General features: G+C 72.7%; 49 protein-coding genes and 2 pseudogenes (2 of these 51 cut by a window edge). 26 read left to right on the top strand and 25 right to left on the bottom strand.

All coding sequences use genetic code 11. The features are described from left to right. Positions 1-443 carry the 5' portion of a flavin reductase family protein gene (locus ADL22_RS23880; protein ID WP_066983376.1) on the bottom strand. It extends 175 nt beyond the left edge of the window, so the window shows 443 of its 618 coding nt (coding positions 1-443); its start codon is at positions 441-443; the stop codon falls past the left edge of the window. 215 nt (positions 444-658) lie between these two features. Here ADL22_RS23880 and ADL22_RS23875 point away from each other — a divergent pair, with 215 nt between their 5' ends. Continuing rightward, the gene (locus ADL22_RS23875) at positions 659-1,450 is read left to right on the top strand and encodes a ribonuclease BN (RefSeq protein WP_234430833.1); all 792 of its coding nucleotides are present in this window, start codon (positions 659-661) and stop codon (positions 1,448-1,450) included. 177 nt (positions 1,451-1,627) lie between these two features. Beyond that, positions 1,628-2,341 (top strand): DUF4232 domain-containing protein, encoded by a 714-nt coding sequence (locus ADL22_RS23870; RefSeq protein ID WP_234430832.1) that lies wholly within the window; start codon positions 1,628-1,630, stop codon positions 2,339-2,341. A gap of 40 nt (positions 2,342-2,381) precedes the next feature. Here ADL22_RS23870 and ADL22_RS23865 read toward each other — a convergent pair whose 3' ends face one another. Next, on the bottom strand, positions 2,382-3,131 hold the full coding sequence (locus ADL22_RS23865; RefSeq protein WP_234430831.1) for a hypothetical protein: 750 nt from the start codon (positions 3,129-3,131) through the stop codon (positions 2,382-2,384). Positions 3,132-3,194: 63 nt separating this feature from the next. Beyond that, on the bottom strand, positions 3,195-9,005 hold the full coding sequence (locus tag ADL22_RS23860; RefSeq protein WP_066983371.1) for a TIR domain-containing protein: 5,811 nt from the start codon (positions 9,003-9,005) through the stop codon (positions 3,195-3,197). 124 nt (positions 9,006-9,129) lie between these two features. On the opposite strand from ADL22_RS23860, the gene ADL22_RS23855 reads away from it, so the two are divergent. Further along, positions 9,130-10,317: an SLC13 family permease gene (locus tag ADL22_RS23855; RefSeq protein WP_234430830.1), complete on the top strand. Its 1,188-nt coding sequence runs from the start codon at positions 9,130-9,132 to the stop codon at positions 10,315-10,317. Between the two features lie 38 nt (positions 10,318-10,355). Here the strand turns inward: ADL22_RS23855 and ADL22_RS23850 are convergent, their stop codons facing one another. The 10 genes from ADL22_RS23850 to ADL22_RS23805 all read right to left on the bottom strand — a co-directional run bounded on the left by ADL22_RS23850 (position 10,356) and on the right by ADL22_RS23805 (position 18,631). Continuing rightward, positions 10,356-11,198: an inositol monophosphatase family protein gene (locus ADL22_RS23850; RefSeq protein WP_066983368.1), complete on the bottom strand. Its 843-nt coding sequence runs from the start codon at positions 11,196-11,198 to the stop codon at positions 10,356-10,358. Continuing rightward, positions 11,179-11,838: a hypothetical protein gene (locus ADL22_RS23845; RefSeq protein WP_066983365.1), complete on the bottom strand. Its 660-nt coding sequence runs from the start codon at positions 11,836-11,838 to the stop codon at positions 11,179-11,181. The genes ADL22_RS23850 and ADL22_RS23845 overlap by 20 nt, the downstream gene beginning before the upstream one ends. A gap of 19 nt (positions 11,839-11,857) precedes the next feature. Further along, on the bottom strand, positions 11,858-12,808 hold the full coding sequence (locus tag ADL22_RS23840; protein WP_234430829.1) for a hypothetical protein: 951 nt from the start codon (positions 12,806-12,808) through the stop codon (positions 11,858-11,860). A gap of 119 nt (positions 12,809-12,927) precedes the next feature. Beyond that, the gene (locus ADL22_RS23835) at positions 12,928-13,173 is read right to left on the bottom strand and encodes a hypothetical protein (protein WP_066983360.1); all 246 of its coding nucleotides are present in this window, start codon (positions 13,171-13,173) and stop codon (positions 12,928-12,930) included. A gap of 80 nt (positions 13,174-13,253) precedes the next feature. Continuing rightward, positions 13,254-14,552: a PP2C family protein-serine/threonine phosphatase gene (locus ADL22_RS23830; protein ID WP_066983357.1), complete on the bottom strand. Its 1,299-nt coding sequence runs from the start codon at positions 14,550-14,552 to the stop codon at positions 13,254-13,256. Then, a complete protein-coding gene (locus ADL22_RS23825) occupies positions 14,549-15,529 on the bottom strand; it encodes a SpoIIE family protein phosphatase (RefSeq protein ID WP_234430828.1) in 981 nt (326 codons plus the stop codon). The genes ADL22_RS23830 and ADL22_RS23825 overlap by 4 nt, the downstream gene beginning before the upstream one ends. A gap of 29 nt (positions 15,530-15,558) precedes the next feature. After that, positions 15,559-16,029, bottom strand: coding sequence for an anti-sigma regulatory factor (locus tag ADL22_RS23820; RefSeq protein ID WP_079064378.1), 471 nt, complete (start codon positions 16,027-16,029; stop codon positions 15,559-15,561). Further along, on the bottom strand, positions 16,013-16,423 hold the full coding sequence (locus ADL22_RS23815) for an STAS domain-containing protein (RefSeq protein ID WP_066983351.1): 411 nt from the start codon (positions 16,421-16,423) through the stop codon (positions 16,013-16,015). Before ADL22_RS23815 ends, ADL22_RS23820 begins: the two co-directional genes overlap by 17 nt. Beyond that, positions 16,420-17,298 carry an STAS domain-containing protein gene (locus tag ADL22_RS23810; protein WP_066983459.1) on the bottom strand — a complete coding sequence of 293 codons (879 nt, stop codon included), beginning with the start codon at positions 17,296-17,298 and terminating at the stop codon, positions 16,420-16,422. The genes ADL22_RS23815 and ADL22_RS23810 overlap by 4 nt, the downstream gene beginning before the upstream one ends. 124 nt (positions 17,299-17,422) lie before the next feature. Next, positions 17,423-18,631 (bottom strand): Dyp-type peroxidase, encoded by a 1,209-nt coding sequence (locus tag ADL22_RS23805; RefSeq protein WP_066983453.1) that lies wholly within the window; start codon positions 18,629-18,631, stop codon positions 17,423-17,425. Positions 18,632-18,716: 85 nt separating this feature from the next. Here ADL22_RS23805 and ADL22_RS23800 point away from each other — a divergent pair, with 85 nt between their 5' ends. Beyond that, entirely contained in the window at positions 18,717-20,075 is a 1,359-nt protein-coding gene (locus ADL22_RS23800) for a right-handed parallel beta-helix repeat-containing protein (protein WP_066983348.1), read from the top strand. On the opposite strand, the gene ADL22_RS23795 is transcribed toward ADL22_RS23800, so the two are convergent. Both ADL22_RS23795 and ADL22_RS23790 read right to left on the bottom strand, forming a co-directional pair. Continuing rightward, entirely contained in the window at positions 20,065-20,922 is an 858-nt protein-coding gene (locus ADL22_RS23795; RefSeq protein WP_066983346.1) for a hypothetical protein, read from the bottom strand. The two genes, ADL22_RS23800 and ADL22_RS23795, sit on opposite strands and share 11 nt — an antisense overlap. Positions 20,923-21,020: 98 nt before the next feature. Then, a complete protein-coding gene (locus tag ADL22_RS23790; RefSeq protein ID WP_234430827.1) occupies positions 21,021-23,666 on the bottom strand; it encodes an SdrD B-like domain-containing protein in 2,646 nt (881 codons plus the stop codon). A gap of 385 nt (positions 23,667-24,051) precedes the next feature. Between ADL22_RS23790 and ADL22_RS23785 the strand changes: the two genes are divergently transcribed. Next, entirely contained in the window at positions 24,052-24,558 is a 507-nt protein-coding gene (locus ADL22_RS23785) for a carboxymuconolactone decarboxylase family protein (RefSeq protein WP_066983341.1), read from the top strand. A 66-nt stretch (positions 24,559-24,624) separates the two neighbouring features. On the opposite strand, the gene ADL22_RS23780 is transcribed toward ADL22_RS23785, so the two are convergent. Together ADL22_RS23780 and ADL22_RS23775 are read right to left on the bottom strand one after the other, a co-directional pair. Next, entirely contained in the window at positions 24,625-25,176 is a 552-nt protein-coding gene (locus ADL22_RS23780; protein ID WP_066983338.1) for a DinB family protein, read from the bottom strand. A 40-nt stretch (positions 25,177-25,216) separates the two neighbouring features. Continuing rightward, entirely contained in the window at positions 25,217-25,708 is a 492-nt protein-coding gene (locus tag ADL22_RS23775; RefSeq protein ID WP_066983336.1) for a TetR/AcrR family transcriptional regulator, read from the bottom strand. 124 nt (positions 25,709-25,832) lie between these two features. Between ADL22_RS23775 and ADL22_RS23770 the strand changes: the two genes are divergently transcribed. Beyond that, the gene (locus ADL22_RS23770; RefSeq protein ID WP_066983333.1) at positions 25,833-26,900 is read left to right on the top strand and encodes an FAD-dependent monooxygenase; all 1,068 of its coding nucleotides are present in this window, start codon (positions 25,833-25,835) and stop codon (positions 26,898-26,900) included. Positions 26,901-26,957: 57 nt separating this feature from the next. Here the strand turns inward: ADL22_RS23770 and lgt are convergent, their stop codons facing one another. Further along, complete coding sequence (gene lgt, locus ADL22_RS23765; protein ID WP_066983450.1) at positions 26,958-27,869, bottom strand: prolipoprotein diacylglyceryl transferase; 912 nt, start codon at positions 27,867-27,869, stop codon at positions 26,958-26,960. Between the two features lie 270 nt (positions 27,870-28,139). Between lgt and ADL22_RS23760 the strand changes: the two genes are divergently transcribed. Together ADL22_RS23760 and ADL22_RS23755 are read left to right on the top strand one after the other, a co-directional pair. Then, positions 28,140-28,625, top strand: a complete 486-nt coding sequence (locus ADL22_RS23760) for a MarR family winged helix-turn-helix transcriptional regulator (RefSeq protein ID WP_066983330.1) — start codon at positions 28,140-28,142, stop codon at positions 28,623-28,625. 290 nt (positions 28,626-28,915) lie between these two features. Next, on the top strand, positions 28,916-30,322 hold the full coding sequence (locus ADL22_RS23755) for an MFS transporter (RefSeq protein WP_066983327.1): 1,407 nt from the start codon (positions 28,916-28,918) through the stop codon (positions 30,320-30,322). Between the two features lie 57 nt (positions 30,323-30,379). Here the strand turns inward: ADL22_RS23755 and ADL22_RS23750 are convergent, their stop codons facing one another. Further along, on the bottom strand, positions 30,380-30,724 hold the full coding sequence (locus ADL22_RS23750) for a hypothetical protein (RefSeq protein ID WP_066983447.1): 345 nt from the start codon (positions 30,722-30,724) through the stop codon (positions 30,380-30,382). Between the two features lie 272 nt (positions 30,725-30,996). Here ADL22_RS23750 and ADL22_RS23745 point away from each other — a divergent pair, with 272 nt between their 5' ends. From ADL22_RS23745 to ADL22_RS23730, 5 genes and pseudogenes are all read left to right on the top strand, one after another. Continuing rightward, positions 30,997-31,686 (top strand): DUF998 domain-containing protein, encoded by a 690-nt coding sequence (locus tag ADL22_RS23745; protein ID WP_066983324.1) that lies wholly within the window; start codon positions 30,997-30,999, stop codon positions 31,684-31,686. A 183-nt stretch (positions 31,687-31,869) separates the two neighbouring features. Beyond that, a pseudogene (locus ADL22_RS36385) lies at positions 31,870-32,277 on the top strand (FAD-dependent oxidoreductase); the annotation flags it as partial. Positions 32,278-32,307: 30 nt separating this feature from the next. Continuing rightward, positions 32,308-33,179: pseudogene (gene sigJ / locus ADL22_RS23740) on the top strand (RNA polymerase sigma factor SigJ). Between the two features lie 965 nt (positions 33,180-34,144). Next, positions 34,145-34,513, top strand: a complete 369-nt coding sequence (locus ADL22_RS23735; protein WP_066983321.1) for a low affinity iron permease family protein — start codon at positions 34,145-34,147, stop codon at positions 34,511-34,513. Positions 34,514-34,692: 179 nt separating this feature from the next. Further along, a complete protein-coding gene (locus ADL22_RS23730) occupies positions 34,693-35,142 on the top strand; it encodes an SPW repeat protein (RefSeq protein WP_066983318.1) in 450 nt (149 codons plus the stop codon). Between the two features lie 48 nt (positions 35,143-35,190). Here the strand turns inward: ADL22_RS23730 and ADL22_RS23725 are convergent, their stop codons facing one another. Then, positions 35,191-35,739, bottom strand: coding sequence for a retropepsin-like aspartic protease (locus tag ADL22_RS23725; protein ID WP_066983315.1), 549 nt, complete (start codon positions 35,737-35,739; stop codon positions 35,191-35,193). A 485-nt stretch (positions 35,740-36,224) separates the two neighbouring features. Here ADL22_RS23725 and ADL22_RS23720 point away from each other — a divergent pair, with 485 nt between their 5' ends. Together ADL22_RS23720 and ADL22_RS23715 are read left to right on the top strand one after the other, a co-directional pair. Then, complete coding sequence (locus tag ADL22_RS23720) at positions 36,225-37,352, top strand: amidinotransferase (protein WP_066983312.1); 1,128 nt, start codon at positions 36,225-36,227, stop codon at positions 37,350-37,352. 93 nt (positions 37,353-37,445) lie between these two features. Then, positions 37,446-38,336, top strand: a complete 891-nt coding sequence (locus ADL22_RS23715) for a DMT family transporter (protein ID WP_066983309.1) — start codon at positions 37,446-37,448, stop codon at positions 38,334-38,336. A gap of 40 nt (positions 38,337-38,376) precedes the next feature. Here the strand turns inward: ADL22_RS23715 and ADL22_RS23710 are convergent, their stop codons facing one another. The 3 genes from ADL22_RS23710 to ADL22_RS23700 all read right to left on the bottom strand — a co-directional run bounded on the left by ADL22_RS23710 (position 38,377) and on the right by ADL22_RS23700 (position 40,909). After that, a complete protein-coding gene (locus ADL22_RS23710; protein WP_066983444.1) occupies positions 38,377-39,054 on the bottom strand; it encodes a TIGR00266 family protein in 678 nt (225 codons plus the stop codon). A gap of 139 nt (positions 39,055-39,193) precedes the next feature. Beyond that, entirely contained in the window at positions 39,194-39,949 is a 756-nt protein-coding gene (locus ADL22_RS23705) for an alpha/beta fold hydrolase (protein ID WP_066983306.1), read from the bottom strand. 141 nt (positions 39,950-40,090) lie between these two features. Further along, positions 40,091-40,909, bottom strand: a complete 819-nt coding sequence (locus ADL22_RS23700) for a lipase family protein (protein WP_066983303.1) — start codon at positions 40,907-40,909, stop codon at positions 40,091-40,093. Positions 40,910-41,285: 376 nt separating this feature from the next. Here ADL22_RS23700 and ADL22_RS23695 point away from each other — a divergent pair, with 376 nt between their 5' ends. From ADL22_RS23695 to ADL22_RS23680, 5 genes are all read left to right on the top strand, one after another. Continuing rightward, positions 41,286-42,368: a polyprenyl synthetase family protein gene (locus tag ADL22_RS23695; protein ID WP_234430826.1), complete on the top strand. Its 1,083-nt coding sequence runs from the start codon at positions 41,286-41,288 to the stop codon at positions 42,366-42,368. Between the two features lie 187 nt (positions 42,369-42,555). After that, positions 42,556-43,305, top strand: coding sequence for a HemK2/MTQ2 family protein methyltransferase (locus ADL22_RS23690; protein WP_066983297.1), 750 nt, complete (start codon positions 42,556-42,558; stop codon positions 43,303-43,305). Beyond that, a complete protein-coding gene (locus ADL22_RS34930) occupies positions 43,220-43,552 on the top strand; it encodes a CDGSH iron-sulfur domain-containing protein (RefSeq protein ID WP_420711595.1) in 333 nt (110 codons plus the stop codon). Before ADL22_RS23690 ends, ADL22_RS34930 begins: the two co-directional genes overlap by 86 nt. After that, entirely contained in the window at positions 43,549-44,667 is a 1,119-nt protein-coding gene (locus ADL22_RS23685; protein WP_234430825.1) for an iron-containing redox enzyme family protein, read from the top strand. Before ADL22_RS34930 ends, ADL22_RS23685 begins: the two co-directional genes overlap by 4 nt. Positions 44,668-44,716: 49 nt before the next feature. Further along, on the top strand, positions 44,717-45,454 hold the full coding sequence (locus ADL22_RS23680; RefSeq protein ID WP_066983292.1) for a 2OG-Fe dioxygenase family protein: 738 nt from the start codon (positions 44,717-44,719) through the stop codon (positions 45,452-45,454). A gap of 13 nt (positions 45,455-45,467) precedes the next feature. On the opposite strand, the gene ADL22_RS23675 is transcribed toward ADL22_RS23680, so the two are convergent. Next, positions 45,468-46,142 carry an HAD family hydrolase gene (locus tag ADL22_RS23675; protein WP_066983289.1) on the bottom strand — a complete coding sequence of 225 codons (675 nt, stop codon included), beginning with the start codon at positions 46,140-46,142 and terminating at the stop codon, positions 45,468-45,470. Positions 46,143-46,571: 429 nt separating this feature from the next. On the opposite strand from ADL22_RS23675, the gene ADL22_RS23670 reads away from it, so the two are divergent. From ADL22_RS23670 to ADL22_RS23645, 6 genes are all read left to right on the top strand, one after another. Continuing rightward, positions 46,572-49,688 (top strand): FAD-binding and (Fe-S)-binding domain-containing protein, encoded by a 3,117-nt coding sequence (locus ADL22_RS23670; RefSeq protein ID WP_066983284.1) that lies wholly within the window; start codon positions 46,572-46,574, stop codon positions 49,686-49,688. Between the two features lie 55 nt (positions 49,689-49,743). Next, positions 49,744-51,534 (top strand): thiamine pyrophosphate-requiring protein, encoded by a 1,791-nt coding sequence (locus ADL22_RS23665; RefSeq protein ID WP_066983281.1) that lies wholly within the window; start codon positions 49,744-49,746, stop codon positions 51,532-51,534. A gap of 14 nt (positions 51,535-51,548) precedes the next feature. Continuing rightward, positions 51,549-52,676 (top strand): enolase C-terminal domain-like protein, encoded by a 1,128-nt coding sequence (locus ADL22_RS23660; RefSeq protein WP_066983441.1) that lies wholly within the window; start codon positions 51,549-51,551, stop codon positions 52,674-52,676. Positions 52,677-52,804: 128 nt separating this feature from the next. Beyond that, positions 52,805-53,131: a plasmid stabilization protein gene (locus tag ADL22_RS23655; RefSeq protein ID WP_066983278.1), complete on the top strand. Its 327-nt coding sequence runs from the start codon at positions 52,805-52,807 to the stop codon at positions 53,129-53,131. A 102-nt stretch (positions 53,132-53,233) separates the two neighbouring features. After that, positions 53,234-55,036, top strand: a complete 1,803-nt coding sequence (locus ADL22_RS23650) for a glycoside hydrolase family 15 protein (protein ID WP_066983275.1) — start codon at positions 53,234-53,236, stop codon at positions 55,034-55,036. Between the two features lie 57 nt (positions 55,037-55,093). Next, positions 55,094-56,113, top strand: a complete 1,020-nt coding sequence (locus tag ADL22_RS23645; RefSeq protein ID WP_066983272.1) for an SDR family oxidoreductase — start codon at positions 55,094-55,096, stop codon at positions 56,111-56,113. Between the two features lie 11 nt (positions 56,114-56,124). Here ADL22_RS23645 and ADL22_RS23640 read toward each other — a convergent pair whose 3' ends face one another. Beyond that, positions 56,125-56,594, bottom strand: the 3' portion of a protein-coding gene (locus ADL22_RS23640) for a Rieske (2Fe-2S) protein (protein ID WP_066983438.1). The gene runs 427 nt beyond the window's last position; the window shows 470 of its 897 coding nt (coding positions 428-897); its start codon lies off the right edge, out of view — the gene reads right to left on this strand; its stop codon occupies positions 56,125-56,127.

Here is a 56,594-nt window from a genome sequence, read left to right as displayed (position 1 = left end):
CCGAAGACGACGCTGCCGTCGCCGATCCGCACCGTGCTGTGCGCCTCGCACTCCAGCGCCACCGGCGAGGCGGCAACGCGCGGCGGCTTCACCCGCAGGCTCGGTTCCGGCTCGATCCCCGCCGCCTCGAACTCGCTCACTCCGCGCGGAAAGTCCGTAGCCGTGTCATTGATCTGCTCGAAAAGCTCTTCCGGCGTGAAGTTGACCACGAATTCGCCGGTGGCTTCGATGTTCCGCAGCGTGTCCTTGCGGCCCACGGAACTGAACATCACCACGGGCGGCGCGACGCTGGCGATGCTGAAGAAGGAGTGCGGGGCAAGATTGGGCGTGCCGTCGTCGGAGACGGTGGACACCCAGGCGATCGGCCGCGGTACGACGGTCGCGGTCAGCAGCCGGTAGAAGTCGTTACGGGCCATCTCGGCAGGGTCGAAGTCAACGCGCATGGTGATCAGTATCCACCCCGAAAGCCGCGGAGCCCAGGGCGTTTCCGCGGCGCCCCAGCCCCCTGACACCAGCCGAAAGCGCCCCGGCCCCGGAGCCGACGGGCACCAGGAACTGGCGGCTCAATGCGGCTGACAGCGGGAAGTCCCGGGATATACCTGCTTGCAGGTGTTGATCGAGGGCAGTTCCGAGGAGCCCAGTGAACCGGTACGGGCGCATGTTTCATCAGACCTGGCGTCGGCTCGCCGCGCACGCTCTGGTCCGGCAGAGCCGCGAGTTCGAGCTGCTGCGCCGGTCCCTGGGCTTCGCGACGCTGTCCCTGGTCACCGTTGCCCCGCTGCTGATCGTGGTGGCCGCCGCCGACCCCCTCAAGCAGAGCGGTTTCGCCTCCTGGCTCGTCGACGGTATGGGCCTGTCCGGGCGGTCCGCGCGCGACGTGACCCACATCATCAGCCCGCCCCGGAACGTCATCGGTACGACCAGCGCGCTGGGAGCCGTCACCCTCGCGGTGTTCGGCGTGGGCTTCGGCGGCAGCGTGCAGAACGGCTACGAGCGGATCTGGGGCCTGCCGCCCGGTCCCTGGCACCGCGTCTGGCGGCAGGCGACCTGGCTGGCCGTCCTGACCGCCTATCTCTACCAGGAGGTACTGACGCGTTTCGCGCTGCACGGATGGCTGCGGGTCGCGGTGTCGGCGCTGACCGGCCTCGCGTTCTTCTGGTGGGGCCAGCACTTCCTGCTCGGCGGGCAGATCCACCGGCGCGACCTGCTGCCCGGCGCGGTCGCCACCGTGGCCGGCCTGGGCGGACTGCGGTTGTTCTCCCAGTTCGTCTTCACACCGCTGCTGGTCAGCAACGCGGTCAGCTACGGCGGGGTCGGCGTCGTACTGATCGTGGAGTCCTGGCTCACCGGCGTGGGGTTCGTGGTCTACGGCGGCGCGCTGGCCGGCCACTGGTTCGTCGAGCACCGCTGGTGGCAGCGGCTGATCGACCGGGTCGACCGGAACCCGTGACCTACCGCGGCCCCGGGCTGCCGTACGCCCGCAACGGCGGCGGGCCCGGTCGGGCCGCCGGCTCGTGCGGCGTGTTTGCGGAACGTCAGCGAGGCGTTTCCGGAACGCCAGCGGCCCCGGCGAAAGTGGTGTCCACACCGCGGGAACGGCTCCCGCAGGACACACAGGGGGAACCCGATGATGCGTACTTCCCGGATTCGTACCGCCACCCTGGCCGCCGTCACCGCCGCGCTGGCGCTGGGCCTGACCGCCTGCGGTGGCACCGACGGCGGCTCCAAGGCGGCAGGCGCCGACACCGCCGCTACCGCGCAGGGCCCGAACGCTTCCAACGCGTCCGCCGCGGACCGCGAGGACGGCAACGGCGGCGCGGAAGAGGCCAGCGGTGGCGGTGGCACCAAGGACGCCACGCGCTCGACGACCGCCTCGGGCGGGACGGACGAGGTCGCGGGCAAGGGCACCACGGCCGGCGCCCGGCAGTGCCGGGGGGACGAGATGCTGCTCACCGCGGTGCACCGGTTCGCCGGGCAGCAGGGCGACCATCTGCTGGTCACCGCGTCGAACGAGGGCGGCACGCCGTGCTGGGTCACCTCGTACCCGGCCGTGAAGCTCGGCGACGTCGATGGTGCCACGCTGCCGCACTCGGAGAAGGACAACCCCGGCGGCGGCAAGCACCTGACGCTCCAGCCCGGCGGCAAGGTCTACAGCGCGGTGAACCTCTTCGACTACGGCTCGGGGCACCACACGGGGCAGTCGTTCGCCCTCGCGCTGCGCGGCGCGGACGGCCGCAGCGGCCCCTTCTACTCGGTGAACGTCAAGGGCGGGACGCCGCAGTTCAGCTGGAACGAGGCCGACGTACTGAACTGGAACACCAAGAAGCCGTACGACTTCTGATCCGCCCGGCGGGCCGTGACGGGTTCTCCCCGGACACCCCCTAGGCGCCGCGCCGTTCCGTGCGGTGGCGGTGCCAGGCGAGGGCGAAGCCGGCGCCGGCCAGCAGGGCGGGGACGGCCAGCTCCGTGGCCAGGGAGGCCACCCAGTCGGGGTTCAGCTGCCGGGTCATGCCGCTGGCGAAGCGGCAGGTGGCCTGCGGGGGCAGGAAGCTGTACTCCAGGGTGCGAGGGGGCTGCGAGCCCCAGTCGGCGCCGGCCGCGCAGACCGAGGACGGGCCGGCGAAGAGCCGCCAGGCGGCGCGCGCGTAGAAGAGCAGGAAGACGGTACCGGTCATGGAGAAGGCGAGGCCGGTGCGGCGGAGCTTCGCGGACCGGGTCATCGGGACCACGAGGCGGCTGCCGCCGGGGCGCGGGTCCAGGCACTCCGCGATCAGGGCCGTGAACAGGCAGCCGGTCATGACGGCCAGTGCGGCCCAGAGGAAGAGGTGGAGGGCGCCGGAGCCGCCGAGCGAGGCGACCTCGCCGTGTTCGTACGCGCAGACCGTGGCGGGCGGGAACGCCTCGTGGCGTGCGCGCAGGAACCGCCCCGGTCCCTTGGTGATGCCCTGGGCGCACCGCTCGTCGAATTCCAGCATGGTGAACAGGGCGAGCGCGCAGCCCGCCACGAGTGCGGCGAACGCTATTCCCGCCGTGATCCAGAGGCCGCCGGTCCGGTAGCCGCCGGGCTGGTGGCCGCCGGGCCTGCGGCTACCGGACGGGCGTCTGCCGTGCGGTGTTTGTGGGTGGGGCATTGGCGCACCGTAGTCGATTCGCCGGTGCGGCGGTGTTCGCCGCACGAGTAGGCGCCGGTCCGGTCACAGCTCCGCGTCGAGGGGGAGGCGGTGGACGCCCGGGAGGTAGTCGTCCAGTTCGCCGGGGGCGAAGCGGGCCATGCCGACGACGTGCCAGAACTCTCCGGTCACCTCGCCTTCGTACTTGTAGCCGCCCTCGGGGGTCAGCGCCGCCCAGCCGCCGGGGACGCCGATGAGGGTGGCGTGCGGGGTGGCCGGGCCGACCGGAGCCGGGACGTTCCACAGGCGGACGGTGCCGTCCTCGCCGGCGCTGGCCAGGCGGGTGCCGTCCGGGCTGAAGGCGAGCGAGAAGACCCGGCCGGTGTGGCCGGCCAGGCGGGCGGTGCGGGTGCCGGTGCGGGCGTCCCAGAGGCAGATGGCGCGGTCGTCGCCGGCGGTGGCGAGCAGCGGCAGCCGGGGGTGGGCGACGGCCGCCCAGAGCCGGCCCTGGTGGCCGGTCAGGACGTGGCGGGGCGCGCCGTCGCGCCAGACGATGGCGGTGCCGTCCCAGGAGGCGCTGGCGACCCACTCGCTGTCGGAGCCGAAGGCGACGGCGTAGACGCGGTCGCTGTGGGCGTCGAGTTCGGCCGTCAGCTCGCCGCTCTCCTGGTGCCAGAGGCGGACCCGGCCGTCGTCGCAGCCGGTGGCGAGCGCGGTGCCGTCGCCGCGGAAGGCGATGGACCGCACCCGGCCCCGGTGCTCGGCGAGGGTGGCGACATGGGCGCCGGTGGCACGCCACCACAGGCGGACGGAGTCGTCGTCGTTGGCGGTGGCCAGCAGCGTGCCGTCGGGGCTGAACGCCTCGGCCCAGGTGTGGTCGGTCTCCACGTCGATCTCGCGGAGGTACTCGCCGGTGGCGGCGTTCCAGAGGTAGACGTCGCCGTCGTTGCTGGCGGTGCCGAGGATGGGTCCGGCGGGGCTGAAGACGGCGGAGATCAACCGGTCGCCGCGGCCGGTGAGTTCGGCGGTACGGCGGCCGGTGCGGGCGTCCCACAGGCGGACGATGCCGTCGTTGCCGCTGGTGGCCAGGCGGGCGCCGTCGGCGCTGAACGCGACGGTGTTGACGCGGCGGCCGTGGCCGCGCAGGATGCGCTGGCCCTGGCCGGTGTCGGCGTTCCAGATCTGCGCGCCGCCGTCGTTGCCGACCGTGACGAGCTGACTGCCCTGCGGGCGGAAGCGGCAGGCCCAGGCGGAGCCGCGGTGCTCGACGGGCTGCTGGCGCAGCAGGCTGATGGCGCGGTGGCCGCCGGAGAGGGCGACCCGCCACAGGCGGACGGTGCCGTCGCTGTCGCAGGCGGCCAGCAGCCGGCCGCCGTTGCCGAACATGACTTGGTAGACGGCGCCGGTGCACCGCTCCAGGGCTCCGGCGGGGGCGCCGACGACGGGGTCCCACAGCCGGACCTGGCCATCGGTGTCGCCGCTTACCAGGAGGGTGCCCTCGGGGTGGAAGTCGAGGGTGTAGACGCGGCCGGTGTGGCCGGTGAAGGCGTGCAGCAGGCGGCGTTCGGCGAGGTGCCAGACGCGGACCGTGCCGTGGTCGCCGGCGCCCTGGTCGCCGGTGGCCAGGAGGGTGCCGTCCGGGCTGAACCGCGCGCGGTAGACGGCGCCTTCGTGGCCGTCGAGGGTGCCGGTGCACTCGCCCGTGGCGGTGTCCCAGATGCGGAGCCGGCCGGCGGCGTCGCCGGTGACGAGGGTGCGGCCGTCCGCGCTGAAGACCGCGGTGTAGACGGGGGCGGTGTGGCCGGGGAGGCGGTGCAGCGGCTCGCCGGTGGCGGCGTCCCAGAGGGTGACCAGGCCGTCGGCGTCACCGGTGGCGACCAGCGTCCCGGCGTCGTCGAGGGAGACCGGCCAGACGCCGCCGGGGTGGATGTCCAGGCGGTGCAGCTGGCGTCCGGAGACCGGGTCCCACAGCCGGACGGTGCCGTCCGCGCCGCCGGTGGCCAGGACCCGGGAGCGGAACTTCACGGCGTAGACGCGGCCTTCGTGGCCGTGCAGGGTGCGCATCGCGCGGCCGGTGTCGGCGGCGCAGACCAGTACGCCGCCGTCCTCGCTGCCCACCGCGAGGAGTTCGCCCTCGGGGCTGTACGAGAGGGGTTCGGGCAGCCGGCTGGTGCGCATGTCGAAGCCGTACGGGACGCCGACGGCGGCGGGGCGGAAGCCGACCTCGACGGGCATGCCGGGGGCGAGGGCGGCGGTGCGGAGTTCGGGGGCGGCGCGGACCTGGGGGTCGGTGAGCGGGTCGATGAGCGCGGCGCGATGCCAGCGGCTGCGGGTCAGGCGGGCGCCGCGCAGGTCGGTGCGGGTGAGGCGGGCGCCGCGCAGGTCGGCGCCGGTGACGTCGGCGCCGGAGAGGTCGGCGTGGTCGAGGCGGGCGCCGTTGAGGCGGGCGTCGCGGAGTACGGCGCCGGAGAGGTTGGCGCCGATCAGGCGGGTGTCGGTGAGGTCGGCGCCGGTGAGGTCGACGCCGGAGAAGTCGCGTCCGGAGAGGTCTTCGCCGGAGAGCCGGGCGCCGCGCAGGTCGGCGCCGGCCGGGACGCGGAGCCGGTCGATGACGCGGACGGCGTTGGCGCGGGCCGCGTCGCTGACGCCGGGGCCGGGGGCGTTGAGGACGGTGCGGACCCAGGCGGTGCTCAGGTCGTGGTCGGCGAGGTCGCAGAAGAACTCGACGGCGAGGGCGCTGAGCGGACGGGCGGCGAGCAGGGTGCTGTCGCCGGCGGCGAGGCGGGCGGCGGCCTCGCGGGCGACGAGCCATTCGACGACGGAGCCGTGGATGAACTGGAACAGGCCGTCGTCGGTGCGGATCAGCAGGCTGCCGGCGCCCACGGCCTGGGCGCTCTCCTGGGTGGTGAGGGTGGTGCCGGCGAGTCCGGCGAGGGCGGTGGCGACGGTGTCGGTGAGTTCGTCCAGGTGCAGGGCGGTGCGGCCGGTCTCCCACAGGCGGCGGGCGAGGGCGGTGACGGCGGCCCAGAGGTGGTCGAGGGTGAGGCCGGGGGCGGCGCCGGGGCCGCCCTGGCCGCGGCGTTCCTCGTGGGCGAGCCAGGCGGTGAAGACGTCCTCGTAGAGCCGGGCGGGGCTCAGCGCGCGGCCGGCGCCGGCGACGGCGCGCAGCTGATCGGGGTCGAGGTCGGCGACGAAGCTCAGCAGCCGGGGGTTGGCGCACAGGGCGAGCAGGTCGGGGATGTTGCCGAGGAGTGCGAAGCGGCGGTCGGCGGTCTCCTCGTCGCCGTAGCGGTTGACGAGGTAGGCGCGGATCTGCTCGGGGACGAAGCCCTCGACGGCGAGGACGCGGCGCTGCGGGAGCAGGCCGACGCGTTCGCCGAGGGCGGTGAGGATCTGGTCCTGGGACTTGAAGTGCTGGGTGCGGCTGCTGACCACGATCTTGGCGTTGTCGACGGCGGCGTTGAGGAGGACCTGGAGGTGGTCGGCGGCGCGGTCGTAGCTGACGCGGTTGACGAGTTCGTCGAAGCCGTCGAAGAGGAGGACGACGCGGCCCTGGCCGAGCATGTAGCGCAGGGCGCGCAGGTCGATGGTGTCGACGTCGTGGCCGGCGAGGTGGGCGGCGACCAGCCCTTCGAGGCTGTGCGCGCGGTCGAGGGTGTGCAGGGGGATGAGCAGCGGGGTCAGGTGCGGGAGGCGTTCGGGGATGCGGCGGGCCAGCTCGCGCAGGGCGAAGGTCTTGCCGTGCCCGAAGTCGCCGAGCAGCAGCAGGAAGCGGCCGTGGTCGGTCTCCAGCAGCTGGAGCATGGCCTCGACGAGGTGGTCGCGCTCCTCGGCGTCGGGGCGTTCGGCGTCGCGGTAGCGCTGGGGGAGGTAGAGGTCGGGGGCGTAGCGTTCGTCGCTGCCGAGCCGGGCGGTCTGGGCGGTGACGTAGCCGCGGAGGTCGAGCAGGCCCTGGAATTCCAGGAAGCTGCGGACGCGGACGCCGCGGCGGCCGGCCCGTTCGCGCAGGGCCGGCTCGGGCGGCGGGCCGTCGTGGACCAGTTCGGCGTCGGTGCCGGTGTCGGTGGCGTGGGCCTGGGCGAGGAAGCGGTCGAGTTCGGCGTCGGTGGGGGTGCCGGGGTGGACGGCGATGCGCTGCTGGCGGACCACGCCGTCGTCGTTCCAGGTGGCCATGATCTGGGCGAGGTCGTCGGGGGTGGCGCGGGGGACGTCGCGCAGGCGGACGCCTTCCTGGCGGGCGCGGCAGACCTCCTTGACGCGTTCGGCGAGGGAGTCGGCGGGCTCGTCCACGGCGCGGTTGTCGGCGGGCGGGGCCGCGGCGGGCGGGGCCGCGGGCTCGCCGGGCGGGGTGAAGATCCGTCCGGCGCCCTGCCAGGTGACGGGGAAGACGGCCGGTTCGGTGCCGCCGGCGCCGGTCCAGCGGGTGACGCCGTCGGCGGTGACGCGCAGCAGCTGGAAGCCGGCGGGGGCGGCCGCGCCGTAGAGCGGCAGGGTGCCGTTGGGGAGCGGGAGGTGGTCGTGGGAGGGCTCGCCGCCGGTGGTGCGGGGGCCGCCGCTGGGGCCGTGCAGGACGAAGTGGAGGCGGGGCGCGGCGAGCCGGGCGAAGGTGTCGGCGTCGCGGAGCGTGCCGGGGCCGCCGGGGGCGTCCTGGGGGCGGCGGCGGCCGGTGAGCGGGTGGCGGAGCGCGCCGACGCGCAGCCAGCCCTCGTCCTCGTAGCCGCGCAGCGCCTCGGCGAACCACGCGGCCTGGTCGCGGCCGAGGAAGCCGTACTGGTCGTCGGGGCGGTGGCTGGCGGCGATGGAGGAGTTGAAGCCGGCGACGACGGTGTGGAGTTCGGGCACCGGGAAGAGCGTCCAGGGCTGGTCGCTGTCGAAGACGGTGTCCAGGCCCTCGTAGAGGCCGCGGAAGAGGCGGGTGTAGTGGCGCCACTTGGGCCAGTACGGGGGCTGCGGCGGGATCTCGTCGGCCTCGCAGGTGTGGAAGTAGCCGCGGCAGGCGGCCTGGCTGACGTCCTGATTGCCGGGGACGACGATGACGCGCTGCGGCGGCAGGCCGAGCTGGGAGCGCAGCCCGGTGAGGAAGCTGAGCGCCTGGTCGCATTCGCGGGGGCTGCCGGAGGCGGTGAGGTCGCCGGTGACGACGAGGAGGTCGGGCGCGGGGGCGCCGGCGTCCTTGAGCTCGACGAGGTCGCCGCGGATCTCCCGGCGCAGCGCGTCCGGTTCGCGGCCGCGGCCGAAGTCCGGTCCGGCGAGGTGCAGGACGGTCAGGGCGCCCTCACCGCGGGCCGCGCCGGGGGCCTGCGGGTAGCGGGGCGCGCGGGCCGGGCGGCGGCGGCCGGACCAGCCGGTGCGGCCGAGCGGGCGCGGCCGGCCGGCGTCGGCGGCGGGCCCGGGGAGTTCGGCGGTGTCGGTCGCGGCGCCGGGGTAGCCGGGCCGGCGGCCGGGGCGGGCGTGGCCCTCGACGGCCTGGCCGACGCGGGTGAGCAGCAGGGCGCGGGCGGTCTCGGCGTCGGCGACGCCGACGAGATCGACGTAGGTGATGGTGGCCAGGAGCCCTTCGATGGGGATGTCCTCGACGCGGACGGTGAGCAACTTCCGCTCGGGCTCTTCCGGTTCGGCGCGGAGCGCGGCCTGCCATTCCATCCGGCCGTAGGTGGAGCGGCCGTAGTGGCTGGAGAGGACGGCGATGACGGCGACGGATTCGCTGACGCCGCGGTCCATGAAGTCGATGAAGTTGGTGCCGGCGACGAAGTCCCATGCCTGGATGACGGTGCGGTACCCGGCTTCCTCCAGCGTCCAGGCGATCCAGGACGCCCATTGCTCGTCGGCGGGTGAGTAGCTGATGAAGAAGTCCACGTCCCGCGTCCGGCCGAGCAGTTCCCCGTCAGTGACCATGGGCCCATCGTAGGAGTGCGGGGCGCGGCGGGGCAGGTGGTTGGCGGGATCGTGCGGAAGGGGCGGGCGACGGGTGAAAGCCTTCCCGCCACCCGTTCCGGCCGCGTGTGCGACGCTGTCGGGCGTGCGATTCCTTACGCGTCTGCATCCCCTGGACTGGCTCGCCGCCGGGCTGCTCGCCGGCGGCCTGGTGTGCGTGGCGACGGGTCTGCTGCCGGCCGCGCCCGCCGGGGCGGCGATGGCGCGGATCGGGCCGCTGCTGGTCTTCCTGGCGACGGTGATCGTGCTGGCCGAACTGACCGGCCGGGCGGAGGTGTTCGACGCGGTGGCGTCCTGGGTGGCGCGGACGGCGCGGGGCAGCTATCCGCGGCTGTTCGGGCTGTGCGTGCTCTTCGCGTCGGCCACCACCATCGCGCTGAATCTGGACACCACGGCGGTGCTGCTGACGCCGGTGATGCTGGCGCTGGCCGGGCGGGTGGGCATCGCGCCGGTGCCGCTGGCGATGACGACGGTGTGGCTGGCCAACACCGCGAGCCTGCTGCTGCCGGTGTCGAATCTGACGAACCTGCTGGCGGCCAACCGCGTCGGTCTCTCCCCCGTCGCGATGGCCGCCACGATGGGCCTGGCCCAACTCGCCGCCGTCGCCGTGACGATGGTGTGCCTGTGGGGGTTCTACTGGCGGCGCGGCCGGCGCGGTGCGGACCGGTACGTGCCGCCCGCGCGGCGGGCGCCGGCCGATCCGGTGCTGTTCCGGGTGTGCGCGCTGGCCTGCGCCGGCTTCCTGCTGGTGACGCTCCTCGCGGACGTACCGCTGTGGTCGGCGTCGCTGGCCACGATGCTGATCGTGGTGGTCGCGTTCGCGGTACGGCGCCGGGCCGAGCTGACGTGGTCGCTGGTGCCGTGGCGGCTGCTGGTGCTGGTGCCGGGGATGTTCCTGATGGTCGAGACGGTGGACGCGCACGGGCTGCACACGCTGCTGACGGCGGCGATCGGGCCGGACGGCGGGCTGGCCGGGATGCTCCGCTCGGCGGGTGTGGGCGCGGGCCTGTCCAACGTCCTGAACAACCTGCCGGTGTATCTGGCGGGCGAGGCGGCGGTGCCGGTCGCCAACCACCACCAGTTGCTGGCGCTGCTCATCGGCACCAACGTCGGCCCGCTGGTCACGCCGTGGGCGTCGCTGGCGACGCTGCTGTGGTTCGAACGGTGCCGGGGCCAGGGCACGGCGATCCCGCTGCGGCGCTTCATGGGGACGGGGCTCGTCCTGGCCGTGGCGGCGACACTGGCGGCGACGCTGGCGCTGGCGGCGGGCTGACGCGTCCGGTCCCCGGTGCGCGCGGGCCCCGGCCCCGCTCAGGCCGCCCGGACGCCGCCCACCACGTCGAGCAGGTACGCCAGGGCCTCGCCCCGGGCGGCGACGAAGCTGCGGTCGGTGTCCGGGCCGGTGGCGCCCACCGTGAACGGGCCGCCGGCCAGGGTGCGGAACTCCACGCCCGCCTCGGTGGCCAGCAGGGCGCCCGGGGGGAAGTCGATGCCCTCGGCGCGGTAGCCCACGAAGCCGTCGATCGCGCCGCGCGCCAGCATGCTCCAGCCCAGCAGCGGCGCCCACAGCTGGAGCACCCGCCGGGTGCGGCGCTCCAGTTGGCCGCGCAGCCCGGCGGCCACCGGGTCGGCGCGCCCCACCGCGTGGCCCTGGGTCCAGGCCACCACCGGCCCGCTGCCCGGTACCCGGCCCGACGGCCCCGGCAGCCGGTCCGGGCCGCAGGACGCGCCCTGGCCCCGGACCGCCCGCCAGGTGCGGCCGGTGACCGGTTCGTGCACCACGCCGACGACCGGCGCGCCGTCCACGCACAGCCCGATGCCGACGGCGTACGCGGTCAGGCCGATGGCGACGTTGTTGCTGCCGTCGAGCGGGTCCACCAGCCAGGTGCGGCGGCTCGCGGCGTCGAGCAGGCCCGCCTCCTCGGACAGGATCCGGTCGTGCGGGAAGCGGCTCTGGAGGCGGGCGAGGATGAGCTTCTCCGCGGCCAGGTCGAGGTCGGTGACGAGGTCTCCCCCGGCGTCCTTGACGGCCACCGCCCGGGCCGCGCCGAAGCGGCCGCGCAGCAGGACCCCGGCCTCCTCGGCCGCGGCGACCGCCACCTCGGTCTCGCCGGCGTACGGTGCGGGGCCGCGGTCACGCGCGCTGCTCGGCATGGATCCTCCTGAGTGCTGTGCGGACGGTCCGTTCGGTGTGTTCCGCGCCGCACAGCCGGCGCACCGTGCGGTGGCCGCGGCCGTGCAGGGGGCCCAGGGAGAGGTCGGTGTGGCCGGGCAGCGACCGGCCCAGCACGAGGGTGGCGGCGGGCCGGCCGCGGGGCACGACGGTGGCGTGGAACTCCCCGGCCGGCAGGCTGTACGTCTCGCCGCTGCCGCTCGCGGTGGCCGGGCCCGGCGCGCAGCGCACCAGGCGGGCGGTGGGCCGCAGTTCGTCGACGCCGGAGGGGTCGCTGCGGACTTCGTAGATCCGGTGGGTGGGGGTGCGCGCCTCGTCGGTGACAGTGACCGGGAGGTTGCCGACCCTGCCGTAGAGGACGTAGCTGCGCAGTTCCCAGCTGTGGGCGTGCATGGGGGCGGCGGTGGGGTCGGCGGCGACGCCGGTGCCGAAGAGGTGGACGCAGACGCCGCGGGCGCCGTCGCGGACCAGCGGCAGGCACAGGAAGCCGAGCGGGTGGTGGACCGCGCGTAACTCCCGTTCGCCGCGGGCGATTTCCTCCAGGGCTCCGGTGACGCCGGCGCGGGGTGCCTCCCGCGGGGTGCCGGGCCGGAGCAGTCGGTCGAGCGTGTCGTAGTCCATGAGCCGCGCCCGAGGCGTCTCACCTCCGGTAGGGGTCCTCAGCGTGCAGGGCTTTCTCGACGATCTCGGCGACGTCGGCGTCGCTGAACACCGAGGGGAGGGGCAGGCCGACGCCGTCGAAGGCCGCGCGGACCTCGTCGACGGTCGGCGCGTCGCCCAGCGGGCCGGCGCCGCGCAGGTCGAGGGCGGTGGCCTGTTCGCGGCTCTGGTGCAGCTCGGTGACGTAGTAGTCGTAGAGCGGCTGGTCGCGGGCGACGAGGAGGTTGACGCGGTTGGGGTCGTCCTGGGTGATGACCAGGCAGGACTCGGAGAGGTCGAAGCGGAGGGTGGGGACGCCGGAGGAGAGGTGGACGCTGATCTCCAAGGTGTCCAGCCGCTGGCGGAACCAGCAGGCGGCCAGGACCGTCGCGTACGCCTCCTTGCGGGTGCGGTCGGCGGTCCAGGCGTCCGCCGCGTCGTCGTTGCGGCGGCGGGCGAAGGTCTGGCGGAAGCGGGCGTAGGCGGCGCAGGTCTGCTCGTCCGCCGGGTTGATGATGTCTATCTTGACGCTGAGCTGGGTGCGCTGGCGGGTGGCGGCCTCGACGCACCGGGGCAGGGTGACGGCCCGCAGATACGTGCCGGTGCCGCCCTTGAAGTACCAGAGGTTGGTCTGGGCGCGGGCCCGTTCGAGCGCGTCGCCGACCTGGTCGCCGGTGAGGGAGCGGACCATGGCGAGGTCTTCCAGGGCCCGGCGGGTGTCCGCGACCGCCTCCTGGATGTCGGACTTGCGGCGCATCCGCTCCGTCAGCGAGCCGACCGCGAGCGTGCCCAGGACCAGCAGCGTCGCGCCGGAGGACACCTTGTCGCTGATCAGTTCGCCGAAGACGTCCATCAGGCCGATGGTCAGGCCGAGCCCTACGGCGATGACCCCGTCGAGGTTTCTGATCACCCAGGCGACGCCGAACTCCAGCCGCCCCACCCGCTGTGCCACGTCGAGTCCCCCTCCTCGCTCCCAGCATCGTAGGAGCATCGGGCAGGCTCTGGCCAGGGCTGCCTGATCTCCCGTCAGGTGGTTTGCCCGGCCAAGGCAGTTGACGTGCCGCCGGTCCGCTAGCGGAAGTCGCCGGTGAACCACGCCACGGCGCGCGGCCTGGCGGGGCACGTCCAGGCTTCGGCCGCGAGGTGGTCGCTGTAGCGCACCCGCTGGCCGGCCGACGGTACGCGGTACCCGTCCTTGCACCCTTCGGGGTCGAGCGGCTGTCCCAGGTACCAGCCGGACGCGAAGACGGCGGCCAGGACGGCGGCGGCGGCGCCCAGGCGGCGCCGGGTGCGCGGGGTGGGTCTGTGGATCTCCATGGGCAGCGAGCTTACGGCGCGCCCACTTCGCGGCACGCCATGGGGTCAACTCGCCGCTCCCAGCGCCTACTTGACCCCCGTCATCCCGTCCTCCGGGCGACCAGGGCGAGCGTGTCGTCCGGGTGCAGGATGACGGTGTGCATGTCCTGGGCGATGGCGGAGGGGATCTCGGCGATCGGGCGGTGCCGGTGGCGGCGGACGCTGTGGACGAGGCGGGCCTCGCCCTCCAGCGGGTCCCGGCGGCTCTCGGTCAGCCCGTCCGTGTAGAGGACGAGCAGATCGCCGGCCTCCAGGCGGTCGTGCAGGACGCGTTCGCTGCCGGGGAGCGGATAGCCGATGCCGCGGCCGCGCACCTCCAGGAAGCGGGCGGTGCCGTCGGCGCGGGTGAGCAGGGCCGGCGGATGGCTGCCGTTGGCCAGGCGCAGTTCGCCGGTGGCCGGGCGGATCCGCGCGAGCAGCACGGTCGCCACGATGTCCGGGTCGAACGGGGTGAGCAGGTCGTGGGTCCGCTCGACGATGGCGGCCAGCGGGTGGCCTTCGAGGGCGAGGGTGCGCACCGCGTGGGTGACGTTCAGCGCGCTGCGGGTGGAGCGGATGCCGTGGCCGAGGGCGTCGATGATGGTGAGGTGCACGGTGCCGTCGGGCAGCACGAACCAGTCGTAGAGGTCGCCCCCGGTGGGCGCGTGCGCGTCGGCCGGGGCGTAGTGGACGGCGATCTCCAGTCCGTCGATGGCGAGCGGCGGGGGCCGGAGGGCGTCCTCGATCTCGCGGAGGATCTGGCCGTGGGCCTGGCGGAGTTGTTCGTCGCGCTCCTCGAGCTGGACGTAGAGGGCGAGCACACCGCTGTTGGTCTCGGCGAGTTCGTGCTTGAGCTGCTGGTGTTCGGCGGTGAGGTGGTCCAGGCGGGCGAGGACGGCCTGGAGTTCGGCTTCGGACGCGTCCTCCTCGGACGGTCCGGCGGCCACCGCCTCGGCCGTCCGGCCGGACCCGGACCCGTTCACCTGCGGTGCGGCGGTACGGAACGCCGTCCCCCGGCCCGTATCGGGGGCGTCGGTCCGCTCCAGCGGGGTGAAGGCCAGATGCCAGACGACCGCGCCCTCGGAGGTGGTCCGGGCGGGCAGCGGCAGGTCCCTCGGGCGGAGCGGGCCGGGGGCGCGGGGGGACGTGAGGGTGACGGTCAGGTGCACACCGCCGTCCGGGCCGTCCTCGCGGGAGGCGTGCAGGCTCACCGGCCGGCCGGCCCGGAATTCCGGGCGGGCCAGCAGGGTCGCGGAGAGGACCAGGCGGGCCCTGGTCTCCAGCGGCATGCGGTGGCCGGCGCACAGGCGGCGCAGGGCCTGGCGCAGGGCGGGCAGCGAGTGGTAGGCGTGGGGGCTCACGTCAATCCCTGGTGCGGGCCGGCGACGACGACGGTGGCGTCGTCGCGGATCAGGCGGTGTCGGTCGGCGAGGGCGGCCGCCAGCAGCGGGGCCGGCAGCCGCAGCAGGAAGGGGGACGTACTGCGGGTCCAGGCGGGGTCTATCCCGTCGGAGTGCAGCAGTACGCTCAGGCCCGGCTCCCGGGGCAGGCAGCGGACCTGCGGGGCGGGGAGGTTGAGGCCCACGATGCCGGGCTGGCCGGCCAGCCGGCGGCGCACCTCGTGGGCGGTCAGCGCCACGCAGCGGATGTTGCCGACCGCGGCGAACTCCACCCGGTCGGGGTGGTGCCGCAGCAGCCCGGCCGCCGCTCCCCGGGTGTGGCGCAGGGCCCGGTGCACGGTGCGCAGGACGTCCGGCAGCGGCTGGTCCGCGGCCCGGGCGAAGGCCCGCAGGGCGGCCTGCGCGGCCTCGGCGGCCGGTTCTCCGTGCCCGAGGCCGTCCACGACGAACACGGTGCGGCTGCCCCCGGTGTCGAGGACGGCGTAGCCGTCGCCGTTGGCCGTCTCGCGTTCGGCCGGGACGCAGACCGCGCCCACGGCTTCGCGCGCCGCGTCGGCCCGGTCCGGCGGCGCGATCCGGGCGCAGGCCAGGGTGCCGCCGGGGATCTCCGTACGGATCGCGAAGTACGCCGCTATCCGGTCGACCGCGCCCAGGCCGGCGCCCAGGGAGCCGGTGGTGGAGTAGCCGTCGGCCAGGCAGCGCCGGATCTCCGGCATGCCGGGGCCGCGGTCGGCGGCCAGCACCTCCAGGCCGCCGCCGAGCGGCATCGGCTGGACGTAGAGGGAACCGCTGACGGCGTGCTTGGCGAGGTTGCCGGCCAGCTCCGAGGCGACGACGGCGGCCCGGTCGGGCAGCGCTCCGGGCAGCCCGCAGCGGGCGGCCAGGGTCCGCGCGGTCTCGGCGGCCAGGTGCACGGCGCTGTAGTGGTCGATCCGCACGTGCGCGGTGGAGCAGGGCGCCGCGGGAGTCAACGGACCGCCCAGCGGGTGACCGTCACGGTGGTGCCCTCGCCCGCCGCGGTGTCGATCTCGAACTCGTCCATCAGGCGCCGGGCGCCGCCCAGACCGTGCCCCAGACCGGCCCCCGTGGTGAAGCCGTCGGTCAGCGCCGCGGCGAGGTCGGGGATGCCGGGGCCGTCGTCCTGGACCGTCAGCCGCAGCCCGGGCGTTCCGTTGCGGTCCGGGTACTCGATGGTCACCGTGCCACCGCCGCCGTGGACGTAGGCGTTGCGGGCCAGTTCGCTGGCCGCGGTGACGACCCTGGTCTGGTCGACGATGCTGAAGCCGGCCCGCAGGGTCGCCGCGCGCACCGCGTGCCGGACGGCGAGCAGATCCTCTTCGCTGCGTACCTCGTGGACCGCCGGCGCCACCGGGGGCTCCTCGTCGCGGAGCTGGTCCCCGCCGCGCGACGCGGTACCGACGTCACTGGCGTGGCTCACGCGCAACTCCTTCGGATGGCGAAGGAATCCGGTGCCAGCCGAGCGCCGCCATGCCCTGCTCCGCGTTGAGCGCGGTCTCCACTCCGGTGAGCCGGAGCCCGAGCTCGACCAGGGTGATGGCCACCGCCGGCCGCATCCCGGCGACGATGACCCGCGCTCCCAACAGGCGGGCCATCGTGGTCAGTTCCATCAGGGTGCGCGCCACGAACGAGTCGATGATCTCCAGTCGCGAGACGTCGATCAGGACGCCGCGGGCGCCGTCCGCGGTGATGCGCGCGGTGAGCTCCTCGGCGAACGCGACGGCGGAGGTGTCGTCGAGTTCGTTGAGCAGGCCGGTGACCAGCACGTCGCCCAGCCGCAGGATCGGCACGCCGATCGAGGAGGCGCCGCTCATCGCTCCGCCGCCGGGGTGGGCCGCGCCGCGGGGGTGTCGGTGAGCTTGACCGCGGCGGCCAGGGCGTCGGCCAGTGTGGCCCGGGTGAGGATGGTCGACAGATCGATGCCCAGTTGGGCGATGGTCTGCGCGATGGCCGGCCGGATACCGCTGATCACGCAGTCCGCGCCCATCAGGCGCACCGCGTTGACGGTCTGCATCAGGTGCTGGGCGACGGCGGTGTCGACGGTGGGCACACCGGTGATGTCGATGATGGCGACCAGCGCCTCGTGCTCCTCGATGCCCTGGAGGAGGTTCTCCATCACGACCTGGGTGCGGGCGGTGTCGAGTGTGCCGATGAGCGGTACGGCGAGCACCTGCCGCCACAACCGCACCACCGGCGTGGAGACTTCCAGCAGCTGCCGGCTCTGGCGGCGGATGATCTCCTCGCGGCCGTCCACGTACGTCTCGAAGGACAGCGCGCCGGCGCTGTCCAGCAGCCTGTTGATCAGCACCGCGGCGCCGAACAGCGCGGCGCTGTTCTCGGTCTGCCGCTGCACCGCCTCCAGCAGTGCCTGCTTGAGCGCCATCACCGCCAGCGCGGTGTCGGTGGGGGACGCCCCGGCGCGGGCCCGGCGCAGCGAGAGGTCGCAGACCGCCTGCCGCAGCTCGGCGTTGCTGCTGATCAGGCGGGCGACCGGGCCGCCGCTGTCCAGTCCCGAGATCAGGGCGCCGATCAGCGCGTCGGATTCCTCGCGGAGTTCGGACTCGCTGACCCCGTCGCCCATCGGCGCCTCGTTGAGCTGGAGTTGGACCCAGCGGTCCGCGATGTCGTCGGCTTCCGCGCGCAGCACCGCGAGGACGCGTTCGCGCGCGGGGCCTTCGGTCGTGCTCACCATACTTTCCTTCCGCCAACCCTGGCCGGGCGTTTCGAACTGCGCATGGCGTGTACCCGCTTCCGCGCCGTCGATGCACCTCATGTGCGGTACGGCACATGCCGGCGCGGCCGGAACCACCCCCTCAGAGCCGCTCGCCGAGGACCCCGCCGCGCGGCGCGCCGGGAAGGACGTAGGCCACGGCGGAGGCCCGGTGCCGGACGAACGGGGTCAGCGCGTCGCGCGCGGCCAGGCGGGTCTGGACGCGGGTGAAGAGGGCCGGATCGCGCATGAACGCGCAGAACAGCAGGCCGCGGTCGTCCGGGCCGTCGTCGTAGCTGTAGCTGCGGCGCAGCATCCGCGCGCCCCGGTCCAGCCGGGGGCTGCTGAGCCGGACATGGGCGGTCGGCGGGATGACGTACGCGCCGTTCGGATGCTTGGCGTAGATGTCCGGATCGTCGTGCTCGGCGGTCCCGGTGAGCGGAACGCCGTCGCCGGCGCGGCGGCCGATGGCCCGCTCCTGCCGCTCCACCGGGAGCGCCGTGAAGGCACCCAACTCCATGTGGATCTTCCGGTAGACCAGGACGGTGCCGTCGCGGTGGGGTCCCGGTGGCCCCCAGACCCACTGCTCGGCGGCGCGGCGGTCGGGGTTGGCGGTGCCGTCCTTGAAGCCGAAGAGGTTGCGCGGGGTGGTGCCGGGCGGCGTACGGGGCAGGAAGCCGGACTGGGCCCAGCGCAAAGTGGCGCCGGCGTCCCGTGCGGCGGTGGTGGCGAGTTCGGCGACGACGCTGAGCGTCCAGCGGTCGTCGGCGCAGAGCTGGAGGAGCAGATCGCCGTCGCCGCGCGCCGGGTCGAGCCGGTCGCCGGGGAAGGGCGGCAGGGCGGCCAGCGCGGCGGGCACCCGCAGGCCGAGCCGGGACGCCAGCGCGGGGCCGACGCCGACGAGGGAGGTGAGCCGGGCCGGGGTGCCGTCCCCCAGGCGCGGGTCGGGCGCCGGGCCGCCGGCCGTACCGGCGAGCGTGCGGGTGAGCGCGCGCAGCACGTCGCGCAGCGTGGTCCGGCCGGCGGTGCGGGAGGCCGCCGCCGGGAGGTCCAGGGCCAGAAGGTGGGTGGCGGCCTGCTGGGGCGCCGTCACACCGGCCTGCCGGGCGCCGTGGAACGGGATCGCCGCCTCGGGCGCCGGGGCGCCGGACGCGCCGTCGGTCCGTACGTCCCGGTCGTCGCCCGTCAGCGCGCCCGCCGCCGCGCCGATCCCGGCGGCCAGCGCGGCGCCGGCGCCGAGCAGCGTCCGGCGCCCCACCCCGGAGGCGGCGGGCCGCGCCGGATGCGACGCGTTTCCTGGTTCGGTAGGCATGGGCGACATTGGAGACGATAGAACGTCTGTCATGCAACTCCGCTTTTTGTCTGGCCTGTTGGCCACCAGGGCGCGCCGGGCGCCGATGCCCCGGGCGAGGGCGCCGCGGCGCCGGCCGGTTCTGCTCGTACCGCTCGTCCTGCTCGTCCCGCTCGTGCCGGCGGCGGCCGGCTGTGCGGCGGAGGCGAAGCCGCCCGGCGACCGGCATCCGCCCGGCACCGTCCTCCGCGTCCCGGCGGACTTCCCCACCGTGCAGCGGGCGGTGAACGTCGCGCGCCCCGGCGACACGGTGCTGATCCGGCCCGGTGTGTACCACGAGAGCGTGCGGGTCGCCGCGGAGCGCGTGGTGGTGCGCGGCACGGACCGCAACAAGGTCGTCCTCGACGGCCGGTTGCGGCTGGCCAACGGCATCACCGTCACCGGCGCCGGATCGGTGGTGGAGAACGTCACGGTGCGCGGCTACCTCGCCAACGGCGTCCTGTTCACCGGCGTCACCGACGAGCGGCTCCAGCGGCGCGGCGCCGGCGGCTCGGCCTACGACCCGCTGGACACCGCGCGCTTCCCGCCGGTCCGGGGCTTCCGCGCCTCCTCGGTGACCGCGTACAACAACGGCCTCTACGGCATCTACGCCTTCGACGCGCGCGGCGGGATCATCGAGGACTCCTACGCCTCGGGCCAGGCCGACTCCGGTATCTACGTCGGGCAGTGCAAGCCCTGCGACACCCTGGTGCGCGGCAACACGGTCGAGCGCAACGCGGTCGGCGTCGAGATCACCAACGCCTCGGAAGGTCTGTCGGTGCTGGGCAACCGCATCACCGGCAACCGCGTCGGGGTGACGGTGAACTCCAACGACCTGGAGGCGCTGGCCCCGCAGCACGAGGCGGTGATCGCCGGCAACGTCATCGCCGGCAACAACGCCGCGGACACCCCGGAGCAGGCCGACGGGGGCTTCGGGATCGGCATCGGCATCGGCGGCGGGACGAAGAACCAGGTCGTGCGCAATCTCGTCCAAGGCAATCACGCCGCCGGGATCCTCGTCACCGACGTGCCCGGTCACCCGGCCCGCGGCAACCGCATCAGCGGCAACCGCGTCACCACCAACGGCGCCGACCTGGTCCTGTCCGCCGCCGACCCCGGCAACTGCTTCACCGGCAACGCGCCCGGAACGCAGCGCCCCGGGGGCCTGGAGGACCTGGCCGGATGCGGCACCACCCGGCACGGGACCGTCCCGGCGGGGAGTCCCGAACCCGTCCAGCCGCCGCCCGGCATCCCCTTCAACACCGTGCCGGCGCCGCCGGCCCAGCCCTCGCTCCGGGACCCCGCGGCGCCGGGCCGCCCGGCCGTGGGGCTGCCGGGAACCGTGGATCCGGACCGCTACCCCTTGCCGGCCGATACCACCGCGATGCCGCGTCCGCGTCCGGCGCCGGCCGGCCTCAGCCGGTGAGCCACGGCGCTTCGGGGATCTTCGCCGCGGCGTCGCGGCCGGTGAGGTCCAGGGTCGCCGGGGTCCCGAGGCCCGGCATCCGCATCGTCACCCGCCGCAGACCGCCCTCGCCGGCGCCGTCGCCACCGATCCAGTACGTCAGCGGCGACAACTCGCCGCCGTCCCGGGCGCCTTGCGGGGTGCCCTGGGCGCGCGGCCCGGAGAACCGGTCGTAACTCCGGCCGTCGATCCGGTCCCGGCCCAGCCACCGCGCCCCGGACTGGGCGAGCAGCAGCGCGTTGTCGGGCCGGTCCGCACCGAGTTGGAGCAGCAGCTGAAGCCCGGCGTCCAAGGGGTCCTTGGTGTACGCGCGGGGCGACCAGCCCGCCCGGGGGACGTGCTCGGCCTGCCGCCAGGGCGGGCCGGCGACGCCCCCCGGCTCCGGGGCCAGCCCCAGCCCGCGGCTGTCCCAGACGATCAGCCCGCGACCGCTCGGCCCGGAGACCCCGGCGGCCCCGGCAGTCCCCGCCGTCCCGGCGGGCCCGGTGACCTCGTAGCTGCCCACGGCCCGGTGCCTGCGGTAGTCGACAACTCCCTTGACCCGTACGACCACACCGCCGCCCTCCGAGGCGGTGAGCGTCACGGCGACCGGGCTGGCCTGATACAGCGTCAGGCGCGAGAGCGCCATCCGGGACGCTTCGTCCACCGTCACCGGCCGGCTCGCCGGACCGCCGCCGCGCACGGCCCGGTACGCGACGAGCCCACCCGCCGCCACCGTGCCGCACACCGCGGCCACCACCAGCACCCGGAACCGGCGGCTACGACGCGGCCGCCGCTCACCGCGCTTCTTGACGTTCTTCCAGGCCATGCGGATGCTTTCCGTCCTCTCCCTCGACAACGCGGGCGGGCCCGCGGAAATCGGCCCGCGAACCCGCCCGCTGCTGCTCCGTCCAGTACTTGGTGCTGCTACCGGTGCCGCGCCCGGTACCCGCGGCCGACCGCCAGCAGCGCCCCGCCGAGTGCGGTGAGCCCCGCGGCGGCGAGGGTCATCGGCGCGACCTGACTGACCCCGGTGTGCGGCAGAGCGGAACCGGGCGATCCGCCGTGCCCACCGGGCCCGTTCGGCCCGGCCGGTGTATCAGGCGAGGTCGGCGGGTTGGCGGGCGGTGCCGGCGTGGGCAGCAGCCGGTTGACCGCCGTCGCGGAGACACCTGCCGTGAGGTTGTCGGCCTTCAGCGTCAGCGGCCCGAACACCGGGTTCTCCGGCGCGGCATAGCCCCTGGGCGGGCTGACCTCCTGCCAGTAGTACGTGCCCGGCGGGGCCGCGATCCGGCAGATCCCGTCGGCCGCGGTCGTGCACGGCGACCCGGCCTTCGTATCGGGCTTCGCCCCGGAGGTCTGCAGCCCCTCCGTCCCGTTCGTCTCCTTCCACAGCACGAATTTCGCCCCGGCCAGCGGCTTGCCGTCCTGATCGTGCTTGACCAGCCGGACCGCGCCCTCCTGCTGCCGGAATCCGAAGTCGAAGGTGTGGTCGTTCCGGCCCGGCCCGCCCGTGGTCAGCGTCCGCTCCGGGAAGCGGCCGCCCTTCGGGACGATGCCCTTGGAATCCACGAAGCGGTTGCCACCGACGCCTTCATCGGTCGGCACCCACTGGTACAGCGGCCCGCCAGGGGCGTAGTCGGCCGGATGGTCGATCCGGATGGTGTACTTGGTCCTCGGTTTCAGGCCGCCGGGGACGTTCGTGTCATCGAAGTAGTACTCCCCCCGCGCCGTGGTCTTCGTCGTCGCGAGCAGCTTGCCGTTCGCGTCGTAGAGGTTGACGGTGGCCCCGGGTACGGGCCGCTGGCCCGGGCCCTGCACGCCGGTGCGCTCGGGGTCGTACCAGACGCGGTTGCCGATCTGCAGCGGCGCCTGATCGCAGAGCACTTCCAGATCGCCCATGGAAGCGCCCTTCCCGAACGACGAAACGGTGTTCGCGGGATTCAGCCGCAGACCGTCGCCGGGCACCCTGGTCCCGTCGCGCTTGGTGAACATCGTTCCGGCGCCGTACGCCGTATCGATGGGGTCCACCCCGGCGGTCGCGATGGAGTCCTCCACCTTCGACAACGCCATACCGGCGTAGGCCGAGTTGGGGTGGCCGCCGCCCATGCTCATCACGTTGAAGAACCGGGTTCCCCGGGGCGCCATACCGCAGCCGGTGTTGGTGTCCATGACGTACGAGCCGTGCGACAGGCACGCCTTGTTCAAGTCACCGCCGGACACCACCTGGAGATAGGTCGTGTTGTCACCGGGCCGGGGGAACGCCGTCGCCTTGTCCGTGAAGCGGTCGCGGAACGCCAGCAGCATGGAGCCGTCGGTCTCGAACCCGATATCGGCCAGCTCCGGTTCGGGGTTGGCCATGGCGCCGGCGCAGTTCTGCCCGTTCTGGCGGGTGGGGAAGGTGTCCGTCCACGGGAACCAGCCGGCCCCTGGGCAGCTCCCGCCGAGCGTGGGTTTGCGCGGGTAGTCCAGCGGCTGGTCCAGTACCGCTCGGCCGAACTTCCCCGTCATCGGATCGAAGGGGAGGACGAACGCGCGCAGATCCGCGGTCTTGCCGGTCGACTGGCCCGAGCAGACCCCGCCGACGTAGCCGGTGCCGTCCTGGAAACCGAGGCCGAACGGACGCCAGTCACCGGCCGCCGGGCAGCCCGGGTCCGGGATGGCGTGCACGGCCTGCGGTGCCCGCGCGGTCGCGCCGGTGGCGTCGTAGCGGTACAGCTTGCGGTTGTTGAGGTTGACGGCGTAGAGGTAGCGGCCGTCCTCGGAGACGTCCAGATCCCCCAGGCTCTCCTTGCCCGCCGCCGCGAGGAAGGCATCATCGGTCCGGCCGTTCCCGTGCACCGCGCCGCCCGCGTCGGGCACCGTGGTGAACAGCGACGTCGTCCGCCGCGCCATATCGGTGACATAGATCGCGCCGGCGCCGCCCGGTCCGTACGTGGTGTCCCGCTTGGCCATGGCCGAACTGAACAGCCGCTTCCCGGGCTTGCTCCACGCGATGCCGTACAGCGTCCCGGTCTCGGCGTTGGTGGCGAGATCGGTGGTCTGCGTGTTCAGGCCGCGCGCGTGGTAGGGGAACGTCACCAGCGTGCGCTGGGACGGCGGTTCCTGCGTCGCGGGCTGGCAGGCCGTGGCCAGCGGCGCGTTCTTCTGGCAGTAGTCGCCCGGATTCCACAGGCCCGTGGTGTACGTGACGTGCTTGCCGTCACCGAGGTCGACGAACTCCTCGTTGCTGCTCAGCTGGTCGGGCGCGCCGTCCAGCCCCTTCCGCGACGCGAACGCCGGGGCCAGCACGCCGGGCTCCGGATTCACCACCTGGACGCGGTACTTGCCGCTGGGCGTACGGGCCTTGCCGGGGGCCAGGGTGACGGTGCCGTCGGCGGCCGTCACTCCGGTGATCCCGACACCGTCGTCGTTGGTGAGGGTGACGGTGACGCCGCCGATGCCCGGCTCCAGCGCGGGGCTCCAGACACCGTTGGTGTCCACGGCCCGCACCACCCGGACCGTCACCGTCCCGTCATTCGTCTGCGGGAACGCCGCCGGGGCCGCCGCCATCGAGCAACTGCCGGTCACCACGGCGAGCGCCGCGAGACGGCCCGCGGCGCGGCGTCCGCGTAACCCCGCCCGCCGCCCCGGGCCGCGCGCGGCGCCGCGTGTCTGTTCACTTGTACGTGTCATCCCTGCTCTCTTCGGGAGAAGGGCCTGTCACCAGACCTCATGAGGGAATGTGGCGGAGAGCCGCCTCTTAACGCAAAGCTTATGAGGAATTACTCAACTACGGGTCGCAAATGCCTATTTGACGTCCCGTCAACGCCAGAAAACGGACTCCCGTACGAGCGCCCCGCCACCGGCCCGCGAACAACTTCCCCGCGCGTTGTCACACTTCCCCGCCCAGCTCCGTCGACCCAGTGACAGCGACTGCGGCGGCAGCAGCGGACGCACCGGACCGAAGGAGACGACCATGGAAGCGCGTTCGATCACGGCGGAGATCCCGATGGCCCCGCGGATGGCCGAGGACCCCGCGGTGCTCGTTCCCGAACTGGCGGAGGTGTCCGCGGCCCTGTTCAAGGCCACCGGCAACCGCTCCGTTCCCCGTTCCACCATCGGCCTGGTGCAGCTGCGCGCCGGCCAGATCGTGGGCAGCACGTACCTGACCGTGCTGCACGCGGGGTTCCTGCGCAAGGCCGGGGAAGCGGAGGAGCGGATCACGTCGGTGGCGTCCTGGCAGGACTCGCCGTACTTCACCGCCCCCGAGCGGGCCGCACTGGCGCTGGTGGACGCGGTCCTCCAGCCGTCCGCCGACGGCGAGCGGGTCTCCAACGAGCTCTACGCCCAGGCAGCCGAACACTACGAGCCCAAGGCACTGGCCACCCTGATGCTCGCCATCGGCCAGGTCAACTACTTCGTCCCCGTAGCGCTCATCGCCAAGCCGGTCCCCGGACGGTCGTTCACCGATCCGTGGAACTGAGCCGGTGCCCCGCGGCAGTCCTCGGACCGCCGCGGGGCGCGGGCGTACGGCGCGGCGAGCGGTCGCTCAGACCCCCACCGCGCCATCGATCCGTTCGCGGAGCAAGTCGGCGTGCCCGTTGTGCCGGGCGTACTCCTCGATCAGGTGGACGAGCACCCACCGCAGGGAGACCGTGCCTCGCCAGGCATCCCGCCCTTCCACGTCGAGATGCGGAGCCTGCGCGACGAACGCCTCCGCGAAGGCCACCTCCTCACGCCACGCCGCCCACGACGCCGCGATGACCTCCGGCTCGGGCCCGGCGCCATCGAAGTCGCCCTCGGGAACCTCCCCGGACGAGAAGCGCAACTCGACGTCGTGCCCGGCGAGTACGGCCCGGAACCAGCGGCGTTCCACATCGGCGAGGTGCCGGACGAGCCCCAGCAGCGAGAGCGAGGAGGGGGCCGCGGACCGCAGGGCCACCTCCGGCCCGAGCCCGGAGCACTTCAGCCGGAGAGTGGCCCGCTGGGCGTCCAGCATCGCCACCAGCATGCTCCGCTCGTCCCCGGTCGCGGGCCCGCCGAACCGGTCCTCGCTGCCGGCGCCGGTGAACAATTCGATCCGTCGGTCAGGAATCTTCATAGCCGCATGATCGGCACTGAACCCCGCCGGCGGAACCCTCTTACCGCCCCTCCGCCAGGGACCTCAGCTCGGCGACCACGTCGGCGGCGGACGGCGCGTGGTCGGGATCCACCAGCCACTGCAGCATCAGACCCGACAGCAGCGCGAGCGGCACCGATCCGCCCAGGCCCTCGCGGCCCTGGCGCTGGCCTTCCGCGAGGCGTTCGCGCACCTCGGGCGAGTGCTGCGCCTGTACGGCGGCCTCCAACTGGGCCACCCACAGCGCCCGGTGCGTGGTGAAGCTGTCGATCAGCGCCTGCCAGCGCTCCTCGGGGTCGTCGCCGGACGCGTGGCCGGCCAGTTCGGCGTCCAGCTCGTCCACCGCCTCCACCAGGGCCTGCGTGAGCAGCGCGTCCCGGGAGCCGAAGTGGTAGCCGATGGCGGCGTGGCTGACGCCGGCGGCCGCGGCGATGTCCCGGACCGTCGTACGGCCCCAACCCCGTTCGATCAGGCACTTCTTGGCGCCCGCCAGCAGATCCTCACGGTTTCCCATACGGGCGAGCGTAGCAGCAGCCTTGACCGGGTGGTTCAGCCGCACGGTCCATCCACATGGCTCATCCAATCGACTTGACCAAATGGATTGACCATATGGACAAGACCCCGCTACCGTCCTCGCCATGACCGCAATCAACGTTCTGATCTCGGGTGCGAGCGTCGCCGGACCCGCCCTGGCCCACCTGCTGCACCGCGACGGATACCGGGTGACCGTCGTCGAACGCGCCCCCGCCGTGCGCGGCGGCGGCTACGCCGTCGACTTCCGCGGCGCCGCCTTCGAGGTCCTGGACGAACTCGGCGTCCTCGCCGAGGTCCGCGCCCACGACACCGCCATGCGCGGCACCGCGCTGCTCGACGAGGCCGGAGCCGAGAGCGGGCGGCTGCCGGCCGAGGCGTTCGCCGGCGAACTGGAGGTGCCCAAGAGCGACGTGACGCGCATCCTGCACCGCATCACCGCCGACGACGTCGAGTACCTCTTCGACGATTCGATCGTGGCGCTGACCGAGCACGGGGGCGGCGTCACCGTGGAGTTCGAGAAGGCCGCCACCCGGGAGTTCGACCTGGTCTTCGGGGCCGACGGGGTCTACTCGCGGGTGCGGCGCCTGGCGTTCGCCCCCCACGAGCAGGTGCTGCACCACCTGGGCATGTCGGGGGCCGGCTTCACCACCGGCAACTTCCTCGGCCTGGACCGCGAAGGCGTACTGCAGCCTGCCGGGAACACCGCCGTCTACCTCTTCAGCGCCGGCGATCCCGAACGGCTCACCGTCAGCCTCTCCTTCGCCACGGACTCCCCCGCGCTGGACCGGCGGCCCCGGGCCGAACAGCAGGACGCGGTACGCACCGCCTTCGCCGGCCGCGGCTGGCAGGTCCCGCGCCTGCTCGACGCCATGGCCCAGGCCGAGGACTTCTACTTCGCCTCCACCTGCCAGGTCCAGCTCGACCGCTGGTCGAACGGCCGCATCGCACTGCTCGGCGACGCCGGCTACTGCGCGGCCCCCACCTCCGGGATGGGCACCTCCCAGGCGCTCCTCGCCGCCCGCTCCCTGGCCCGCAACCTCGCGGCCGCCAATGGCGACCACCGCACCGCCTTCGCCGCCTACGAGGCCGAACTGCGCCCGTACGTCGCGGAAAACCAGGCACGGGGGCGGGAGGCGGTCGCCCTGTTCGGCGGCCAGGCATCGGAAGGCTGAGCCGGGGCGGCGGCCGCCGGTGCCGTCCCGCCGGGTGGGCCGCGGATGAACCGCGTACTAACGCTTCCGGGTGCCTGCCGGCGTGTCGTCGGCCTCCGAGCCGCCATCGGCCGCCAGGCTCTTCGCCCTCGTGCTGTCCTGGGGCTCGGCGTCACCCCGTTCCGCCCGTTCGGTGCCGGTGCGCCGCCACGTGGCGATCAGATAGACCAGGGCGGCGAGGATCAGCCCGGCCGAGACCCAGTCGTTCAGCCGCAGCCCCAGGAAGTGGTTGGCGTGATCGATGCGCAGCGCCTCGATCCAGGCCCGTCCCACCGCGTACGCCAGGACGTAGCAGGCGAACAGCCGGCCGCGCGGAAGCCGGTACCGGCGGTCCAGCCAGAGCAGCAGGGCCATCACGCCGATGTCCCACAGGGATTCGTAGAGGAAGGTGGGGTGGTAGAAGGCGACCGCGGGGCTGTCCGGCGGCCGGTGGGCCGGGTCGATCAGCAGCTTCCACGGCAGGTCGGTGGGGCCGCCGAAAAGCTCCTGGTTGAAGTAGTTGCCCCAGCGGCCGATGCCTTGGGCGAGGACCAGGCCGGGGGCGACCGCGTCGGCGAAGTCGGCCAGTCGGATGCCGCGGCGCCGGCACCCCAGCCAGGCACCGAACGCGCCGAGCGCGACCGCGCCGGGGATACCGAGCCCGCCGTTCCAGACGTAGAGCGCCTCGATGGGGTGCTTGCCCGGTGCGAAGTACAGCTCGGGGTCGGTGATCACGTGGTACAGCCGGCCGCCCAGCAGTCCGAACGGCACCGCCCACATCGCTATGTCGGCGATCTCCTGCGGGTCCCTGCCGCGCGCCGCCCACCGGCGCTGCGACAACCACACGGCCACGAAGATGCCGAGCAGGATGCAGAGTGCGTAGGCGCGGATGGGTATGGGGCCCAGGTGCCAGACACCCTGGGACGGGCTCGGCAGATACGCCAGGTTCATCGGCGCGGACGCCAGATTCATACGGTCGACCGTTCTCACGGCGGGCCCGGCGGTCTGCCGGGAAGGACGCGCCCGAGATTACCTCGGACACCGAAATTCCTCCCGGGATGACCGGTCTGCGCCGTGGGTAAAGTGCCGTCCATGCCCCCGCAGTCACGCTCCCGCCGTTCCGCAGGTGAGGCGGTCCCCGCACATGAGACGGTGTCCGGACACCGGATGGTTCCCGCGGATCCGACGATTCCGGCACACCAGACCGTTCCCGCGGACCCGATGGCTCCCGCGCGCCAGGCCGGCACCGCACACCGGACGGGGAACGCCACGGATTCCCGTCTGCTGACCGAGGCCGTCACCCGCCTCCGACGCGCCCTGCGCGCCTCGATCCGCACCGACTACCCATGGGAAACGCTCCCCATGGCCCAGGTCGAACTGCTCCAGGTGCTCGCCGAACACTCACCGGCCCGCATCGGAGACCTGGCGGCCCGCCAACGGCTGGCGGCCAGCACGGTCAGCGGCCTCATCGGCCAGATGATCAACGCCGGGCTGGTCGCCCGCGGCGTCGATCCCGCGGACCGCCGCGCTTCCGTCGTCACCCTGACCGATGCTGGAAAGGAACAGCTCGCGGCGTGGACGCGCGCCCACGAGAACCGCCTGGACGCCGCGTTGGCTTCGCTGGACGAGGCCGACCGCGCCGCCGTCCGGGCCGCGCTGCCTGCCCTGTTCCGCGTCGCGGAGTTCCTGGAAGACGGCGAGGAGTAGCGGCACGGTCACCGCGTGCCACCATCCCACGCATCGGCTACCGAATATTTCGGTAGCCGATGTAATGTAGGGAGGGACGGAACGCCGCGACACCCGCGGCAGCGCCGTCACCGGACCGCCGACCCGCCGACCCACCGTGATCGGACCAAGGACCAACCGGCACCGGGCCCGAGGGCGAACCCGCCCCCGGACGACGACCAACCGACCTCCGCCTTTCCACCAGGGGGGACGCTGTGACTGGCCGAAGCACCGCTCACCCGTTGCGTCGCCGCCTGGTTCCGGCGGCCCTGATGACCGAACGGCCGCGTCCGGAGCGGATACGCTGCCGCCCCGGAGCCTGGTGGCTGGCCGTCGCCACGGTGTGCTTCGGCGCGTTCATGGGCCAGCTCGACGCCAGCATCGTCACCCTCACCTACGCCAGTCTGCGTACGGAGTTCGGGGCCCAGCTGGCCGCCGTGGAGTGGGTCTCCCTCGCGTACCTGCTCACCCTCGTCGCCCTGCTCATACCGGTGGGCAGACTGGCGGACGCGCACGGCCGCAAGCTGTTCTACCTCTACGGGTTCGTCGTCTTCACCGCCGCGTCCGCCGCCTGCGGACTGGCCCCGTCCCTGGGGGCGCTCATCGGGTTCCGGGTCCTTCAGGCCGCCGGGGCGGCGATGATGCAGGCCAACAGCGTGGCCCTGGTCGCCACCAGCGCCCCGCGCGCGCGGATGCGCACCGCCCTCGGCGTCCAGGCCGCCGCCCAGGCACTCGGCCTGGCGCTGGGCCCCACCGTCGGCGGGGCACTGGTCTCCACCCTGGGCTGGCGCTGGGTCTTCGGCGTCAACGTGCCGGTCGGCGTGATCGCCCTGGTCGCCGGCCACTATCTGCTGCCCCGCACCCGCATCCGCCACCACGCCGAGGGCTTCGACTGGCCCGGGTTCGCCCTGCTGTCCGCGGCCACGACCGCCGGCCTGCTGGGCGTCTCGGCAGCCTCCGGACTTCCGGTGCCCGGCTGGGCGGTCGCCGGTCTGTTCGCGCTCTGCGCCGCCGCGGCCTGGGCGTTCGCCGCCCACCAGCGACGAGCCGCCGCGCCGCTCCTCGACCTGTCGCTGCTGCGCCGCCGGGCGGTCTCCTCCGGCCTCGTCGGCGCCCTCTGCGGGTATCTGGTGCTCTTCGGCCCGCTCGTCCTCGTCCCCGTCGTCCTGTCCCAGGCAGGCTATTCCGAACTGACCGCGGGCGCGGTACTCACCGCGCTGCCGGCCGGCTTCGCGCTCGCCGCCACGACGGCGGACCGCCTGCTGCCGCCGACTCTCACCGACCGCGGACGGTGCCTGCTGGGCGCCGCCGTCTGCACCGGCACCCTGGCCGCGCTGCTCGCCACGCCCTTCAGCCCTGCCTGGCTGGCATCGCTGCTCGCCCTGCTGGGACTGGGCCTGGGCGTCTTCACCCCGGCCAACAACACCCTGATCATGGGTGCCGTCCCCACCGCCTCGTCCGGCACCGGCGGCGGACTGGTCAACATGACCCGAGGACTGGGCACCGCGCTCGGCGTCGCCCTCGTCACCCTCGCCCTGCACCTGGCCCCGGCCCACGCCGCCCTCGACGGCCCCCGGTGGGCACTGCTCGTCCTGCTGACCGCCGCCGCCGTCACCGTGACCGCTGCCTGGCTGAGCCCGGCGTCAGGGAGAACGCAGCCCCGCCAGGCACAACGGTGAGGGGTTTCGGCGCGCAGGCGTCACCAACACGAGGTCACCAACCCCCTACGTTCGCCTTCATTCGCACACAAGCTGAGCCCCGTCTCCGGCCTCCGACCCGTTGAGGAACCGCAGCAGCACCGCGGCCTCCTCTCGGAGCCGTGCCGCCCGGTCGGCGTGCGCGGGCGCCGTCAACTGAGCCGCGGCAGCGAGTCGTTCCTCGGCCTCGCCGCGTACGACGGACACGACGTCTGCTTCGCTCAGCTCCCGCCGCGCCACTTCCGTTGAGCCGACACCAACCGGTGACGTCTCAAGAGCCACGCCACGCAGCTCGGACGCGTCCACGCGCACCGCCTCGGCGTTGTCCAACGCGGCGAGCGTGGAACGCAAGGCGCTGACCGCGGCCTTGTCCCGGGCTCGCATCGCTCCCGGCAGTGCGTGACGCAGACGAAGACGTAGGGACATGCCCGTGACCCTACGGCCGTACCCCTGCCCCGCCAACGGGATTTCCATAACCCCAGGCATCGCCCCCGCCTCCCCCGGAAGAGCCACTCCCCGCTCCCCCGCCGCAGCGATGCGCAGAGACCCGGTCAGCTGAGAACGTTCGGCAACCGGCGACGCAGGCCGATGGGAAACCCGGCGCAGTGGACCGGCGAGACAAAACCCCACGGACGTTCATTCCAGAAACGGGCATCGTGAAACCAACACCCACCCCACTCCCCGAAACCCGCACCTCATCGGCGGCAAGAGTCGGCGCGGCCGCGTGGCTCATCGGCGCCGCCCAATTCCTCATCGTCCAACTGATCGCCTCAGCCGCCTGGCACACGCCGTTCAGCTGGGCGGAGAACAACATCAGCGACCTCGGCAATGTCCACTGCCAGACCTGGGACGCCTCCCGCCCTCGGTACGTATGCTCCCCGCTGCACGACGCCATGAACATCTCCTTTGCCGTACACGGCATCCTGCTGCTCATCGGCATCGTGGCGACCAGGAGATTCTGGGGCCGCGGCCGGCTCTCGGCGTGCGCCCGCGTGCTGCTCGCCCTCGATGCCGCCGGGTGGGTCCTGGTCGGTTTCGTTCCCGCCGACGTGGACGAGAACCTCCACGTCCTGGGCGCGCTGCTCATCATGGGCCTGGGGAATCTCGGCCTGATCTGCACCGGATTCCTGCCCACCCACTCCCGGTTCGCGGCGGGCGGTCTGCGCCTCGTAAGCGTCTCCATAGCGGCCGCCGCGACGCTCGCGGCCTGGTTGTTCTTCAGCCGGCACGATCCCGGAATCGGCTTCGGCACCCTGGAACGCATCGCGGCCTTCGCGGCCGGCGCATGGACCCTGGTGATGGTGATGGCCCTCGCCACCCACACCTCCCCCAACTCGCCCCGATAGGCCGCCCGTTATCCGTCATCGCCCACCCCCTCCCCGTCCCACCCGTCACCGTGACGCACGCCACTCCCCCTCCATGTCACAACCGGCCCACCTGCTCCCATCCGGTGGTCGTAGTGAGCGAGTCCGAGCGAGTGAGTCCGAGCGACCGAGTGACCGAGTGAGCGATCCAAGGAGGCCGGAACGATGAACGGAACGAGCGGAACCAACGCGACAGAGACACGGCACGCGCCCCACCACGTGGTGATCCTCGGCGCAGGCTACGCAGGCATGGCGGCGACCGGGCGGCGGCTCGCCGAGCTGAGCATCCCGGAGCTGCTCGCGGACACGGGGGCGCGGTTCGTACGCGGCTGGGTGGCCGCGGTGGGTACGGACGCCAGGACGGTACGCATCGACGACGATCAGCTGCTGGGCTACGACACGCTGGTGTACGCGTTGGGTGGGATCGCCGACACGAACACCGTGCCCGGCGTCGAGGACCACCCGTACACCCTGAACAGCCCCCAGGACGCCGAGTTGCCGGCCGACCGCCTGGCACGGCTGGACAGCGGAACGGTGGTGGTCGCCGGCAGCGGACTGACCGGCATCGAGTCGGCCGCCGAGATCGCGGACCGATACCCGCGGTTGAACGTCCGCCTGGTGGTCCGGTACAAGGAGACGGTGACCGCTTCGCCCTGGCCGGACGCGGTGCAGGATGCCTGGCTCAAGTGGTCCGCCGCGGACCGGTCGCGGGTCGCCGATCCCAAGGCATATCTGACCCGGATCGTGTCCAACGTGGCGCTGGAACGGCTGCGCTCCGCCCGCCACCAGCGCGAAACGTACGTGGGGCCGTGGCTGCCGGAACCCATCCTCACCGGCCCGGACGCCTCCCAGGCGGTCACCGACGCCGAATCGGTGTCGACGGCCATGCTGGTGGTCCTGGAGACGCTCAGCCCGCTCGAACGCGCGGTGTTCGTCCTCAAGGAGGTGTTCGGCTTCGGTCACGCGGAGATCGCCGAGGCGGTGGAACGTTCCGAAGCGGCGGTCCGGCAGGCTGCGCACCGGGCCCGCGAACACGTACGGGCCAGGCGACCGCGGTTCGCCGCCGACCGGTCGCAACAGCGCCAGGCAACCGAGCGGTTGGTGGCGGCCGCGACCGGCGGCGACGTCAACGCCCTCATGGAACTGCTCGCTCCGGACGTCACTCTGCGGACCGACGGCGGCGGCAAGGTCCGCCAGGCACTCCGCCCGGTCGTGGGCGCGGCCACGGTGGCCGCCTGGTTCGCGGCCATCGGCACCGTCACCTACCAGGGCGTCGAACCCTCCGCCAGGCAACCGAACTGACCGACATCAACGGCGCCCCGGGCCTGGTCTTCAGCGGTCCGGACCGCGTCATCGCCACCGTCACCTTCGACTTCGACGCCACCGGCCGCATCACCACCCTCCACAGCGTGGCCAACCCCGACAAGCTGCGCGCCATCAGCAACGGCACGACCTACGACATCGGGACACGGTGAGCACACGGCCCCCGGTAACCACCCACGGACACCCCTCATCCTCTCTTCCGCAATGCGGCCAGGGCGTCAGGCGGGACGCGGATCGGGCGCCGGGCCCGGACCGGGCCCAGGCATCGGCGGCGTCGGAGCGGGCGGAACCGGGTCCGGTTCAGGCCCCGGCGGAGGCGTCGGTACGGGGTCGGGCCCCGGCGCGGGGACCGGCCCGGGCGCCGGCCCGGGTTGCGGACCAGGCGGCCCCGGAGCCGGCCCGGGCGTCGGCGGCACCGGATCCGGCCGCGTGGGAACGGATGCGCCTGAACTCTGCGTCACTGTCACCCTGTCCTCCCTCTGAGCTGCCTGCCCTCCACTCCGGAGGAGCGCACCCTCCCCACCGTACGACGCCCGCCACCAACACCCCTGACAACGTCAGCGACAGGATTGTCGCCGAGCGGAAGGAGCTGGCAGACAGGGTTCAGCGAGAATTGGAACGGGCCGGATCCCTGCTTTCCAACTGGTAAACGACAAGGGGAACACTGGAGCCGGGATTGAGGTTGATCTTGGCGATGATGCGGCTGGCGGGGTATTCGTGAGATGGAAGCCTCACCCGAGGCTCTCCGCCGAGGCGGTCGAAAGCATGCGCAGTGGCAAGTATCAGTCTCGAGAAATTCGCCATGCGGGTGCTGTTGCGACATACATGCGGGATGCGATTATCGGGGTTCTCGTTTCGGCGGGTTTTCGCGCTGCCATCACGGATGACGATATGCGGCCACTGACGGCGCAGATCCGGGGAACCACGCCAGTCGACAGCTAGCGCATGTCTCTGGGCGGGACGCATTCCTTCGTTGGGCACCTGGTCCCGGCAGGACGGCCAGCACGTACGCTCCCCCGCCACCGGCGACGCCCTGGCCACCTGCCCGGGCAATTACGAGCCCGGCCAACGGCATGGCGATCGCCGCCCCTCCCTCCGCATCCAGTATTCAGGAGGAATGACCCTTCGACACCCGGTGGACCGCGGCGGAAGCGAACGCGGACGATTCGCCGAACTGGCCGAAAGAGCATCCCATTTCACCAGTTCCCCCTCCTTCTTCACGCTGTGCCTCGCCCTGGTCGCGCTGTTCATCGCCGTTCATCTCGCCCATCTCCCCTTGGATATCCAGCTGCTCGCGGGGCATTTCATGTCCGCGGTCACCCTTCTTCTCCTCGCGCTGCTCAAGAACTCCGAACTCCGTGCGGAACACGCCATCCAACGCAAACTCGATGCGTTGGCCGCCGCCCTCCTGGAGTCCCGCGAGGGGCAGGGCGGCAAGGCCGCGGAGGATCTCAGAAAGGCGATCCGCTTGGATGAGGAGACGTGAGGGCGAAGCGCTCCCGGGCAGGGCGGTAGCTACCCAGGGTAGCGATTCGAAACGGTACGGCATTTCCCCATGCGCCTGGTCGGTGGCTGGGCGGGCGCGCCCGCGTGGCGGGGTCAGGCGTGAAAAAATGGGGTAAGCAACCCATAAGGGTGTATCTCGCGCGAAAGGAAGGGCCTCTCATGACGTCCTCACCGCACACCCCCGCAATGGGCGGCCACCCGGAGCTGGCCGAGATGCGCGACAGGCTCGAACGAACGGCTTCGAGCGGCACCGCCGTGGCGACCGAGGGCCTGGTCCTGCTGGCCGGGGTCTACGCCGCCATATCGCCGTGGATCGTGCACTTCTCGGCCACCGCCGGAAGCCTGACGATCAACAACTTGATCGTCGGGCTGACCGTGGCCTTCGCCGGAGCCGGCCTGGCACTCGCGCCCGTCCGGATGTTCCGGCTGGCGTGGACGCTCGTTCCCCTCGGCGTGTGGCTCATCATCTCGCCATGGGTGGCGACCGCGACGCACGGCGCCGGAACGGGGGTCATCTGGAACAACGTCGTCACCGGCGCGGTCATCTGCCTGCTGGGGCTCGCGGCCGCCGGAATGTCCATCACCGTCACACGAGGTGGGCGCCACTGACGACACGGGAGAAGCGCACGCCCGGCCGGTTCGCCCGGCAGCTCGACGTCACCGCGACCGCGACGGGAGGAACAGGGCCTTCCCCTGGTAGTCCACGGTGATACGGCCGAACCGGCTGAGCACATCGGAGCCGAGCAGACCCTGGATGCCTGGCGTGCCATGACTGGCCTTCATGTCGATGACGATCGCCTCGGTCGAACCGAGGTCGGTCTTGCCGGCCGACCACCGGCTCACCTCCACCACGGGCACCTTCTCGGTGCCCGTGACGCCGCTGATGGGCTGGCGCTGGCCGGTCCGGGGAAGGTCGAGTTTCCGCGCGACGTCTTCGCCGACGGCGCTGGAGGAGGCACCGGTGTCCAGGACGAACCGGAAGGGGCCTTCCCCCTGGATCGTCACCGGCACGAACGCGATGACTTGCCGGCCGTTTTTGAGCACCGTGAGCGGTACCCGCGTCTCGCCCGCCTGCGACGGGGGCGGCGCGCTGGGAGAGCTTCGTTCGTCCGAAATGGTGCCGACGCAGCCCGCCGCGAGCACGGTCGTCAGGCACAGCGTCGCCAGGCCGATGGTGCGGCCGGCACGGGGAGAAGAGGGGGGCATTTCACGAGCTCCTCATCGCTTCGCCGGGCGGCGGCGGGCCATTACCCCGGTGATCGTCGGCCATGACCGGTTTCCTTTTCCGGCTCCGCATTTTTCTTCCGGCTCTGTATTTTTCTGCGGCCACGAGATCGGCCACGAGATGATCTATGCCCGGCTGGTCACGGGGAAGGGATTCGGGCGGCGGGAATCACCCTGCGGCGCTGCTCAGGTGAGATGGCGACGGCCTCGGGCCGGAGGAGCGGGCTCGGTCCGTTCAGGCCGCGCCGCCGGTCCGGGCAGTTCCTGTTGGAGTAATGGCCGTGCGAGGTGGGGCGTGCTCCCGCAGTGTGGTGGGGACGGCTGGCCAGAAGGCGCCAGAGGGTTCGCCGGAGTGAGTGCCGCCTTCACCGGAGTGTCGCTGGAGCTAATGGGCTATGACAGAAGTGCAGAGGTCCGGACGTCGGGCTGCGCCTGCCGATGACGACGTAGTGAACGACGACGGCGTAATGGACGGCGGTGTGCTGCCGGGTGCGGCGGAGCAGGCTGCGGCAGAGCTCGTTTCGCCGGTGAATTCTCACAATGAGTGGGATCCGCTGGAGGAGATCATCGTCGGGCGCCTCGACGGCGCGACGATTCCGTCCAGCCATCCGGTGGTGACCTGCAATATCCCGCCGTGGGCGGCGCGGTTCCAGCGGCTCGCCGCCGGATTCCGGTACCCCCGTGTGCTGCTCGAACCGGCGCAGGAGGAACTCGATCGATTCGTCGCTCTGCTGGAGTCGCTGGGAGTCACGGTCCGGCGGCCGGAGGCCGTCGACCACCGGCAGCGCTACCGCGCACCGGGCTGGTCGTCGCGCGGATTCTGCAACACCTGTCCGCGCGACAGCATGCTGGTGATCGGTGACGAGATCATCGAGACGCCGATGGCCTGGCCGAGCCGGTACTTCGAGACCCACTCCTATCGCCCGATTCTCAAGGATTACTTCCGGCGCGGCGCGCGGTGGACCGCGGCTCCGAAGCCTCAGCTGACGGATGAGCTGTTCGACCCCGAATTCCGGGTTCCGCGGGACGGCGAGCCGATGCGCTACATCCTCACCGAGTTCGAGCCGGTGTTCGATGCGGCGGATTTCGTTCGCGCGGGACGCGATCTCTTCGTCACACGAAGCAACGTCACCAATCAGATGGGCATTGAGTGGCTGCGCCGCCATCTCGGCCCCGGCTACCGCGTCCATGAGATCGAGAGCCGCTGCCGCACGCCGATGCACATCGATACGACGTTCCTGGTGCTCGGACCGGGGAAGGTACTCGTCAACCCGGAATACATCGACGTCGACCGGCTGCCCGACGTGCTGAGTTCATGGGACGTCCTGATCGCCCCGGAACCGGACCCGGTCCCCGATCGCCTGCTCAAAATCGCCTCGATGTGCGGCAAATGGCTCAGTATGAACCTTCTCATGGTCGATGAGAAGAGGGTGATCGCGGAACGCCACCACACCACTATGCTGCGGGCGTTGGAGAAATGGGGTTTCGAGCCGATTCCGTGCGACCTGCTGCACTACGCGCCGTTCGGCGGGTCGTTCCATTGCGCGACGCTCGACACCAGACGTCGCGGCACGCTCGAATCGTATGTCGATTGAGGGGCGGGATGCCTGCCTGGCCTCTTCGTTGGAGCTTCGGGTAATGCCGACCGCACACCGCCGGCCGCCTGGCCGAAGGAGACCCGATCCGGTTTGCTGAGCGTACTGCTGGCGGTGCTCGCCGCCTTCGCCAATGGACTGGCCTCCGTGCTGCAACGCCGGGCGGCCCGGGACCGCCCCAGCGAGGAAAGCCTGAACTGGCGGCTGATCTGGCATCTGCTGCACCGCCCGGTGTGGTTCGGCGGCGTGGCGTCGGTCATCGTCGCGTTTCTGCTCCAGGCCGTCGCGCTGGGGTTCGGCCGCATCTCGGTGGTCGAGCCGGTGCTCGTCCTGGACCTGCCGGCGGCACTGCTGCTGTCCGCCCTGATCTTCCGCAGCCGGCTGCGCGCCCGGGAGTGGGGAGCCGTGGCGGTGATCGCCGCGGGGCTGGCCGGACTGCTGCTCAGCCTGTCCCCCACCGAGGGCTCCGGCAGCGGTGTGTCCGGGCCTGCCTGGGCGTTCGCCCTGGCGGCGAACCTGCTCCTGGTCGGCGTCGGGGTGGGCTGGGCGGCGACGCTCGGGCGCGGCGCGCGCAAGGCCGCGATCCTGGGGACCACCAGCGGCTGCGGATTCGGCCTCACCGCGGCCTTGATGAAGGGCATGACCGGCCAGGCATCGCAGGGCATCGCCGGTGTGTTCACCAGTTGGCAGCTCTACGCGATGATCGTGGCCGGCGCGGGTTCGATGTTCCTGCTGCAGTCCGCCGTGCATGCCGGCCGCCTGCTCGCGGCCCAGCCCGGCCTCTCGATGGCCGATCCGGTGGTCTCCATCCTCTGGGGCGTACTGGTCTTCGGCGAGAAGGTACGCGGCGGGGTGTTCATCGTCCTGTCGCTCGTGGCGATCGGCTCGGTGGCGGCGGCCGTCCTCGTACTGGCCCGCTCTCCCCTTCTGGCCGGCGAGGCGGGGCAGCACGAGACGCCTGACGCATCCCACGAGAACGCCTGACGCGTCCCGCGGGTGGGAGGGGAGTCCTTCGCCCCCCGGGTCACCCCCGGGAGAAAGGCAGCTTGGTCGTCAGCCAAGTGATCAGCTCGGAGGGGTTGCGGCTCTGGGTCCACAGCCGGCCCGGCCCGGTGAACTCGAACACCAGGCCCTCGCCGGTCTTCAACGTCTGCATCAGGCCGCGGGTCACCTTGCGGGTGGTGTACGTGAGGCCGTCGCTGAAGGCGACCATATGGCCGGAGTCCAGGACCATCGTCTCGCCGTCGGCGAGTTCGACCAGGTCGAGCGCCCCGTAGCACGAGGCCAGCACGCTGCCGTTGCCCTCCGCGCGAACCAGGAAGCCGCCCTCGCCACCGGCGAGATTCCGGAAGCCGCCCCACTTCGTATCGATCTCGACCCCCTCCGAGGAGCAGAGCCAGGCACCCCGGGCGAGGTTGACGACGCCGTTGACCTCGATGCCTGTCACATCGCCGGGCAGGCGTGCGGCGAGGTCCACCCAGCCACCCTCGTGCCCGGCGGTGAACCGCGTCATGAACAGGGATTCCCCGCCCAGCACGCTGCGCTTGAGCCCCTTGATCAGCCCGCCTTCGGTCTTCGCCTCGACAGCGATGCCGGCCGAGGTCGCCATCATGGCCCCGGACTCGGCCCGGAAGCTCTCACCTCCCGCCAGGTGGACGCGCGCGACGGCGAACGAGGGGGCGTGCCGGACTTCGGTCTGCATGGTGGCGGCCTTCGGTGACAGGGCGGTCGGATGCTTCTGGGTGATCAAACGTGCGGATCACCGCAGGGACCGACATTACGCATCCGGTCGCGGCGGCGCACATTCGGCTGCCTGGGGTTGTGATGGGGGCGGCGCGGCGTCAGGCGCGGAGGAAAGCCTCCAGAGAGGTGGCGAAGGCGACCGGGATTTCGTGCATCGGGTAGTGGCCGGAGTTGGGCAGGATTTCCAGTTCGGCACGCGGGTAGTGGGCCAGCCAGGTGTTGCGCATCGCCTCGGCGGTGAGGGCGAGGTCGTGTTCGCCGACGAACACCTTCACCGGGAGGGTGCTGCCGGCGACCTTGGCCGCGAAGTCCTGGGTGGTCCAGTCGGCCAGGTAGGCGGCGAACGCCTCCGGGCGGGAGGCGGCCACCGAGCGCGCGGTCATCGCGTCCAGCCATCGGGCGCACGCCCGGTGCCCGGTGACGAGGTCGAGGATCGCGCGCCTGTTGGCCGGGCTCCGCGCCGCGCCGTGGAAGAGGTCGTAGGCGTCACCGTCCAGCGGGTACGCGCCGGCCGGTACGGGCGTCACGCCGGCCAGCTTGCGCAGCCGGGCGGGGGCTTCGGCCAGTACGCGCTGCGCCGCCTTGCCGCCCATGGAGTGGCCCACCACGGAGAACGTGTCCCAGCCCAGCTGATCGGCGAGGGCGAGCGCGTCCGCGGCGATCTCGGCGAGCGTGAACTCACCTGCTACGGCGCGCCGTTCACCGTAGCCGCGGTAGTCGAGGAAGGCGTAGCTGAACTCCTCCGGGTCGAGGTGGTCGAGGAACGGTCCCCAGCCCTCGCTGGTGCCGAACCAGTCGTGCAGCACCAGGACCTTGTGGGCGCCGGTGCCGAGGGTGCGGTGGCTGATCGTCATGCCGGGGACTCCCGTCGGAGGGGATGGGTGACGGCCGCTGGCTTCCTTCCCCTCCGGCATGGTGGTGATGCGCCGGCGCCGGTGTACGGCGCTGATCGTTCCGTACGGGGCGGCCGTCCCGGGGAGGGTTCGAGCCGTGCCTCACGCCAGGTTCTTCTCCAGGGCGGCGAGGTACTCGTGGATGAAGTGGTCGCGTACGCCGTCGGAGGCGGGGGCCAGGGGGTCGGCGGTGAAGCCCTTGGCGCGATCGGCGAGGCCGCCGAAGAGGGACATCTTCTCGCGGAGCCGGCCGTCGGAGTCGATGTAGCGCAGGGTCTCGACGTGGGTGAAGGGCTCCGGGGGCAGTTGGGGAACGATGTCGTTGTTGTTCACGAAGCGGAAGATGCGCTGTTTGAAGCCCTTGTTGCACGCCTCGGCCAGGCGGTGGTCGCAGGTGCGCGGCTGGCCGTAGGTGTAGACACCGTCCGCGAGCAGCTTCGGGTCCTCCAGGTACAGGCGGGCCGCGGCGAGCATGGCCAGCGCACCGCCGAGGCTGTGGCCGGTGAAGAACAGGCTCTGCCCGTTCGTACGGACCTCTTCGAGGGTGTCCTTGACCGTGGGGAAGACGGATTCCAGGGCCTGGGCGAAGCCGTAGTGGACGTATCCGGTCCCGGCGGGCCCGGGGCAGGGCGGTGTGGTGGCGTCCGAGAGCCAGTCACGGATCTGCGCGGGTTCGGTGCCGCGGAACGCGGTGATCACCATGGTGTCGCTGGCGGCGGTGAATGCCTGGGTGTCCTCCAGCGGGAACGGCGGCGTGAACCGCGTGCGGTGGTGCCGTACGTGGTCGAAGCCCCACTCCCGGGCCTGTCGCTCGATGGTGGCCTCGTCCTTGTAGGCGAGGTCCGAGGCCCGGGCCAGCCAGTAGGCGAGATCGAGGCTGTAGTCGCGGGCGGTGTGGTCGAGGGTCGTGGGTACGGACACGTCGGTTTCCTTGTCTGGCTCGGGGCTGGGGTGGGTGCCGCGTGCGTGCGGGGCAGCGGCACCTCGCGTGTTGCGCGCGGGTCGCCACAGTCCTAGCCCGGCGGAGGCCGTCCGGAAACGAACGACGCCACCGCCGCCACCCGGATGGCCGGGGCCGTTCAGCCGCTCCCCGGCGCAGGGCACCGCCTGCCTCGTCGGGGCGTCGTCCGGTTGGCGGAGTTCGCTGGGCGTGGGGTCGGGGTTGGCGGGAGGCTGGAGGGGAGGCGGTGGCGGGAGCGGCGGGAGTCGGCAGCGGTTGTTTCCCTAGGTGAGGTGGGGCGTGGCCCGTACCGGCGTTCCGGCTGTCACCGATGGTGGGGGGCTGGATCTGGATGCCGTGCGTCGGTGGATCGACGCGGTGTTGGGGGATTTTCTCGCCGAGCGGCTGCGGAACCCCGTGCCGCCGGGGGCGGGCGCCGGTGACTTGGCGGAGACGGTGGCGGACTTCGTACGCGGCGGCGGGAAGCGGTTGCGGCCGGTGCTGTGCGTGGTGGGCTGGCACGCCACCAGGGGGCTGGGAGAGCCGGCACCGGAGGTGGTGGGGCGGGTGGCGGCGTCGCTGGAGATGTTCCACGCGTTCGCGCTCATCCACGACGATGTGATGGATGACAGCGACCGCCGCCGCGGCCGTCCGACGGTGCACCGGGCGATGGCGGCCCGGTACCCGCCAGGCACCCGGCCGGACGCGGAGCGGATCGGGGCGGGGGCGGCGATCCTGGCGGGAGACCTGTCCCTGGCCTGGTCCGACCAGCTGTTGCACTCCGCCGGGCTGCGGCCCGAGCAGCGGGACGCCGTACTGCCGCTGATCGACACCATGCGCGCGGAGCTGGTCCACGGCCAGTTCCTCGACCTGACGACCGAGGTGCGGGCGCGGGCGGCCGCGGGGCGGGTCGAGGCGGCGTTGCGGGTCGCGCGCTACAAGACGGCGGCGTACACGGTCGAGCGGCCGCTGCACATCGGTGCCGCACTGGCCGGTGCGCCGGGTGGGCTGCGGGAGGCGCTGAGCGCGTACGCGCTTCCGGTCGGCGAGGCGTTCCAACTCCGTGACGACCTGCTGGGCGTCTTCGGCGATCCGGCACTGACCGGGAAACCGGTACTGGACGACGTGCGGGGCGGCAAACCCACCGTGCTGCTCGCGGTGGCCTCCGAGCGGGCGGACGAACGGCAGACGGCCGTGCTCGACGCGTGCGTCGGCCGCCGGGACCTGGACGAGCGGGGTGCGGACCGGGTGCGGCGCGTCCTGCTCGACACCGGCGCCGTGGATACCGTCGAGTCGATGATCCGCGAACGCCATGAGAGGGCTGTGGGCGCGCTGGAGGCGATGGGGACTTCTCGGGGTCCGGCTTCCGACGTGATCGCTCCTGCGGTACGGGATGCCTTGCGCAGGCTGGCCGATGGGGTGCGGGAGCGCCGGGGCTGAGTGGGAGCGGCGAACGGGCGGGGTCGGTGGGAGATCGCCGGCACCGGGGCTCCGGTGGAGCGCGGGCGGCGGGGCACCGATACTGAACAGGAAATGTGCCTGGGAGTGGGAGAGCTGGGATAGGAGAGAAGGAGAGGAAGCAGAGGAACCAGCGAAGTGGCGCCGTGGTTCGGCGCGGAGGTGAGGTATGGGCGCAGTCACCGTCACGCTTCCGCAGTCCCGTCCGGTGGTGAAACTGCCGGGCGTTTATCCAGCGCAGCACGATACGCAGCTTCTGTTGCGGGCGCTGTACCGGGAGGACATCGGTGCGGGTGCCGAGGTGCTGGATCTGGGTACGGGGTGCGGGGCGCTGGCGCTCGGAGCGGCCAGGCAGGGCGCGCGGGTCACCGCCGTCGACATCTCCTGGCGCGCCGTGCTCACCACGCGGGTCAATGCCTGGTGGGCCAGGCAGCGGGTCACCGTCCGGCAGGGCGACTTGACGGCGGCGGTGCGCGACCGCTCCTTCGATCTCATCGTCAGCAACCCGCCCTACGTCCCCACGCCAGGCAACGGCTCGTCCAGGGGCGCGGCCCGTGCCTGGGACGCCGGCCGGGACGGCAGACTGCTGATCGACCGCATCTGCGACACCGCGCCCGGCGTGCTCCGGCCCGGCGGTGTGCTGCTGATGGTGCACTCCGGGCTGTGCGGGGCCGAGCGGACGGTGCGGCGGCTGGCCGAGGCCGGGTTGCCGGCGGCGGTCAGTGACCGGGTGCGGATCCCGTTCGGTCCGGTTGTGCGCTCGCGGTTGGCGTGGTTGCGCAGTCAGGGCCTGCTCGATGGTGGTCAGGACACAGAGGAATTGGTGATCATTCGTGCCCAACACCCGCAACGGCCGCAGCACGCCCAGCACTCGCAGCACCCCCGCACACACCACTCACCGCACCCCCAGCGCTCCTGAGCGTCCTCGCCGGATCGTGGTCACCGAGGGGCCCCTGCTGGTGGAGGGGCCGGTGGAGGTGGTCGGGCGGGACGGGACGGTATCCGTCTCCGAGCGCTTCGTCGTGGCGATCTGCACGTGCCGGGGCAGTCGCAGCTATCCCTGGTGCGATACCAGTCACCGCCGGCGGCGCGGACGGGCGGCAGGCGGAGGACGGGGCAAGACCTCGGCATCGGGATCGGATGTGGCGGAGGAGGGATCGTCGTGACGGAGGGGGTCTCGGTCTCGGGGCGTTCGGCATCGCCGGTGGGGCGGCTGGCCGGGCCCCAACTGCCGTCGCCCTGCGGGCCGTTGTCGGAGGCTGTTATCGAACGGCTGCGGGCCGGCGCCGGTGCCCTGCCACCGGCGTGGGACGGGGCTGCCGACGCGGACCCCGCCGACGCCGACCCCTACGGCCTGGACCTCCAGCTCGCGCTGTACGTGCTGTACGAGTTGCACTACCGGGGCTTCGCCGGAGTCGCTGACGAGGAGGAGTGGGATCCCGGGCTGCTGGCGGTGCGGCGCGGGTTGGAACAGCGCTTTCTCGGGGCGTTGCGGAAGGACGTCGGAACGGACGTCGGAACGGACGTCGGAACGGACGGCGGCGGCGCAGGCGGCGAGGCAGGCGGCGCCCAGGCGGCCGTCGGCGGTCTGCTGGTGGAGCCGGCCGGCGACGACGGCACCAGCGTGAGCCACTTCCTGCGACATGAGGGGCAGCTGTGGCAGCTGCGGGAGTACGCCGCGCTGCGCTCGCTCTACCACCTCAAGGAAGCGGACCCGCATGCCTGGGCGCTGCCACGGCTCCACGGCCGCGCCAAGGCCGGTATGGCGGCGATCGAATTCGACGAGTTCGGGGCCGGGCGCGCCGAGGAGATCCACGCCCAGCTCTTCGCCGACCTCATGGCGGACCTCGGCCTGGACACCGCCTACGGCCGCTACACCGACCAGGCACCGGCCGAAGCGCTCGCCACGGTCAACCTGATGTCGCTGCTGGGACTGCACCGGTCGTTGCGCGGGGCGCTGGTCGGCCATTTCGCAACGGTGGAGGTGACGTCGTCGCCGGCGTCCCGTCGCCTGGCGCAGGCGATGCGCCGGACCGGTGCGGGGCCGGCGGCGGAGCGGTTCTACGACGAACATGTCGAGGCCGATGCCGTACACGAGCAAGTGGTACGCCGGGAAGTCGTCGATGGGCTGCTGGGCGACGAGCCGGGCCTGGACGCCGATGTGGCGTTCGGGATCGGCGCCACGCTGTTCCTGGAGGATCGGCTGTCCGCGCATCTCCTCGGTGCCTGGCGGGCGCAGCGGTCCGCACTGCGCTCCCCCTTGCCGGACCGGGAGCCGTAAACGGACGACACACACCACAGGCCCCAACGTGAGAGCAGGAGGCCCAGTCATGGAGGAGACGACGACCACAGTCCGTTCCGCGGTGGGCGGTATCCGCGCCGCGTTGAGCGGAACCGGGGTTCACCTCGTCCCACCCGACGCCGTGCGGGCGCAGTTGGACGCTGCGGCGGAGGGCTGGGAGCGGTTCGCGGCGCACTGGGACGACCTGGCACCCGATCCGTACGCGGCCGACCAGGGGACCCAACGGCAGCGCCGTTACGGGCAGTTCCTGCTCAGTCCCGCCTCCGGCACCCTGCGGCAGCTGCCCCACGTCCCGTTCGTGCAGCCGGACGACAGCAACCCGCTGTACGTACAGGTCGACCGGCACTTCGAGCCGCTGACCGATGCGTTCGCCACCGACCCCGCGCTGCGCGCGTTCCTCTTCCTGCTGGGGCGGCTCGCGGGCGCGCTGGACGCGACGACGCGGGACTGGAACGCGAAGGTTCATCCCTTCCGGGTCGTGGCGACGGGCGAGGGGGAAGGCAATCCCACGCCCGAGGGGCGGCATCGCGACGGTGTGACGTTGGTGTCGTCGCTGCTGGTCAGAAGAGCGAATGCGGCTGGTGGGCGGAGCACCGTGTACGCGCCTGACGGCCGGGAACTGCTGACCACGACGCTGGACGCGCCCGCGACGCTGCTCGTGGCGGACGACCGGCGCACGCTCCACAGCGTCTCGCCGATCCGTCCGGTGGATCCCTCCAGCCCCGCGTTCCGGGACGTGCTGGTGGCCACGCTGGTGCCGGCCTGACCACGCCCGGCGGCTACCTCAGCAACGAGGAATCGAGGGCGGAGCGGAGCGCCGCCGCGTCCTCGTAGACCTCCTCCGCCCCCGCCTCCAGGAGTTCGGAACGGCAGAAACCGCCGCTCAGGACGCCGATGCAGGGGACGCCGGCCCGGTGCCCGGCCTTCATGTCCCAGACGGTGTCGCCGACGAACACCGCGTCCTCCGGAGCGGTGCCGGTCTGGTCCAGCGCCAGCTGTACGAGGTCGGGGGCGGGTTTGCTGGCGCGGACGTCGTCGGCGCTGGTGACCGCGCTGATGGCGTCCTCCGCCTGCAACGCCTTGCGCATCGCGTCCAGCTCGGGACCGGCGGCCGAACTGGCGAGCACCACGGTCCAGCCGCGCGCGGAACAGGCACGCAGCAGGTCGGCGGCGCCGTTCAACGGGACCAGGCGCGTCCAGTACTGGGCGTAGAGCGTCTTGTGGGCGGTGCTGATCTCCTCGTCCTTCTCCGGTTCGTCGCGGCCGGAGCCCAGCAGGTGGTCGATGAGGTGGTCGGCCCCCATGCCGACGGTCCGGTGGATCGCGGCCATCGGCACCTCGTGGCCGGCCTGGCGGAACGCCTCCCACCAGGTCACGGCGTGCAGATAGGTGCTGTCGACGAGCGTTCCGTCCACGTCGAACACAGCGGCCCGGCGGCGTGCGCCTGCCGTCATCGCTCTCCTCCTGTCCGTGCGTCCCGTCCGTATGTCCCGGCCCCGCTACCGGAAGTTTCCTCTCCCAACTGTCGCCCTGGCCCAGACACCGGGCAAGCGCTGGCCCGCCTGCCTGTCCACCTCTCCACCTCCTCGTCTTCCCCACTTCCGGGATGCGGATTCCCCCGCGTCCTCGCAGCCTGGGAAGGGAGTGCCTGGACCTGTGCCTGGATCTGTGCCTGGATCTGTGCGGGGATCAGAACGCGACGAGGGTGTCACCCGAGCGAGCCCGGGTACCCGGGAGGCTAGACACCGACAGATCAACCGATAGATCAACCGATCCGATGGATCAACCCGAGAGCCCCCGCCCCCCGACCCGGGCGGAGCAGGCCGGAGCACTCCGGCCGCCGTCCGCCACCGGCCGCGTCACCGCCGACGGGAAGGACACCCATGACACCGCACAACGCTCCCCGCAACACCCCATCCACCACCCCGCCCGACGTCCGCGTGGACGCCCTGGTGAAGGCCCTGGAGGCCGGCGTCGACGCGGAGGTGCGCTTCGACGCGGGCAGCCGGGGCGCGTACGCGACGGACGGTTCCAACTACCGGCAGGTGCCCATCGGCGTGGTGGTGCCCAGAAGCGTCGAGGCCGGGGCGGCGGCCGTCGGTATCTGTGCGGAATTCGGCGCGCCGGTGCTCTCCCGCGGCGGCGGTACGAGCCTGGGCGGGCAGTGCACCAACACCGCGGTCGTCATCGACTGGACCAAATACTGCGACCGGCTGGTCTCCCTCGACGCGGAACAGCGGCGCTGCGTGGTCGAACCGGGGATCGTACTGGATGAGCTGAATCGCCAACTGGCCGGGCACAAGCTGAAGTTCGGGCCGAAGCCGTCCACGCACAGTCATTGCGCGCTGGGCGGGATGATCGGGAACAACTCCTGCGGGGCGTCCGCGCAGGCGTACGGGAAGACCGTCGACAACGTACGGCGCCTGGAGGTCCTCACCTACGACGGGACGCGGATGTGGGTCGGGCCGACATCGGAGGACGAGTTCGCGCGGGTGGTCGCGGGCGGTGGGCGCCGCGCGGAGATCTACCGCGGGCTGCGGGACCTCATCGACCGGCACATGGCCGAGGTGCGGCGCGGCTATCCGCGCATTCCGCGCCGGGTGTCCGGCTACAACCTGGACTCGCTGCTGCCGGAGAACGGTTTCGACGTGGCCAAGGCACTGGTGGGCAGCGAGGGCACGCTGGTGACGGTGCTGCACGCGGAGCTGGACCTGGTGCCGGTACCGGCCTTCGAATCGATGGTGGTGCTGGGCTACCACGACATCTGCGCGGCCGCGGACGACGTGCCCAGGCTGCTGGAGCACTGCCATCCGACGCAGTTGGAGGCGCTGGACGGGCGGATGGCGGAGCTGATGCGGGAGGAGCACGCCTATCTGGAGTCCCTGGACCGGCTGCCGGAGGGTGACAGCTGGCTGCTGGTGCAGTTCAGCGGGGACACCAAGGAGGCGGTCGACGCACAGGGCCACGACTTGCTGCGGGCGCTGGGCCGGAGCGAGGACGCGCCGGATGTGGCGTTCTCCGACGATCCGGAGCGCGAGCAGCAGATGCTCAAGGCACGGGAGGCGGGCCTCGGGGTGACCGCGCGGCCGCCGGACGACCGGGAGACGTGGGAGGGCTGGGAGGACTCCGCGGTGCCGCCGGAGCGGCTGGGTGACTATCTGCGGGACCTGAAGAAGCTGTTCGCGGAGTTCGATTACGATCATCCGTCGCTGTACGGGCACTTCGGGCAGGGGTGTGTGCACACCCGGATCCCGTTCGGGCTGAAGCAGGCGGACGGGGTGGCGGACTTCCGCAGGTTCGTGTCCCGGGCGGCGGATCTGGTGGTCTCGTACGGCGGTTCGCTGTCCGGTGAGCACGGTGACGGGCAGGCTCGCGGGGAGTTGCTGCCGAAGATGTTCGGTGAGCAACTGGTGGGCGCCTTCGGCGAGTTGAAGGCGCTGTTCGACCCGGACAACCGGATGAATCCGGGGAAGGTCGTCCACCCGTACCGCGTCGACGAGAATCTGCGGCTCGGCGGGCGCTGGCGGCCGCACGACGGCCGGACGTTCTTCGGGTATCCGAAGGATGACCACTCGTTCCGGCGGGCGGTGATGCGCTGTGTGGGCATCGGCAACTGCCGTACGCACAAGGGCGGGGTGATGTGCCCGTCGTACCGCGCCACGAAGGAGGAGGAGCACTCGACCCGGGGCCGGGCGCGGCTGCTGTTCGAGATGCTGGGCGGCCATGCGGATTCGGCCGTCTCCAAGGGCTGGCGGTCGCCGGAGGTGCGGGACGCGCTGGATCTGTGCCTGGCCTGCAAGGGCTGCAAGTCGGACTGCCCCACCGGGGTGGACATGGCGACGTACAAGGCGGAGTTCCTGGCGCACCACTACGCCGGCCGGATCCGGCCCGCCGCGCACTACTCGCTGGGCTGGCTGCCGCTGTGGGCGCGCCTGGCGCGGGCCGCGCCGCGGCCGGTCAACGCCGTGCTGCACGCGCCGGTCGCCGGGCGGCTGGGGAAGTGGCTGGCGGGGGTGGCCGGGGAGGCCGAGCCGCCGGCGTTCGCGCACCAGTCGTTCACGCGGTGGTGGGCGGACCGGCAGGTGCCGCCGCCGGTTCCGGGGGACGAGCGGGCGGTGGTGCTGTGGCCGGACACGTTCACCAACCACTTCCATCCGGGCATCGCGCGGTCGGCGGTGCGGCTGCTGGAGGACGCCGGGTTCCGGGTGGCGGTCCCGTCCGGCAGCGTCTGCTGCGGTCTGACGTGGATCTCGACCGGCCAGCTGGCCGTCGCCGGGCGGGTGCTGCGGCACACCGTGGAGGTGCTCCGGCCGTGGATCGAGGCGGGGACGCCGGTGATCGGACTGGAGCCGTCGTGCGCGGCGGTGTTCCGGTCCGACGCGGTGGAGATGTTCCCCGACGATCTGGATGTGCAGCGGCTGTCCGGGCTGTTCCGGACGCTGGCCGAGCAGCTGGTCGAGCACGCGCCGGAGGGGTGGCGGCCGCCGCGGCTGGACCGGGCGGCGACCGTGCAGACGCACTGCCACCAGCACGCGGTGCTCAAGGACGACGCGGACCGGGAGCTGATGCGCCGCGCCGGGATCGACGCGGACGTGCTGGACGCCGGCTGCTGCGGACTGGCCGGGAACTTCGGTTTCGAACGCGGGCACCACGAACTCTCCATGGATATCGGCGAGTTGGGCGTGCTGCCCGGTGTACGCCGGGCCGCGCCGCCGGATCTGGTGATCGCCGACGGCTTCAGCTGCCGTACCCAGATCGAGCTGGGCGGCACCGGGCGGACCGCGCTGCATCTGGCGGAGGCGCTGGCGCTCGGGCTCGACGGGCCGCTGCCCGCGCACCATCCCGAGCGCGCCGCCGACCGGACGAGGGTGCCGGTCCGCGACGGCCGTCTGGCCGCCGGTGCGCTGGCCGCGCTGGGCGTCCTCGGCGGTGCCGCCGCCGGCGCGGCGCTGCGGCGGCGGTGGCCGGGCGGGCGGGTCCGCCGCCGCGCCGGTCCCTGACCGCCCGCCCCGACAGGAATGACTCCCGCGACAGGAAAGAGGAAGCACCGTGTCGATGAAAGTGTCCGACTACATCCTCCAGCGCCTGCGCGAATGGGACGTCGAGCATGTCTTCGCGTATCCGGGCGACGGCATCAACGGCCTGCTCGCCGCCTGGGAACGGGCCGACAACTCACCGCGTTTCATCCAGGCCAGGCATGAGGAGATGGCCGCCTTCCAGGCGGTCGGATACGCCAAGTTCTCCGGCCGGGTCGGGGTGTGCGCGGCGACGTCCGGACCCGGCGCGATCCATCTGCTCAACGGCCTGTACGACGCCAAGCTCGACCATGTGCCGGTGGTGGCCATCGTGGGCCAGACCAACCGCAGCGCGATGGGCGGCTCGTACCAGCAGGAAGTGGACCTGCAGAGCCTGTACAAGGACGTGGCGTCCGACTTCTGCGACACCGTGATGGTGCCGGAGCAGCTGCCCAACGCCATCGACCGGGCCATCCGCACCGCGTACGGCCGCCGTTCGGTCACCGCGGTGATCGTGCCGGCGGACGTGCAGGAACTGGACTACTCGCCGCCGACCCACGCGTTCAAGATGGTCCCGTCCAGCCTGGGCATCTCCTCGTACGCGCCGGTGCCCGCGGACCGGGAGCTGTCCCGGGCCGCCGAGGTGCTGAACGCGGGCGAGAAGGTGGCGATGCTGATCGGGCAGGGCGCGCGCAGCGCCCGGGACCAGGTCGAGGAGGTCGCCGAGGTGCTCGGCGCCGGGGTCGCCAAGGCGCTGCTGGGCAAGGACGTGCTGCCCGACGACCTGCCGTATGTCACCGGCGCGATCGGGCTGCTGGGGACCCGGCCGTCGTACGAGCTGATGCGGGACTGCGACACGCTGCTGGTGGTCGGTTCCAACTTCCCGTACACGCAGTTCATGCCGGATCTGGACCAGGCGCGGGCGGTGCAGATCGATATCGATCCGCACATGGTGGGGATGCGGTACCCGTTCGAGGTCAATCTCGTCGGTGACGCGTCGGAGACCCTCAAGCGGCTGCTGCCGCTGCTGCGCCACAAGAAGCACGGTGCCTGGCGGAAGAAGATCGAGAAGAACACCGCCCGGTGGTGGGAGGTCATGGAGCGGCGGGCCGCCGTCTCGGCGGACCCGATCAACCCCGAGTACGTCGTCCACGCGCTGGACGCGCAGCTGCCGGACGATGTGATCCTTTCCTCGGACTCCGGTTCGGCGGCGAACTGGTACGCCCGCCATCTGCGGATGCGCGGCCGGATGCGGGGGTCGCTGTCCGGGACGCTGGCCACGATGGGTCCCGGTGTGCCGTACGCGATCGGGGCGAAGTTCGCCCACCCCGACCGGCCGGCGCTGGCGCTGGTGGGCGACGGCGCGATGCAGATGAACGGTATGGCGGAGCTGATCACCATCGCCAAGTACTGGCAGGACTGGAAGGATCCGCGGCTGGTCGTGGCGGTGCTGAACAACCTCGACCTCAACCAGGTGACGTGGGAGATGCGCGCGATGTCCGGCGCGCCGCAGTTCCTGCCGTCCCAGGCACTGCCGGACGTGCCGTACGCGGACTTCGCGCGCACCATCGGCCTGGACGGTATCCGGGTGGAGGAGCCGGGCGCGGTGGAGTCGGCCTGGCGCCAGGCACTGCACGCCAACCGGCCGTTCGTGATCGACTTCCGCACCGATCCGGCCGTCCCGCCGATCCCGCCGCACGCCTCCCTGGACCAGATCGAGGCCGCGGCCGCGTCCGTCCTCAAGGGCGACAGCGACCGGGTGTCGATGGTCAGGCAGGGCCTGAAGGCGAAGGTGCAGGAGATGCTGCCGCACCGGCACCACGAGAAGTGACGGGCGTGGCGGCCGTGGAGGGCGCGCCGGCCGGTGGCGCCGGGCCGCCGGTGGACGAGGTGGCCACCGCCGTCTACACGGTGCCCACCGACTCCCCGGAGGCGGACGGGACGCTGAGCTGGGACGCCACCACGCTGGTGGTCGCGCACGTCCGTTCCGGGACGACCGGCGGCCTGGGCTACACCTACGGCGCGCCGGCCACCGCGCATGTCATCGACGAGCAGTTGGCGGGGGTGGTCACCGGCCGCGGCGCGCTGGACGTGCCGGCGGCCAACGAGGCGATGAGCCGGGCGGTCCGCAACGCCGGCCGTCCCGGGCTCGTCGCGGGCGCGCTGTCCGCGGTGGACACCGCCCTGTGGGATCTCAAGGCCAGGCTGCTCGGTGTGCCGCTGGTGCGGCTGCTGGGCGCGGCCGCCGGTGCGGTGCCGGTGTACGGCAGCGGCGGTTTCACCACGTACGGCGAGCAGGCGCAGGACCGCCAGCTGCGGGAGTGGGTCGCGGAGCAAGGCATTCCGCGCGTCAAGATCAAGATCGGGGAGTCGTGGGGGGCGGCCGAGGACCGCGACCGGCGGCGGATCGGCCTGGCCCGCCGCAGCATCGGCGACGCCGCGGAGCTCTACGTCGACGCCAACGGCGCGTACACCCGCAAGCAGGCGATCCGGCTCGGCGGCCGCCTGGCCGACCACGGGGTCACGTGGTTCGAGGAGCCGGTCTCGTCGGACGACCTGGCGGGCCTGGCCCAGGTGCGGGCGGCGGTCGGCGCCGATGTGGCGGCCGGGGAGTACGGCTACGCCCTGCCGTACTTCTGGCACTTGCTGGCGGCCCAGGCGGTCGACTGCGTCCAGGCCGACATCACCCGCTGCGGCGGGCTGACGGTCTGGCTGCGGATCGCGGCGCTGGCCCAGGCGGCGGGGCTGGCGATCTCTGGGCACTGCGCGCCGCATCTGCACGCCCACGCCGCGGCCGCGGTACCGAACCTGCGGCATCTGGAGTGGTTCCACGACCACGTCCGGATCGAGAACCGCCTGTTCGACGGCGTGCTCGATCCGGCGGGCGGCAGCGTCCGCCCGGGCGCGGACGGCGCGCCGGGGCACGGTCTGTCGCTGCGCGCGCGGGCGGCCGAACCGTACCGCGTCGGCTGACGCGCACCGCCGCCAGTCCCACGGACCGCCTGGGGTAGCGCGGCCGGGCCACCAGGGCTCAACTGGTGTGGGGACCCGTGCCACAACCACCAACAGACACACCACGACACAGAAGCGAGGAGATCCTCATGCCTGCCGGTTCCAGCAAGAAGCGCGAGCGCCAGTACGAGCACATCAAGGAGGGCGCCCAGCAGCGGGGCGAGTCCACGAAGCGGGCGAAGGAGATCGCCGCGCGGACGGTGAACAAGGAGCGGGCCCGCGCCGGCGAGTCCCGTACGGCCAGCAAGGTCTCCACCGAGGACCGCAAGTCCGCCCCGCAGCGCGGCGGCGAGCGCTCCCACCGCGGCGCGCAGGGCCCGACCAAGGACCAGCTCTACGCGGAGGCCAAGAAGCGCAACATCGAGGGCCGCTCCGGAATGAACAAGGACGAGCTGCGCAAGGCCCTCGGCCGCTGACCCGCCCGCGCCGCCGCCCGGTGCCCCGTACGGCCTGTTTGCTCTCCGGCGGCAGCGGTTAAGCGAAACCCGAGCAATGGGAACGTCGCGGAAAGGCTGGGTATGGCGGCAGGGCGGGACGGGACCGGGGAGCCGGCGGACCGGGCCGGCGGGGTCTTCGGGCCCCAGCCGCTGCGCAACTACGCGCTGCTGGCCGACGGCGAGCGCGGCATCCTGGTCGGCCAGCGCGGCGAGTTCGCCTGGATGTGCGCGCCGCACTGGGATTCCGACGCGGTCTTCGCCGCGCTCATCGGCGGCAGCGGCACGTACGTGGTGACGCCTGTGGGCCGTTTCGTCTGGGGCGGGCACTACGAGCCCCGGTCGCTGATCTGGCGCAGCCGGTGGGTGACCGACGACGGCATCGTGGAGTGCCGGGAGGCGCTGGCGTTCCCCGGGGACCCGGACCGGGCGGTGGTGCTGCGGCGGGTGCTCGCCAAGGAGGCCACCACGCGGCTGTCGGTCGTCCTGGAGCCCAGCGCCGGGTTCGGTGAGCAGCCGCTGCGCGAGGTGCGGCGCGGGCCGGACGGTGCCTGGCACGGGCGGGCCGGCGATCTGTGGCTGCGCTGGTCCGGCGCGGACACCGCGCGCCCGGCGGGACCGGGCGGGCGGCGGCTCACCATGGACCTGACCGTCGCCGCGGGCGGCCACCACGACCTGGTGCTGGAGCTGAGCCGCCGGCCGCTCCCCGACAACCCCCCGGACCCGGACCGTGCCTGGCGGGAGACCGAGGACGCCTGGCGGCAGGCGGTGCCCGGCCTGGACCGCACCGTCGCGCCGGCCGACGCCCGGCACGCCTACGCGGTGCTGCGCGGGCTGACCGGCACCACCGGCGGCATGGTCGCCGCCGCGACCACCAGTCTCCCCGAGCGCGCCGAGGAGGGCCGCAACTACGACTACCGCTATGTCTGGATCCGCGACCAGTGCTACGCGGGCCAGGCGGTGGCCGCCACGGGAGAGGATCCGCTGCTGCTGGACGACGCGGTGCGGTTCGTCGGCGCGCGGCTGCACGAGGACGGCCCGCGCCTGGCGCCCGCGTACCGGATGGACGGCCGCCCGATCCCCGGGCCGCGCTGCCTGGACCTGCCCGGCTATCCCGGCGGCTTCGACCGGGTCGGCAACGACGTCAGCGAGCAGTTCCAACTCGACGCGTTCGGTGAGGCGCTGCTCCTGCTGGCCGCCGCCGCCCGGCAGGACCGGCTGGACCGGACCGGCCGGCAGGCAGCGGAGATCGCCGCCGACGCGATCGCCCGGCGCCGCCACGATCCGGACGCCGGCATCTGGGAGCTGTCGCCGCGCAGGTGGGCGCACAGCCGGCTGATCTGCGCGGCCGGGCTGCGGGCGTACGTCCGCGGCGGCGCGGCGGGGCGGCGGGCGGACGACTGGACGGCGCTGGCCGACATCCTCGTCAAGGAGACCGGCGCGGACAGTCTGCACCCGTCGGGGCGGTGGCAGCGCTCCCCCGACGACGCCGGGCTGGACGGCGCGCTGCTGCTGCCCGCGATCCGCGGGGCGCTGCCGGCCGGCGACCCGCGCACCCTGGCCACCCTCGACGCGTACACCTCCGAGCTGTCCGTCGAGCACTACGCCTACCGCTTCCGGCACGACGAGCGCCCGCTGGGGGAGGCCGAAGGGGCGTTCCTGCTGTGCGGGTTCATCACCGCGCTCGCGGAGCACCAGCAGGGCCGGGAGGTGTCGGCGTTCCGCTGGTTCGAGCGCAACCGCGCCACGTCCGGCCCGTCCGGTCTGTTCTCCGAGGAGTACGACATCGCCCAGCGGCAGCTGCGCGGCAACCTCCCCCAGGCGTTCGTCCACGCGCTGATGCTGGAGTGCGCGGCGCGGCTGGCCGGTCCCTGGACGGACGACTGAGCCGCCCGGCGCCGCGGTCGCACCCCTCCCCCACTTCCCAGGAAAGGCACCAGTCCCATGCAGCAAACGGTCGTCATCACCGGCGCCAGCGGCGGCATCGGCCGCGCCACCGCCCGGGCGTTCGCCGCCCGCGGCGCCCGGATCGGTCTCCTGGCCCGCGGCCGGGAGGGCCTGGACGCGGCGGCCCGCGAGGTCGTCGCGGCCGGCGGGGAGGCGCTGGCACTGCCCACCGACGTCGCCGACGCGAAGGAGGTGGAGGCCGCGGCGGACGCGGTGGAGGACGCGTTCGGGCCCATCGATGTCTGGGTCAACAACGCCTTCACCTCGGTCTTCGCGCAGTTCACCGAGATCGGAGCGGATGAGTACCGGCGGGTCACGGAGGTGACCTACCTCGGCTTCGTCAACGGGACGCGCAGCGCGCTGCACCGCATGCTGCCGCGCGACGCGGGCACCATCGTGCAGGTCGGCTCGGCGCTCGGCGAGCGGTCGATCCCGCTGCAGTCCGCGTACTGCGGCGCCAAGCACGCGGTGAACGGCTTCACCTCGTCGGTCCGCACCGAACTGCTGCACAACAAGAGCAAGGTGCGCATCACGGTGGTGCAGATGCCGGCGGTCAACACACCGCAGTTCTCGTGGGTGCGGTCCAAGCTGCCCCGCCATCCGCAGCCGGTGCCGCCGATCTACCAGCCGGAGGTGGCGGCCCGCGCGGTGCTGCACGCCGCCGACCGCCCCCGCCGCAAGCAGTACTACGCGGGCGGTTCGACGGTCGCCACGGTCTACGCCAACCGCTTCGCCGGGCCGCTGCTGGACCGCTATCTGGGCCGCACCGGCTACGACTCCCAGCAGACCGGCGAGGACGTGCCGCGGGGCCGGCCGGACAACCTCTGGCATCCGCTGGACGGCGAGGACGGCCACGACTTCGGCGCGCACGGCGTCTTCGACGACCAGGCGCACGGGCGGTCGGCGCAGCTGTGGGCCGTCCGCCATCTGGGGCTGCTGGCCGGGGTCACGGCCGGTGGCGCGGTGGCGGCCGCCCTGCTGCGGTGCGGCAGGGCGGCCGGGTTCCGGAAGTCCTGAGGTCCCGGCGGTCAGGCTTCGGGCAGCCGCACCCGCACCGCCCCGTCCGCCTGGACGTCCACCTCGAAGGAGGGCTGCGGGGCGGTGGCGGGGCCGCGGACGTTGGCGCCGTCCGCGAGCCGGAAGACGCTGCCGTGCCAGGGGCATTCCACACAGCCGTCGGTGATCTTGCCCTCGGACAGCGGGCCCGACTGGTGGCTGCACCGGTCGGCGAGGACGTGGATCCGGCCGCCGGACCGCCGGACGACGAGGACGGGGACCTCGCCCAGTTCGCGGCGGACCGCCTGGCCGACCGGGAAGTCCTCGACCCGGCCGAGGTCGTACCAGCGGTCCGCCAGCAGATGCGGCACCGGCTCGGTCTTGTTGGTGCCGGCGGCCTGCCGGTAGGCGAGGTGGCCGCCGAGCAGCCCGCCCACGGCCACCACGCCGAGGCCGGCCCAGCCCAGGGCCTTGCCGCGGGCGGTGTGGCCGCGGCCGCGCT

Source organism: Streptomyces sp. NRRL F-4489 (genome assembly GCF_001509485.1).
Lineage (GTDB): Bacteria > Actinomycetota > Actinomycetes > Streptomycetales > Streptomycetaceae > Streptomyces.
The sequence above is the reverse complement of the archived record's forward strand: the minus strand, read 5'-3'. Positions and strand labels throughout refer to the sequence as shown.

Excerpts from the sequence above, each read along its gene's own strand:
- ADL22_RS23875 (WP_234430833.1), top strand. The coding sequence starts at position 659 with ATGTTTCATCAGACCTGGCGTCGGCTCGCCGCGCACGCTCTGGTCCGG.
- ADL22_RS23870 (WP_234430832.1), top strand. The coding sequence starts at position 1,628 with ATGATGCGTACTTCCCGGATTCGTACCGCCACCCTGGCCGCCGTCACC.
- ADL22_RS23865 (WP_234430831.1), bottom strand. The coding sequence starts at position 3,131 with ATGCCCCACCCACAAACACCGCACGGCAGACGCCCGTCCGGTAGCCGC.
- ADL22_RS23860 (WP_066983371.1), bottom strand. The coding sequence starts at position 9,005 with ATGGTCACTGACGGGGAACTGCTCGGCCGGACGCGGGACGTGGACTTC.
- ADL22_RS23850 (WP_066983368.1), bottom strand. The coding sequence starts at position 11,198 with ATGCCGAGCAGCGCGCGTGACCGCGGCCCCGCACCGTACGCCGGCGAG.
- ADL22_RS23845 (WP_066983365.1), bottom strand. The coding sequence starts at position 11,838 with ATGGACTACGACACGCTCGACCGACTGCTCCGGCCCGGCACCCCGCGG.
- ADL22_RS23835 (WP_066983360.1), bottom strand. The coding sequence starts at position 13,173 with ATGGAGATCCACAGACCCACCCCGCGCACCCGGCGCCGCCTGGGCGCC.
- ADL22_RS23815 (WP_066983351.1), bottom strand. The coding sequence starts at position 16,423 with ATGAGCGGCGCCTCCTCGATCGGCGTGCCGATCCTGCGGCTGGGCGAC.
- ADL22_RS23805 (WP_066983453.1), bottom strand. The coding sequence starts at position 18,631 with ATGCCTACCGAACCAGGAAACGCGTCGCATCCGGCGCGGCCCGCCGCC.
- ADL22_RS23800 (WP_066983348.1), top strand. The coding sequence starts at position 18,717 with ATGCCCCGGGCGAGGGCGCCGCGGCGCCGGCCGGTTCTGCTCGTACCG.
- ADL22_RS23795 (WP_066983346.1), bottom strand. The coding sequence starts at position 20,922 with ATGGCCTGGAAGAACGTCAAGAAGCGCGGTGAGCGGCGGCCGCGTCGT.
- ADL22_RS23785 (WP_066983341.1), top strand. The coding sequence starts at position 24,052 with ATGGAAGCGCGTTCGATCACGGCGGAGATCCCGATGGCCCCGCGGATG.
- ADL22_RS23780 (WP_066983338.1), bottom strand. The coding sequence starts at position 25,176 with ATGAAGATTCCTGACCGACGGATCGAATTGTTCACCGGCGCCGGCAGC.
- ADL22_RS23775 (WP_066983336.1), bottom strand. The coding sequence starts at position 25,708 with ATGGGAAACCGTGAGGATCTGCTGGCGGGCGCCAAGAAGTGCCTGATC.
- ADL22_RS23770 (WP_066983333.1), top strand. The coding sequence starts at position 25,833 with ATGACCGCAATCAACGTTCTGATCTCGGGTGCGAGCGTCGCCGGACCC.
- lgt (WP_066983450.1), bottom strand. The coding sequence starts at position 27,869 with ATGAACCTGGCGTATCTGCCGAGCCCGTCCCAGGGTGTCTGGCACCTG.
- ADL22_RS23760 (WP_066983330.1), top strand. The coding sequence starts at position 28,140 with ATGGCTCCCGCGCGCCAGGCCGGCACCGCACACCGGACGGGGAACGCC.
- ADL22_RS23755 (WP_066983327.1), top strand. The coding sequence starts at position 28,916 with ATGACCGAACGGCCGCGTCCGGAGCGGATACGCTGCCGCCCCGGAGCC.
- ADL22_RS23750 (WP_066983447.1), bottom strand. The coding sequence starts at position 30,724 with ATGCGAGCCCGGGACAAGGCCGCGGTCAGCGCCTTGCGTTCCACGCTC.
- ADL22_RS23735 (WP_066983321.1), top strand. The coding sequence starts at position 34,145 with ATGACCCTTCGACACCCGGTGGACCGCGGCGGAAGCGAACGCGGACGA.
- ADL22_RS23730 (WP_066983318.1), top strand. The coding sequence starts at position 34,693 with ATGACGTCCTCACCGCACACCCCCGCAATGGGCGGCCACCCGGAGCTG.
- ADL22_RS23725 (WP_066983315.1), bottom strand. The coding sequence starts at position 35,739 with ATGCCCCCCTCTTCTCCCCGTGCCGGCCGCACCATCGGCCTGGCGACG.
- ADL22_RS23720 (WP_066983312.1), top strand. The coding sequence starts at position 36,225 with ATGGACGGCGGTGTGCTGCCGGGTGCGGCGGAGCAGGCTGCGGCAGAG.
- ADL22_RS23710 (WP_066983444.1), bottom strand. The coding sequence starts at position 39,054 with ATGCAGACCGAAGTCCGGCACGCCCCCTCGTTCGCCGTCGCGCGCGTC.
- ADL22_RS23705 (WP_066983306.1), bottom strand. The coding sequence starts at position 39,949 with ATGACGATCAGCCACCGCACCCTCGGCACCGGCGCCCACAAGGTCCTG.
- ADL22_RS23690 (WP_066983297.1), top strand. The coding sequence starts at position 42,556 with ATGGGCGCAGTCACCGTCACGCTTCCGCAGTCCCGTCCGGTGGTGAAA.
- ADL22_RS23680 (WP_066983292.1), top strand. The coding sequence starts at position 44,717 with ATGGAGGAGACGACGACCACAGTCCGTTCCGCGGTGGGCGGTATCCGC.
- ADL22_RS23675 (WP_066983289.1), bottom strand. The coding sequence starts at position 46,142 with ATGACGGCAGGCGCACGCCGCCGGGCCGCTGTGTTCGACGTGGACGGA.
- ADL22_RS23670 (WP_066983284.1), top strand. The coding sequence starts at position 46,572 with ATGACACCGCACAACGCTCCCCGCAACACCCCATCCACCACCCCGCCC.
- ADL22_RS23665 (WP_066983281.1), top strand. The coding sequence starts at position 49,744 with ATGAAAGTGTCCGACTACATCCTCCAGCGCCTGCGCGAATGGGACGTC.
- ADL22_RS23655 (WP_066983278.1), top strand. The coding sequence starts at position 52,805 with ATGCCTGCCGGTTCCAGCAAGAAGCGCGAGCGCCAGTACGAGCACATC.
- ADL22_RS23650 (WP_066983275.1), top strand. The coding sequence starts at position 53,234 with ATGGCGGCAGGGCGGGACGGGACCGGGGAGCCGGCGGACCGGGCCGGC.
- ADL22_RS23645 (WP_066983272.1), top strand. The coding sequence starts at position 55,094 with ATGCAGCAAACGGTCGTCATCACCGGCGCCAGCGGCGGCATCGGCCGC.